The sequence below is a fragment of the Streptomyces sp. NPDC048671 genome, assembly GCF_055587045.1.
This window is the reverse complement of sequence record NZ_JBVJHB010000022.1, coordinates 56,655-100,940: the sequence shown is the minus strand read 5'-3', so window position 1 is coordinate 100,940 and position 44,286 is coordinate 56,655. Positions and strand designations below refer to the sequence as shown.

Genomic DNA, 44,286 nt, shown 5'->3' with positions numbered 1-44,286 from the left:
ATACATCCAGTATTCGGGCGTCCCTCCGCCTTGCGATGCACCGCATCTGACGCCGCGCGCTGATCCACCAGGAATTGCGGGACAGCCCTTAGGGCCTCTCGTTTGGATCATGCTGGGCTCGCGGGGGCCGGTGCCGCACCTCGCGGCGTTGTCGTCGGTCGCCAGGACTCCCTCCTCCGCCTTGCGATGCACGGCACCGGACCCCGCTCCCTGATCCAGCCTGATCCAAACGAAAGACCCTAGGTCATATGAAACAGACATCGGAGAAACGAAACGCTCGCTTGAGCGGTGGGGCGAACACCCTGGACCGGCTGCGTGCCACTTGAAGGGCGCGGCCGGCAGCGAGGAGCGGGAACTCCCCTCCCGGACGGGAGAGGGGGACCTGGTGTTCAACGCTTGTCTTCGATCCAGACGACCTTGATCAGCGACGGGTCGAACCTCTTCCCCCGTCCTGCGGGGTGGACCATCACGGCTCGGATCGATGCACGGAGCAGGGTCTTCTTCTCGGGGATCGTGTAGCTCTTCCACTCCTCCGGCAGTGAGGGGGTGACGCTCTGCCTGCGGACTTTCGTGGCGACCAGTTGGCGGCGATGCCGGTACAGCTCCTCGCGTTCGCCCTCAAGATCCTCGATCACGTCGAGTGCTGTCCCCATGCTGATGCGCTTCGCCCTGCGGCGCTCATTGACCTCTTCGATCTCCTGGAGAATCTCAGCGAGCCGGACATCGTGCTTGGTCTCGTCGATGTCCTCTTTCTTGGCAACCACGCCAAGGCTTCGGCGGACCTCCAGGAGGAAGGCGTCTTCGACCAGGTCTTCCATCGGGGGGCCGACTCGGGTGACACCACCGCATCCGCCGAGCGTGGTCAGGCAGGCGTACCGGTAGCCGTACCGCTCGTAGGAAGTGGTTCCCCGCGAGTACTGATTGGACATCAGGGGGAAGCTGCACTTTCCGCACCGGGCAATGCCGGAAAGAAGATACTTGACGGATGTGGTGTGCGCTGCCCGGACTTCCTTCCTGGCCTTCTTTCGCTCCTCAATGGTGGCGACGCAGGCTTGCCACTCTTGCGGAGAGACGACCGCTTCCCAGTCACCCATTACCGGCCTGCCGTCCTTGTAGACGACGAAGTCAGGCATCCACGGCCTCTTGCCACCACGCCGCTCGGCCTGGGGCAGGTAGGTCCTGTAGCCACAGACTCGGGGGTTGACGAGGCGGGATTCAACAGCGCTGTGCTGGAGGTTCTGTGTGCCGCTGACCTTCTTGTTGCGAGTTGGCTCGTACCCGAGGGCAATCCACTGTTTGCGGACGCCGCCGACGGTGAGGCCGTCGGGGATTGCGAGAATTGCCTTCCGAAGTTCTTCGGCCTCGCTGTCATGGAGCGTCTGACGATCTTCAGCCCAGCCGAAAGGCCGAGCGGCCCCGTGCATGTGTCCGCGCTCAGCCAAGCCCTTGTTCTTTCGGGCGACCCGACGCTTGGTGTTGTACGCCTCCATGCCTCCCATGGTGGCCTGGATGGTGAGCATTGTCCGGCCCTCTTGAGTAGACAAATCTGTGCCACCCACAACGGCCCGACCCAGGTATCCGGGGTTGAGTTGGAAGAGTCGGTTAATTCGGGCTGCATCGTATTCCTGTCGGACCAACCGGTCTGCGTGGTAGAAGAGAATTCCCCGGATCGTGCCGTTCTCCAGGTCTACCAGCATCTGTTCGAAGTCCCTGCGGACGATGCGAGGGTTGCTCGCCGGGGTGTTGTTGTCGTTGTAGCGGTGAGTGATGGTGACGTTCAGGTCGGTCGCCACGTTTTCCATGTCCTCGAACTGGTCGGCGACCTGCTCGCCGATCTCACGCCAGACGGCAGCGTTCGCCCTGAGCGCCTTGTCCTCGGACGTGCGCGCGTAGGCGCCCACGGGATGCATGCCAGACCCCTCCCCAGAAGTTGACTTGAAGGGGACGCTAATGCGCTGAGCGAGGCGCTCGGGGTACTAAATGATGAAATCACGCGTATGGGTGGTTTCTGTCAAGCGATGGCCGGGGGTGGATTGATCGAGTATGGAGCTACACTCGGCCGTGATGATCGGAGGTACCTATCAGTGGCACGGATGAACCAGGGTAATCAGCCCAAACAGCCCAGCCTTTCGCAGCTGCGCGCCTTCGCGGCCGTGGCGGAACAACTGCACTTCCGGGACGCGGCGGCAGCAATCGGGATGAGTCAGCCCGCGCTCTCCGGGGCCGTGTCGGCGCTGGAGGAGGCACTGGGTGTCCAGCTCATCGAGCGTACGACGCGCAAGGTACTGCTCTCGCCCGCCGGTGAGCGGCTCGCCGTGCGGGCCCGCGCCGTGCTGGAGGCCGTCGGTGAGCTGATGGAGGAGGCCGAGGCGGTGCGGGCACCCTTCACCGGGGTGCTCAGACTCGGCGTGATCCCGACCGTCGCCCCGTATCTGCTGCCGACCGTGCTGCGGCTGGTCCATGACCGCTACCCGGACCTCGACCTCCAGGTCCACGAGGAACAGACCTCATCGCTGCTGGAGGGACTCGCCGCGGGGCGGCTCGACCTGCTGCTGCTCGCGGTTCCGCTCGGGATGCCCGGGGTGACCGAACTCCCGCTCTTCGAGGAGGACTTCGTCCTGGTGATGGAGCGCAGCCACTGGCTCGGCGGCCGGGCCGACATCCCTCGCGAGGCGCTGCGGGAGCTGCCGCTGCTGCTCCTGGACGAGGGGCACTGCCTGCGCGACCAGGCGCTCGACATCTGCCGGGAGGCGGGCCGTACCGAGGGCGCCCCGGTCACCACGACCGCGGCCGGGCTCTCCACCCTGGTGCAGCTCGTGGCCGGCGGGCTCGGGGTGACGCTGCTGCCGCGTACCGCGGTGACGGTCGAGACCGCCCGCAACGAGGCGCTGACCACCGGGTACTTCGCGGATCCGGCGCCCGCCCGGCGGGTGGCGCTGGGGATGCGGACGGGGGCGGCCCGGCACGAGGAGTTCGAGGAGTTCGCGGGGGCGCTGCGCGGGGCGATGACGAAGCTGCCGGTACGGGTGGCGACGGCCGGCCTGACCTGAGCACAGGTCAGGCCGGCCGGTCGGTCTCACTCGCTGCGCAGCCCGTCGGAGCGCATCATGCGCCACAGCGGCGGCAGGGACAGCAGGGTGACCAGCAGGATGAGGGCCGCGCCCGCGCCCGCCATCGGCAGGAACAGCCACCAGCCGGACACCTCATTGCCGACCATCCAGCACAGGGCGGCGCCGAGGGCGAGGCCGCCCGCCACCGCCACCGCGAGCCCGATGACCACCGGGATCGCGGTCTGCCACAGCACCGACCAGCCGAGGGTGACCCGCCGGGTGCCGAAGGCGACCAGGACCGACAGCAGCCGCTTGCGCTCGCGCAGTTGCTCCAGCTGGGAGACGAGCATGGACGCGGCGATCAGCAGCAGGGTGGCGGTCGCGCCGACCTGGAGACCGGTCTGGACGCTCTCGTACTGCCGGTTGCGTTCGACCATGTTCAGCGTGACCATGCGCATGCCGGGGTCGAGCCGCGCGGCCGTGTTGCGTACGTACTCGGCGACGTCCGGGACGTCTTCGTCGATGCGGATCTGCGAGATGGTCTCGGCTCCCGGCAGGGTCCGGGCGTCGATCGCTCCGGGCGTGACCAGGATGCCCGAGCGCTCCTCGCCGTACGGATCGGTCCGGCCCGCGACGGTCCGTGAGCCGGCCGGCAGCGTCCAGTGCAGCGGTTTGCCCCGGCCGTAGGTGCTGAACTCGACCACCTTGCCCTTGCGGGCGGTCTGGTCGACCCAGCCGGCCTGCTCCTTGTCCTCGGGGTGGGAGACGAAGGTGTCGCCGTCCCGGCAGGACGTGATCCGGGCGAGCTCGCGCAGGGTCGCGCAGTCCCCGACGGTGAACGAGGTGGTGGGCTGGATCTCGTCGTCCGTGTAGGTGCCCGGCTTGGTCGCGAACGCCTCGACGGTGCCGATCACCTGGGTGACGCCCTTGGTGGCGCGGAACTCCTCGATCGAGCGCAGGGCGGCGTCACCCTGGACGATCTCGGAGGCGGCGTAGAGCTGGGCGCGGGTGGGGTCCTGACCGGTGACCTTGTTGAAGTCGTCGTTCATCGCGGCGAACAGCATCTGCAGGGCTATCGCACCGGCCACGGCGACGGTGACGCCGCTGACCGCGCGGGAGGCCGCCCCGCTGCTCAGCTGGAGCCGGCGGGTGGCCAGCTGCCAGGGGACCGGGCCGCCGCGCAGCCGCTTCACGCAGGCATCGACGAGCCAGGGCAGGAGCAGGGCCAGCCCGACCAGGACCAGTACCGCGCCCGATGCGATCGGGTACGGGTTGACGGGGCCGTACGGCTCGAACTTGCCGGTGATACCGAAGACCGCGAGCCCGGCGACCGGCAGCAGCAGCCGCCACCAGAGGCGGCGCCCCCGGCTGCCGCTGTTGCGTACGACGCCGAGCGGCTCGATGACCACCGAGCGCATGGCCGCCAGGGTGACGAGCACCGCGGTGAGCGGAACCGCGAGAGCGATCAGCACGCACAGCCGGGCGTCGGGGGCCAGGTCGGAGGGGAAGGCGCTGGCGTCCCAGACCTCGACGTGGCCGACGAACTGTCGCCCCGTCAGGAACAGGGCCAGCCCGATGAGGAGGCCGAGCACGGAGCCGAAGAGTGCCTCGCCGGCTGCGATCCGGCGGGTCATCCGGATGTCCGTACCGATCAGGCGCAGGGCGGCGAGCCGGCGGTCGCGGCGGTCGCCGCCGAAGCGCACGGCGGTGGCGATGAAGATGGCGACGGGGGCCAGCAGCACCACACAGACCATGATGACCAGCACGAGGAGCATCGGTGACATCGGGTCGGTCGGGCCGGGTTTGCCGTATCCGGCGATCCGGTGGCCGCCCGACGAGCTGGTCAGGGTGTCGCTGCCGGCGTAGAACCACAGCTCGCCGGGCGAGCGCAGTCCTGCCTCGGCGATCGTGCCGGTCACCTTGTACGGCAGCCGCTCCCTGAGCAGCTCGTTGTCGGGGGAGCCGAGGAGATCGCCGAGGGCGGGGGAGACCGCCATCTCGCCGGGGGCGGGGAGGCTGTCGATGCCCGGAGGGACGACCGGGTGGCCGCCGTCCGCGCGCATCAGGTAGCCGGTGATGGAGCGGTCGCGGTACTCGGTGCTCGCATCGATCCGCAGGACCGAGCTGTCCGACTTCTTCGCCTGCGCGTGGAGGGGGCCCGAGATCTTCGTTTCGGAGCGGGCGTGGCTCCGGGCGGACCGCTCGTCGAGCATGTGCGGCACGGATGCGGCGACGAGCAGGAGGGCCACGCCGAGGCCCACGCCGACCGCGGTGAGCAGGGTGCGGGTCCAGCCCTCGCGGCCTCCGGCGGCGGCGAACCGCATGCCGAGTCCGAGGTCGCGCAGCCAGGAGGCGGTGCGGGAGGGGGCTTCGGGAGGAGGCACCGGGCCGGCCGGGGGCCTCTTCGCGTCGAGCAGCGTCATGCGGTGTGCTCCAGGTCGTGGGCCCGGCCGTCGCGGACGGTGACATCGCGGTCGGAGTAGGCGGCGACACGGGCCTCGTGGGTCACCAGGACCACGGCGACGTTGGCGGACCTGGCGGCCTCGGTGAGCAGCTGCATGACGCGCTCGCCGTTGAGGGAGTCCAGGGCGCCGGTCGGCTCGTCCGCGAAGATCACCTTCGGGGAGGCGGCCAGTGCGCGGGCCACGGCGACGCGCTGGCCCTGGCCGCCGGACACCTCGCCGGGGCGCTTGGCGCCGACGTCGTCGACCTCCAGGCGCTCCATCCACTCCAGGGCGGTGCGCTCGGCGGCCTTGCGCCGGGTGCCGTTCAGCCGGAGCGGCAGGGCCACGTTCTCCACACAGGTCAGCTCGGGGACGAGCTGGCCGAACTGGAACACGAAGCCGAACTCGCTGCGGCGCAGGGCGCTGCGCTCGGCGTCGGACATCGCGGACAGCTCGCGGCCGGCGTAGGTGATGGTGCCGGAGTCGGGGGTGATGATTCCGGCGAGGCAGTGCAGCAGGGTGGACTTGCCGGAGCCGGAGGGGCCCATCACGGCGACGACCTCGCCGGGGTGGACGGAGAACGAGGCGCCGTCGAGCGCGGGGGTCGACCCGTAGGTCTTGTACAGGTCGTGGGCGCTGAGCAGGGAGCCGGCGGGGGTCACGGGGCCACCACCTCGGCGAGCTTGTCGAGCCGTGCGGCGGTCAGTTCCAGCCAGCGCAGGTCCGCTTCGAGGTGGAACAGGGCGTGGTCGCAGATCAGCTGGTCGGCGAGGTCGCCCCGGCGCTTGCGGTCGGTGAGGATGCGCATCAGGCGCAGGTGCTCGGAGCGCTGGGCGTCCAGCACGTCGGCGGCGCTGCGGCCGGTGAGCATGGCCAGGACGACCTTGGTGTACAGGGTCGACTGGAGGTACGGCTCCGGCTTCTCGGGCTGCGCCAGCCAGGCGGTGACATCGGTGATGCCGGCGTCGGTGATGGCGTAGCGCTTGCGCTCGGGACCGCCGCCGGTCTCCACACCGTCGACCTCGACGAGGCCGTTCTTGAGGAGCCGGGACATGGTCGAGTAGACCTGTCCGTAGTGCAGCGGGCGGTCGTGACCGAACTTCTCGTCGAACGTCCGCTTCAGGTCGTAGCCGTGGCGGGGGCCGGACTCAAGGAGCCCGAGCAGGGTGTGGCCGATAGACATGCGCCGCACTGTACACGGTGTGTATACCTGCCGTGTATACCGGCTGTTCCGTCATCGGCGGGCCCGGCCCCGCGACCGGGAGCCGGGCCCGGAGCCGCGACCGGGAGGCCGGGGCCGGAGTCGCGCGGACCCGGCCTCCCCTGGACGTCATTGCGGCCCGGAAGCCTTCGACGGCCGCCCCCGGCGCGGGATCGGAGCGGCTCCGCCCGGCAGTCGCCCCGCCTCCGCGAGCGCCCGCCGCAGCAGGAACTCGATCTGCGCGTTCGCGCTGCGCAGTTCGTCCGACGCCCAGCGCGCCAGCGCATCGTGTACCGCGGGGTCCAGTCGCAGCAGCATCTGCTTGCGCTGCCGCGACGGTGGCGGCCGGCGCCGAGGCGCCTCCTCGGTCACTGGTGGAGCGTGCCCGTGTTGAGGACCGGCTGCACCGCGCGGTCACCGCACAGGACCACCATCAGATTGCTCACCATGGCCGCCTTCCGCTCCGGGTCGAGCTCGACGATGTCCTGCTCGGCGATCCGGGCGAGCGCCATCTCGACCATGCCGACTGCGCCCTCCACGATCTGCTGCCGCGCCGCGACCACGGCGCCGGCCTGCTGGCGCTGGAGCATCGCGGAGGCGATCTCGGGGGCGTACGCGAGATGGCTGAAGCGCGACTCGATGATCCGCACGCCCGCGGCCTGCACCCGCGCCGTCAGCTCCACGGCCAGCTTCTCGGTGATCTCCTCGGCGTTGCCCCGCAGCGAGAGGCCGCCCTCGTCATGGGCGTCGTACGGGTACTCGATCGCGATGTGCCGGACGGCCGCCTCGGTCTGGGTGGCGACGAACTCCAGGAAGTCGTCGACCTCGAAGAGGGCCTGTGCGGTGTCCTCGACCTTCCAGACGACGATCGCGGCCAGCTCGATCGGGTTGCCGTAGGCGTCGTTGACCTTGAGGACCGCGGTCTCGTGGTTGCGGACCCGGGTGGAGATCTTGCGGCTGGAGGTCAGCGGGTTGATCCAGCGCAGACCGTCGGAGCGGATCGTGCCCACGTACCGGCCGAAGAGCTGGATGACCCGGGCCTCGCCCGGTGCGACCATCTTCACACCGCCCATGCAGAAGAACGAGGCGATGGCGAGCAGTACCCCGAGGATGCAGACCGGGATGCCGACGCTGTTGTTCCCGTCCGACCCGACGACGCCGCCGACGATGGCGAGACCGACGCCGACGATCACCCCGATCACCGTCAGCAGCAGCCCGAGGCCACCCGCGATGCTGTGTGCCGTCGTCTCGCGGACCTGCGGGTCCGGCATCTGCGGCGCGTCCGGCGTGAGGTCGGCCGACGGTGCGCCGGGAGTGGTCGGAACGTGTGGATCGGTCATGGAATCCCCCGTGTGTACGGGCTAGCCGGGCGCTAGCAATGTGATTACACATTAACCGATGTGGCAACCTTGCGTCCCTCTCGTGAGTCGGTTCCCTTGAAGGCGGGTGCTGATTGTCACGTCCGGAAAAGGGTGGATCGTTGGCTTTCTGTCCTTGCCAACGGTGTTAGCTGACAGGTCCGAGCTGATCCGGTCGAGCAGAGAAACGGGAGCAACACAGCAATGGGTCGAGCGGATGCGCGACGAGCCCAGCGGCACGGGTCGCGGCGGGCCGTGAAGAGCGGCGGCATACGCAGACTCTTCACCTGGCGGAAACTACTGGGCACGGCCCTGGGGCTCTGCCTGCTGGGCATGGGCGCGTTCGCCGTGCTCTACATGGTCGTGCAGGTGCCGGAGGGCAACGCGCAGGCCAAGCTCCAGGCCAACGTCTACAAGTACTCCGACGGCACGCTGCTGGCCCGGACCGGCGAGGTCAACCGGGAGATCGTGAGCCTCGCCGAGGTGCCCAAGGACGTTCAGCGGACCTTCGTGGCCGCCGAGAACAAGTCCTTCTACGACGACCACGGCGTCGACTTCAAAGGCACCGCCCGCGGCCTGATCAACACCGTTTCCGGCAAGGGCAAGCAGGGTGGCTCGACCATCACCCAGCAGTACGTCAAGAACTACTACCTCGACGCGGACCAGACGGTCACCCGCAAGCTCAAAGAGCTGGTCATCTCGCTGAAGGTCGACCGCAACAGGAGCAAGTCCGAGATCCTCGCCGGGTACATCAACACCAGCTACTACGGCCGCGGCGCCTACGGGATCCAGGCCGCGGCACAGGCGTACTACGGCAAGGACGCCAAGGAGCTGAACGTCAACGAGGGCGCCTACCTCGCCGCGCTGCTCCAGGCGCCGAGCCAGTACGACTGGGCCGTCGCCACCGACAACGGGAAGGCGCTCGTCAAGGAGCGCTGGAACTACGTGCTGGACAACATGGTCGACGAGCACTGGCTGGACTCCACCGCGCGCCAGGGGATGAAGTTCGAGGTCCCGCAGGCCCCCAAGCCGTCGGAAGGGCTCTCCGGCCAGAAGGGCTACATCGTCAACGCGGCGCGCGAGGCGGTGCGGAAGCAGGAGAACATCACCGACGCGCAGTTCGACGCGGGCGGCTGGACGATCACCGTCAACATCGACAAGAAGAAGCAGCAGGAGCTGGAGAAGTCGGTCAAGGCCAAGCTGACCGACAAGCTGGACACCAAGGGGCGCAAGCTCGACCAGGACGTCCAGGCCGGAGCGGTCTCGGTGGAACCGAAGACCGGCAAGGTGCTCGCCCTGTACGGCGGGCGCGGTCTGACCGAGCACTGGACGTCGAACGCCACCCGGCGCGACTACCAGCCCGCCTCCACCTTCAAGCCGGTCATCCTCGCGGCCGCGCTCGACCAGGAGTCGCAGACCCAGGACGACCAGCGGATCACCGCCAACACCCGCTACGACGGCACCAGCAAGCGCCCGGTCAAGGGCAGCGACGTCGCCTTCGCGCCGGAGAACGAGGACGACCAGGACTACGGCCAGGTCACCGTCCAGACCGCGATGAACAAGTCCATCAACTCCGTCTTCGCGCAGATGGGCGTGGACGTCGGCATGGACCGCGTGATGCAGACCGCGGGCGAGCTCGGCATGGATGTGGAGGGGCTGGACGCGGTGCCGGCGCAGACGCTCGGTTCCATGGGCGCGAGCCCGATGGAGATGGCCGGGATCTACGCGACCCTCGACAACCACGGCAAGAAGGTCACCCCGCAGATCCTGAAGTCCGCCCAGAAGCAGGGATCCTCGCCGATCAAGGTGCCCGACGCGATCGGCGACCAGGTGATCACACGCCAGGCCGCGGACTCCGTGACCTCCGTGCTGACCGGTGTGGTCGACGACGGCACGGCCCACCAGGCGGTGCGCGGCGCCGAGGGACTGGCCGACCAGCAGATCGCGGGCAAGACCGGCACCTCGGACGACAACAAGTCGGCCTGGTTCACCGGCTACACCCCCAACCTCGTCACCTCGGTGGGCCTCTTCGGCGAGGCCGCCTTCGACCGCACCAATGACGACGGCAAGAAGGTGCACAAGCTCGACCAGGTGCCCCTGAAGGGCGCCGGAGGCGGGGGCAGGGTCAACGGCGGTGGCTTCCCCGCCGACATCTGGGCGAGCTTCACCGCGCAGGCGATGGGTGGCGACCCGGGCAAGTTCGACCTGGACACCGACATGGGCGCGGCGGTCACCCCGCCACCGGACACCGGCTCGCCGAGCCCGCCGGCCTCGCCCTCCGACGAGGGCTCGCCCTCGAACAAGCCGTCCAGCCCGCCCGCGTCGTCCGATCCGCCGAAGGAGTCCGGGTCTCCGTCGACTCCGCCGCCGTCCCCCCCGGCGGATGACCCGACGTCCGGTCCGCCCACCGATCCGTCGACCGACCCCGGTCCCTCCGACTCGGCCGAAGTCCCGGTGCCCCCGGGGGACAACCGGCCGAACGGCGAGAACAGCGTGACGCGCTGACCACCGGAACGGGCGGTGTACGAGGAGTTCTCCTCGTACACCGCCCGTTCCGGCGTTCCGGTGGCCGGGGTCAGCCGCCGTTGACCTTCTTCGCGACCCGGTCGCCGAGGGTCTTGTCCACGTTGCGCCAGTACTGCACCGCCCGGTCCAGGACCGGGCGGCTCACACCGTCCAGGAGATGGCCGGAAATGTTCGACACCAGCCGATCGCGCGCCGCGTCGTCGAGGACGTTGCGCACCATGGTGCCCGCCTGGCCCCAGTCGTCGTCGTCCCGGCGCAGCGTGTACGCCTCGTGCACCATCTCGCCCGCCGTCGCCCAGCCGGCCGGCTCGCCGTAGCGGTCGGTGTCCGCCGCCGGACCGCCGTACGAGTTCGGCGCGTAGACCGCGCCCGTGCGCGACGGCTCGTACCGCATCGCGCCGTCCTTCGAGTACGAGTTGCGCGAGAAGCGCGGCCGGTTCGGCGGGAGCTGCGCGTAGTTCGCGCCGATCCGGTACCGGTGGGTGTCCGGGTACGAGAAGAGCCGGCCCAGCAGCATCTTGTCGGGCGACGGACCGATGCCGGGCACCAGGTTCGACGGCTCGAAGGACGCCTGCTCGATGTGGACGAAGAAGTCCTCGGGGTTCTCGTTCAGCGTCATCCGGCCGACCTCGGTCAGCGGGTAGTCGCCGTGCGGCCAGACCTTGGTCAGGTCGAACGGGTTGAACCGGTAGTCCGGGGCGTCGTCGAACGGCATGATCTGGACCGAGAGCGTCCAGCTCGGGTGGTCGCCGCGCTTGATCGACTCGAACAGGTCCCGGCGGTGCACGTCACCGTCGGTCCCGGCCATCGCGTCGGCGTCGTCCTGGGTGTAGTAGTCGATGCCCTGGTCGGTCTTGAAGTGGTACTTGACCCAGAACCGCTCGCCGCCCGCGTTCACCCACATGTAGGTGTGTGAGCTGAAGCCGTCCATGTTGCGGTACGTCTTCGGGATGCCCCGGTCGCCCATCAGCCACGTCACCTGGTGCGCGGTCTCGGGGGAGAGGGTCCAGAAGTCCCACTGCATGTCGTGGTCGCGTACCGCGTTGTCGGGGCGGCGCTTCTGCGAGCGGATGAAGTCCTGGAACTTCATCGGGTCCCGTACGAAGAAGACCGGCGTGTTGTTGCCGACCATGTCGTAGTTGCCGTGCTCGGTGTAGAACTTCAGCGCGAAACCGCGGGGGTCGCGCCAGGTGTCGGGGGAGCCCTGTTCGCCGGCGACCGTGGAGAAGCGGGCGAGCATGGCGGTCTGCTTGCCCGGCTGGAAGAGGTCGGCCTTGGTGAACTGGCTGACGTCGTTGGTCACCTGGAAGATGCCGTACGCGCCGGACCCCTTGGCGTGGACCACGCGCTCGGGGACCCGTTCACGGTTGAACTGGGCCATCTTCTCGATGAGGTAGTGATCCTGGAGCAGGATCGGGCCGTCCGTCCCGACGGTGAGCGAGTGTTCGTCGCTCTCCACCGGGATTCCGGCGTTGTTGGTGGTGTATGGGGCGTTCTTGGTCCTGGGTTCCTCGGCCACGAGCGTCCTCCCGTCGGTGGGGTATCGGTCAGATCGCGTACACGACTGAAGTCAAACCCGCCGACAGGAGGTCGGCAACATTTGGATACCGTCCGTGACGGTCCCCTTGTGGGGCCCGGCTACTGCCCCCGGGTCGGCATCTCGAACCAGACGACCTTGCCCGTCGACAGGCGCGTCGCGCCCCACCGCCGGGCCAGCCGGTTCACCAGGAACAGACCGCGGCCGCCCTCGTCCATGTCCCGGGCGCGGCGCTGGCGGGGCAGCTGCGGGGAGTCGTCGCCGACCTCGCAGCGCAGGATGTCGGTCCGCAGCAGCCGCAGCGTCACCGGCCGCTCGGCGTACCGCACGGCATTGGTCACCACCTCGCTGACCAGCAGTTCCACCGAGTCCGACATGTCGTCCAGCCCCCAGCGGCTGAGGGCGCGGCGGGCCAGCCTGCGGGCCCGGCCCGGGGCGGAGTCCTCCGGTTCCAGGAACCAGTACGCGACATCGCTCGGTGCGATCCCGTCGAAGCGGGCGGCGAGCAGCGCGATGTCGTCGTCCCGGTCGCCGGGGCCCAGCATGTCCAGCACGTCGTCGCAGAGGGCCTCCAGCGGCGGCGAGTGGTCGGGCCCGGTCAGCCGGGCGGTGGTGGCGAGCCGCTCGCGCAGCATCTCGATGCCCGTCCAGACGTCCCGCAGCCGCGACTCCACCAGGCCGTCGGTGTAGAGGAGCAGGGTGGCGCCCGCGGGCGCGTCCAGCTCGACGGCCTCGAAGTCCACTCCGCCGACGCCGATCGGGGCGCCGGGCGGTACCCGCAGCACCTCGGCGCGGCCGCCGAGGTGGAGCAGCACGGGCGGCGGGTGGCCGGCGTTGGCGATGGTGATGCGGTGCGCGACCGGGTCGTACACCGCGTACAGGCAGGTCGCCATGCGGTCGCTGCCGAGCCGCTGCGCCTGCTCGTCCAGGTGGTGCAGCACCTCCTGCGGCGGCAGGTCGAGCCCGGCCAGGGTCTGAGCGGTGGTGCGGAGCTGGCCCATGATCGCGGCGGAGGTCATGGAGTGGCCCATGACGTCGCCCACGACCAGGGCGACCCGGCTGCCGGGCAGCGGGATCGCGTCGTACCAGTCGCCGCCGACCCGGGCCGTCTCGGCGGCCGGGAGGTAGCGGGAGGCGAGCCGGACCCCGGTGGGCTGCGGCAGCGAGTCGGGCAGCATGGTGCGCTGGAGCTCGTCGGCGATGTAGGCCTCGCGCCCGTACAGCACGGCCTTGTCGATGCCGAGCGCGGTGTGCGTCGCGAGCTGGGCCGCGACCAGCAGGTCGTTGGCCTCGAACGGCGGGCGTTCGGTCCCGCGCAGGAAGACGGCGGCGCCGATCACCCGGCGCCGGCCGCGCAGCGGGGCCAGGATCGCCCGGTGCCCGGACGGCACCGTACGGCCGGCGCCGAGCAGCTCGGGCAGGGCGGCACGGGCCGCGGCGGAGTCACCGAAGACCGGCCGCACCCCGCGCAGCACCTCGGCCAGCGCACCGCCGGGGCGGACCTCGCACAGTTCGGCGGCGGGCGTCAGATCGGTCTGCGGGTCGATGGCGGCCGGCCGGAGCCGCTCGCTCTCCGACATCCCCTCGGTGATCTCGTCGCTCAGCCGCAGCCGGTCGGAGCGGCGCAGCCGCAGCACGAACGGGTTGACGGGACGTTCGTCGCCGACCGGCAGCGGGTCGCGGAGGTAGACCAGTATGGCGTCGGAGAACGTCGGCACGCTGGCCCGGCACAGGCCCAGGACGATCTCGTCCAGATCTATGCCACGGGCGATCCGGCGGGTCGCGGCACCCACGAAGCGCAGCCGGTCGCCCTCGCGGCGGGCCGCCGCCTGTGGGTCGGGGCCCGCGGCGGGGCCCGGCCCGGCAGCGGCCGGACCGGGGCCCTTGGCCGGGGTCGGGATCGCCTTGCCGGCAGCGGCGGGCGCCGACGCGGCGTCCCGCTGCCGCGGCCGGGTGCGTTCCTGCGACCGGGCGGCGAGAGGCTGCCGGCCTTCGTGGGAGGTGGGGTGCTCCGTCACGCTTGGGGTTCCGTCCGTCCGGGCCGGTTGTATGAGGCAATCACCTTGTGGGGCGCTACTGTGCCCCGGCATGAGCGGCAATAACAACGGCTGACATCGCCTGCCCCGGAACACCGGGCCGAAACCGGTCGTCCGTGAACGGGAGTGATGACAACGTTTTCTGCGGTGGGGCGACGGACAGTGAGCACGTCTCCACCCCCTCGTAGTGGCTCATGCGATTCTGGCAACTCGTGCGACTCATACGACTGATGCGGGTCATGAAGCGTGCAACCAGTGCAATGACTTGATGATTTATGGTCAGCTCGTGTGCGGCGCCCGCCGGTTGGGGCGGATCGGCCGTCCTCGGGACGATCCTACGTTTGTCCCCCTTGGGTGCATCAAGGGTCTCACGACGGCATGGCCGAGGGGGTGCGGTACCAGTCATCCGGAAGCCGGTCCCAGTCGTCCGGAAGCGCGGGTACCCGCCAGTGCGGATCGGGCCGCCAGTCCTCCCAGCCGTCCCGGAACGGCGCCCCCCAGTCGCGGATCACCCCGACCGCCGCGCGGCCCGCCTCCCGCACCCGCCGCGCGGTCGCGGGGGTCATCAGGCCGACCCGCTGGGCCTGCGCGAACTCGTCCTCGTCGCGCCAGAGCCAGCTGCGGTCCGGGTAGACGGAGATGTCCAGGAAGTGGTCCTCGGAGTCGATGCCGCCGGCCCAGCGGGTACGCGGCTCCTCCAGGTTCACGTACCAGCTGCGGAACTCCCAGCCGAGCTCCCAGAACAGCCAGACCGACCACGGCTCGCCCGGCCGGGCCAGCTTCAGCACCCCGTTGCCCAGCCAGGGCGAGCGGGCGGTGGTGCGCGGCGAGGTGTACCGGGTGGCGAGCGGCTCGGCGTGCACGTCGGTGCCGTTCGCCAGCACCGGCTTCACGCACTCGGTGCCGGGCGCCACCCAGACGGCGAGCAGCTCCTCGGTGTCCTGGGCGACGGTCACGGGACGGCAGATGTGCACCGGGTTCGGCGTCCGGCCGGGCGCGGGACCGTGCCGCAGCGGTCCGTTGCCGCGGTAGCGCCACAGGATCTGATCACCCGGCGCCCAGCGCTCGGTCTCTCCGGTACCTGTCATGGAGGGATCTTACGGCCTGGTGCACGGTAACCAGCGGGTTCCCGACGCCCTGCCGCTCCGCCTCCCGCGCGGCGACGCGCATCACGGGCGGGTCATCCGCAGCACGTCCAGCGCCTCGTCGAGCTGCTCCACGGTGAGGTCCCCGCGCTCGACATAACCCGAGGCCAGCACCACTTCGCGGATCGTCAGGCGCTCGGCGAGGGACTTCTTGACGACCTTCGACGCCTCCTCGTACCCGATGTACTTGTTCAGCGGGGTGACGACGGACGGCGAGGACTCCGCATACTCCCTGGCCCGCTCCACGTTCGCGGTGATCCCGTCGACCGTGCGGTCCGCGAGCAGCCGCGAGACGTTGGCGAGCAGCCGCACCGACTCCAGCAGGTTCTTCGCCATGACCGGGAGCATCACGTTCAGCTCGAAGTTGCCCGCCGCTCCCGCCGCGGCGACCGTCGCGTCGTTCCCCGTCACCTGGGCGGCGACCATCAGCACGGCCTCGGGAATGACCGGATTCACCTTCCCCGGCATGATCGACGAGCCCGGCTGGAGGTCGGGGAGGTTGATCTCGGCCAGTCCGGTGCGCGGTCCCGAGGCCATCCAGCGCAGATCGTTGGAGATCTTGGTGAGCGAGACCGCGACGGTACGGAGCTGGCCGGACGTCTCCACGAGACCGTCCCGCGCCCCCTGCGCCTCGAAGTGGTCCCGGGCCTCGGTGAGCGGCAGCCCGGTGACGCGGGCGACCTCGGCGATCACGGCGGCCGAGAAGCCGGGCGGGGTGTTGATGCCGGTGCCGACGGCCGTGCCGCCCAGCGGCAGCTCGGCGAGGCGGGGGAGCGAGGCGTACAGCCGCTCGATGCCGTAGCGGATCTGCGCGGCGTACCCGCCGAACTCCTGGCCCAGGGTCACCGGGGTGGCGTCCATCAGGTGGGTGCGACCCGACTTCACGACCGCCGCGAACTCGACGGACTTGCGCTCCAGGGCGGCCGCGAGGTGGTCCAGGGCGGGGATCAGCTCGCCGGTCACCGCGCCCGTCGCGGCGACGTGGATGGAGGACGGGAAGACGTCGTTGGAGGACTGCGAGGCGTTGACGTGGTCGTTGGGGTGGACCTCGCGGCCGAGGCGCTCGGTGGCGAGGGTGGCCACCACCTCGTTGGTGTTCATGTTCGAGGAGGTGCCGGAGCCGGTCTGGAAGACGTCGATCGGGAAGTGCGCGTCCCAGTGCCCCTCCGCGACCTCGGCCGCGGCGTCCTGGATGGCCCGCGCGATCTCCGGGTCGAGCACCTTCAGCTCGGCGTTCACCTTGGCGGCGGCGGCCTTGATGCGGGCCAGGGCCGCGATGTGGGCCCGCTCCAGGCGCTGTCCGGAGATCGGGAAGTTCTCCACGGCCCGCTGCGTCTGGGCCCGCCACCTGGCGTCCGCGGGGACCCTCACCTCACCCATCGAATCGTGCTCGATGCGGTACTCCCCACCTGCTGTGACGTCGTCCGCGGTCTTCTGTGCGTCGTTCATGCGCGTTCAACCTCCTGAAAAAGATGAGCACTTGTCTTGTTCTAAGTATTCCCAAGTTGCCTACCGACCAGTAAATACCGTGGGTAACAACAATCTCGGGAGGCGCAATGAGGCGCACAAGGTTCAGACTCCGATGTACCGTCGCAGCCGTCGCCGCCACGGCGGCGGCACTGGGCGGGATGACCGCGGCCGCCGGAACGGCGGGTGCGGCACAGTCCGGTACCACCACTACCTCATCCACCGCGCTGTCGCCGGAACTGGAGGCCATCCGCGCGAGCGAGGCCACCCGGCTGTACGGCGACCCGGCCGAGCGCCCGCTCGCGGACCGCAAGACCGGGCTGATCTCGCTCGGCGACAGCGAGATCTCGGGCGAGGGCGTCGGCACGTACGAGGACGGCACCAACGGCCCCGACAACTGGTGCCACCGCTCGCCCGACTCCGCCATCCACCGCACCGGAATCCCGGCCGACGTCACGTACAACGTTTCCTGCTCCGGCGCGTACACCGGAAACATCGTCATCGGCGGTTCGAAGCAGTACGCCGACGAGCTGGTGCAGAGCGACAACCTCGCCATCAAGGCGCGCAACACCCACATCAAGATGATCGTGCTGGTGGCGGGTGCCAATGACGACCTCCAGTTCGGCCCGGTCATGACGGACTGCGTCGAGCGCTGGATCCTCCTCCAGGGCACGTGCGAGCCCAAGTACGACGGCGGCTGGCAGGCCCGCGTCGACGCGCTCGTCCCCAAGGTCGAGAAGACCGTGGGCGACCTGCGGACCGTCATGTCGGACGCGGGATACGCCAACGGCGACTACAAGCTCGTCGTCATGGGCTACCCGAGCCCGATCGGCCCGGACTTCAAGGACAACCCGAACTTCCCCGGCAAGCTTCCCGGCGGCTGCGCCGGATACGACTCCGACGCCGCCTGGGGCCGCAACACCGCCGTTCCCGCCTTCGAACGCGGGATGCGCGAGGCCGCCGCCGACACCGGAGCCGTCTACCTCGACAACTCCCGGCTCTTCCACGGCCACGAGGTGTGCAGCGAGTCCACCTGGGCCCGCGGCCTCTACATCGACCTGTCGCACTTCCCGCCGGACTCCAACTCCGTCCGGCAGTCCTTCCACCCGAACGCCGCGGGCCACGGCGCCTTCGCCTCCTGCCTGACCCAGATCTACAACTCGGGCCTGCGCGAGGCGAGCTGCGCCGACCCGGCGAGCACCGGAACGCCCGTGCTCCAGGCCGCCGCCTGGGACGACGTCTTCAAGCCGTTGCGCAACGAGGCCACCAGCAGCTGTCTGGACGCCCCGGCCTCGGTCACCCGCAACAACACCGGAGTCACCGGCTGGGACTGCCACGGCGGCCGCAACCAGGGCTGGTGGTACGACTCCGGCACGAAGAGCGTCCGTACGGAACTGAGCCACGACCGCTGCCTGGACGTACCGGGCGCCGACTACAAGGCGGGCGCCGCTCTCATCCTCTACAACTGCTCGGGCGCGGCCAACCAGCAGTTCGCCCGGCAGTCGGGCACCCTGAGCCCGGCCGCCTCCACAGGGCTGTGCGCGACCCTGGCGGGCGCCCATGACCCGCTGAGGCTCCAGCCCTGCGACGGGAGCGCGAACCAGCGCTTCGCGTAGCGGGCAGCTCCTCAGGTACGGGGAGGGGCGGTACGCGGCCCCTCCCCGCACCCCCGGGTCAGCCGGACGTCACGAACGCGCCCAGGATCGCCGCCAGGTGACCCGGGTCGTCCGCCCCGCACAGCTCGCGCGCCGAGTGCATCGACAGCCCCGGTACTCCCACGTCCACGGTTGGGACACCCAGCCGGGCCGCGGTGAGCGGGCCGATCGAGGTACCGCACGGCATCGCGTTGTTGGAGACGAACGGCTGCCACGGGGCGCCGGCCCGCTCGCAGGCCGACGCGAACACCGCGATACCGGTCGAGTCGGTGGCGTAGCGCTGGTTGACGTTGACCTTGACCGTCGGGCCGCTGTTGGGCAGCGGGCGGTGGTCGGGGTCGTGGCGCTCCGCGTAGTTGGGGTGCACCGCGTGCGCCATGTCGGCCGATACGCAGAAGGCGCCGGCCAGCGCCCGCGACCAGTCCTCCGGGCTTCCGCCGCGCGCCGTGACCGAGCGGCTCAGGACGCGCTCCAGCAGCGGGCTCTGCGCCCCCGTGTCGGAGCCGCTGCCGACCTCCTCGTGGTCGAAGGCCGCCAGGACCGGGATGTACGCGGGCGCCTCGGCCGCCGTCGTCGCACCGGCCATCGCCGTGACGCCGGCGTGCACCGACACCAGGTTGTCCAGCCGGGAGGAGACGACGAACTCCCGCTCCGCGCCCAGGTATCCGGGCGGCTGGATGTCGTGGAGCATCAGGTCCCAGCCCAGCACCTCGTCCGGGTCGGCCTCAGCTGCCGCCGCGACCCGGCGCAGCAGCGCCCCCTCCTCGGCGGCGCCGAGCGACCACACCGGGGCGATGTGGCGCTGCCGGTCCAGGGCCAGGCCGTCGTTGACGGACCGGTCCAGGTGGATGGCCAGCTGGGGCACCCGCAGCAGCGGTTCGTCGATCTGCACGAGCCGGGAGTCGGTCGTGCCGCCGGGGCCCCGGAGGGCGAGGCGGCCGGAGATGCCCAGATCGCGGTCGAGCCAGGTGTTGAGCGGGACCCCGCCGTAGATCTCCACCGCGATCTGCCGCCAGCCCGCGGAGCCGGTGTCGGGGGTGGGCTTGATCCGCAGGTTCGGCGAGTCGGTGTGGGTGCCGATGATCCGGAAGGGCGTGTGGGCGGGGGTGCCCTCGGGGGCGTACCAGGCGATCAGCGCGCCGCCGCGGACGACGAAGCTGCCGCCCGTGGTGCCCGTCCAGTCGTCCGTACCCCGCAGTTCACGGAAGCCGGCCTTCTCCAGCCGTTGGGCGGCGCTCGCGACGGCGTGGTAGGGGGAGGGGCTGGCCCTGATGAAGGAGAGAAGATCATCGACGTGGCTGCGGTGGTTGACCGGCGTCATGCGGTCTCCGCCTTTCCGGTGTGGGACGGTGAAGGTCGTTCGGCCGTGCGGGTTCGGATGCTTCGGACTGGCGAGCGGTTCGGACTGGCTGGCAGACGGTCGTCTGCCGGGCGCGGCGGCCGCGAGCAGGGGGCATCGGTTACGGGCGGGGCGGGACGGTGGGGCCGGGGTCGCGCGGCCGCATCCGTACCGGGCAGTCGGGCGGGGCGGGTTCTCCCGCGACGCGGACAACTCACCGCATCGGCCCGGCCCCCCGCAAGCCCGGCCGGCGGCCCGCTGCGCGAATGCGGCGGTGCGACGCCGGTGCCCGCAGCCGGTGAGGACCGCCCGGCGGCCCCGTCGCGGGGCCCGGCCGGTCCCGGAACGGCGACCGGCGTGCGGATCGCCGCCCGAACCCGTGCGGGTACCCGGGCGCGGGAGCTCTCGCGGCGGCGCCGCACCGCCCTCCGCGGGATTGGCTGAATTCAGTCGTACGTGGACCGTCCCGGCACCGGACCCGGTCACGGGGACGACGGGACCGGCGGAGCCTTGCGCAGGCCCCAGACCCGGATCAGGAACACCGTGCCGACCACGAGAGCGGCGCCGTGGGACCAGCCGACGACCGTCAGCGGGGTGTAGTGGTCGAGCGCGGCCGCGACCAGGATCATCCCGGCGCCGAACCCGAGGTTCTCCACCGTGGCGGAGAGCCCGAAGGCGTGCGCGCGCAGCCCGGCCGGCAGGGTCTGCAGATGCGAGGTGTACGAGACCTCCGTGAGCCCGTCGGCCGCACCGGCGACCAGGGCGATCACGGCCGTGGCCACCAGCGGGAACCCCGCGAAGGCCAGGATGAACGCCCCGGACATGAGACAGGTGCCCCAGCCGAAGCCCAGCGCCCCGACGGACTGGCCGGTGCGGCGCGCGTACCGCTGGACCAGCTGCTGCACCACGATGTTGCCGAGCGCCCACAGGCACCAGAAGGCGCTGACGAACACGGCGGGGCGCGAGGCGTCGAGCCCGCTGGAGTAGACCGGCAGCGCGGCGTTGTGCGAGGACGAGCCCAGCGCGTCGACGCCCCGCAGCGCCACCATCAGAGCCAGACCGGGTGCGGTGGCCAGGGCGGCGAGCGCGGCGGGCCGGCGCCGACGGGCGGGCGCGGCGTCAGGCTTCTCCCGGCCACCGCTCCCGTTCCCGTTCCCGTTCGCGTTCGCGTTCTCGTCCTTGCCGTCGCCTCTGCCGCCGCCCGGGATGGGGAGCAGGGCCACCGTCACCGCGCAGACCGCGAAGGTGGCCGTGTCCACCACGAACGCGGCGGTGTACCCGACGAGCGAGACGACGACGCCCGCCGATGCGAAACCGGCCACCATGGCGAGCGAACGACCGGTGATCGAGAGGGAGTTGGCCCAGGAACGCCGGTCCTCGCCGACCATCTCGGGAATCGAGCTGCGCAGGGACACCATGAACAGGGTCCCGCAGGAGCCGACCACCACCGACACGGAGACCAGCGCGGCCGTCCGCAGCCCGTCCGGCGCGAGGACCAGCAGCAGCATCACCGAGGCCTGCGCGATATTCGTCCAGAGCATCACGCTCTTCGCCGGGAAACGGGCGAGCAGACCACCGGCCGTCAGCCCGGCGGCAAATCCGGACGCCAGCCGCACCGCCATGAACAGCCCCATGGCGAGAGCCCGACCCGTCGTCTCATAGACGAACAGATTGAGCGCCACCATATTCAGGAAGGTGCCGTACGAAGAGATGGCGTAGCCGGCCACGAGGAATCGATAACGCCGAACTCCGTACCGCGAGTCGGCCGATTCGGCGGCCGGCAGGCTGAGGGTGTGGTCGGGGCCGGGCGTCACCCGTTCATAGTCGCCGAACCGCCGAACTCACCGCCCGTCATCCCGTATGTACAAAGGTAATCTGCATACTTGTGAAGGACGCTCATTCCAGCCCACCGGCATGCGATTGCCGCGAATCGTCGGCGGACAGCACCGCACGGGCCGGCTCCGTCCCGGAACAGCCGTGCGAGCGCGCGCTCGTGACCTATCGGCGCGCACTGGTGGCGGGGTGCCTTCCCGAGGACGAGGTGGCCGGATGTCTGCGTGACCTGCACCTGATGGTGGCCGACCGCCGGTCACCCGGATTCATGATCCCCGTACCGCCGGAGACGGCGTCCCACGCCGCGCTCGCCCCGCTCCAGGCGGCCGTCCTCGACCGGCGCCGCACGCTGCGCGCCACCCGCGCCGCGCTCTCCGTCTTCGAGGCCCTGTACGCGGATGTGCACCGGAGCGAACGGCCCGCGCTCACCCGGCTGTCCGGGGAGGCCGTCATCAGCAAGGCGCTGGACGCCGCGGTGGGCGGCTGCCGGGAGCAGGTCCGCACCGCACACCCCGGCGGCGGCCGTCCGGCGCACGTGCTCCAGGAAGCGCTGATCCGGGACCTGGGCAGCCTGCGGCGGGGGATCCGGCAGCGGACGATCTACCAGCACACCGTCCGCTCGGACCGTACGACCCTCGCCTACATCGAGCAGGTGACCGCCGCGGGAGCGGAGATCAGGACGCTCGCCGAGGTGGCCGACCGGGTGATCGTGTTCGACCGGGATCTGGCGTTCGTCCCGTTCTCCGACGAGCCGCACCACGCGCTGCGCGTCCAGCACCCGTCACTGGTGCGGTTCCTGGCCCGCGGCTTCGACGAGGCCTGGGCCCGCTCGGTGCCGGTCCGCCCGGAACGGGCGCCACTGCGCACCCCCGTCATCACGTCCGATCTGCAGCGCGCCATCCTGCGCGCGGTGGTCAACGGCGAGACGGACGCCGCGATAGCCCGGCGGATCGGGATGAGCCGCCGCAGCGTCGCCGAGCACATGCGGAAGGTCTCCGAGCAGCTCGGCAGCACCAGCCGGGCCCAACTCGGCTATCTGGTCGCGACATCGGGCCTGCTCGACGGCTGAGGGGCCGCTCGGCCGGTGCCTGACGTGAGAGGCCCCTCGTGTGTACGTGAGTACGTGCGTACGTGCGTGTGTACGTGAGAACGTCAGCCGAGGCCGGGGCCGCGTACCGGGATGCTGGTGAACGTCGGGGCCGGGGCGGGCTCGGTGAAGAAGTCGTTGCCCTTGTCGTCGACGACGACGAACGCCGGGAAGTCCTCGACCTCGATCCGCCAGACCGCCTCCATGCCGAGCTCCTCGTACTCGACGACCTCGACCTTCTTGATGCAGTCCTGTGCCAGCCGCGCCGCCGGGCCGCCGATGGACCCCAGGTAGAACCCGCCGTGCGTGTCGCACGCGTCGGTGACCTGCTTGGACCGGTTGCCCTTGGCCAGCATCACCTTGGAGCCGCCCGCCGCCTGGAACTGCGCGACGTAGCTGTCCATCCGGCCGGCGGTCGTCGGGCCGAAGGAACCGGAGGCGTAGCCCTCGGGCGTCTTCGCCGGGCCCGCGTAGTACACCGGGTGGTCCTTGAGGTACTGCGGCATCTCCTCGCCCGCGTCCAGCCGCTCCTTGATCTTGGCGTGCGCGATGTCGCGCGCCACGACCAGCGGGCCGGTCAGCGAGAGCCGGGTCTTGACCGGGTACTTGGTCAGCTCGGCGAGGATGTCGTCCATCGGGCGGCTGAGGTCGATCCGCACGACGTCCCCCGCCTCGTCGAGGTGCTCGTCGGTGGTGTCAGGGAGGAAGCGCGCCGGGTCCTTCTCCAACTGCTCCAGGAAGACGCCCTCGGCGGTGATCTTCGCGGTGGCCTGGCGGTCGGCCGAGCAGGACACGGCGATCGCGACGGGCAGCGAGGCGCCGTGGCGGGGCAGGCGGACCACGCGCACGTCGTGGCAGAAGTACTTGCCGCCGAACTGCGCCCCGATGCCGATCTTCTGCGTCAGCTCGAAGACCTTCTCCTCCAGCTCCTTGTCACGGAAACCGTGACCCGTGGGGGAGCCCTCGGCGGGCAGCTCGTCCAGGTAGTGCGCGGAGGCGTACTTCGCGGTCTTCATCGCGAACTCGGCCGACGTACCGCCGACGACGATCGCCAGGTGGTACGGCGGGCAGGCGGCCGTGCCCAGGGAACGGATCTTCTCCTCGAGGAACTTCATCATGGAGGCCTCGTTGAGGACCGCCTTGGTCTCCTGGAAGAGGAACGACTTGTTGGCCGAGCCGCCGCCCTTCGCCATGAAGAGGAACTTGTACGCGCCGCCGTCGGTCGCGTACAGCTCGATCTGGGCCGGGAGGTTGGAGCCGGTGTTCTTCTCGTCCCACATGTTCAGGGGCGCCATCTGCGAGTAGCGCAGATTGAGCTTGGTGTACGCGTCGAAGATGCCGTGCGACAGCGCCTCCTCGTCACCGCCCTCGGTGAGCACGTTCTGCCCGCGCTTGCCCATGACGATGGCGGTGCCGGTGTCCTGGCACATCGGCAGGACACCCGCGGCGGCGATGTTCGCGTTCTTCAGCAGGTCGAGCGCGACGAACTTGTCGTTGGACGACGCCTCGGGGTCGTCCACGATCCGCCGCAGCTGCGCCAGGTGCGCGGGCCGCAGGTAGTGCGAGATGTCGTGCATGGCCTCGGCGGCCAGGGTGCGCAGCGCCGCCGGATCGACCTTGAGGAACGTACGGCCGCCGGCCTCGAAGGTGGAAACACCCTCGGAGGTGACCAGACGATACGGCGTGGTGTCCTCTCCCAGGGGGAGCAGATCGGAGTACGCAAACTCTGGCATTACGGCCATTCCTCACTCGGTGACGGCGGCTGACCTCCCTTGGGCAGCGCACCCACCAGGGTAGAACCCCGCCGGGGTGGCGGGTCTGTGAGGTAGGGCTCACTCGGACGGGATCCCGGAAGTCGCCCTGGGAGTCGCCCCGGACGCCGCCTCCGGCCGCCCCGTTCCACGCCTCGCCCCGTTCCGCCGCTCGCCTCGCCGTCACCGCTCAGGCCCTAGTCGCGATCTATCGCGTTTGGGTAAGCTGGGTCGGTGGACCTCGAAAAGCACCCCCAGCAGCCCACCGCACGGGCGGAACCCGACGTCATCCGTGCCTCCGACGCCGACCGTGACCGGATCGCGGACATCCTGCGGGAAGCCATGGCCGAGGGTCGGCTGACCGCCGAGGAGCACGGCGAGCGGGTGGATGCGGTCTACCGCGCCAAGACCGTCGGTGAACTGGAGCCGCTGGTACGGGACCTGCCCGCGCCGGGCGGGGGTGCCAGGCCCTCCAGCGCGCCGTACGCCTACGGCCCTGAGGCGGCGGCGGGTCCGGCCGACAACCTGGTCGCGGTCTTCAGCAGCTCCACCCGCAGGGGCCGCTGGCGGGTCGGCGGCCGGACGAACGCGTTCTCGTTGTTCGGCAGTGTGGAGATCGATCTGACCGAGGCGCTTTTCGGACAGCGTCTCACCGTGATCAACGCGACCTCCATCTTCGGAAGTGTAGAGATCCGGGTTCCCGAGAACATCTCGCTGCGCGGCAGCGGAACGGGCATCTTCGGTAATTTCGAAGTCGTCACTCTGGAATCCGGGGATCCAGAGGCGCCAGTGGTCGTTGTCAACGGTTATTCGGTCTTCGGCAGCGTCGAGGCAAAGCCCAAGCGCGGCAAGTTCATTGCGGATCTCCAGGACCGCCTGCGCAAACACCTCGGTCACTGACGGAGAGCCGGGCGCGGAAGGAACTGATTCCAGCCGAAATCACGCTCGACAGCAATTTCGCGGACCGGACCTGAGTGCCACTCAGTGCATAGGCGCGCGCACAGCGGGTAGGGAGTGCTGCATCGTCTTCTCGCCCGCGAAGCCGTCGTCAGGAGTGGACCGTGCTGCACATGCCGCATCAGCCCCTGCAGGTCGCCGCCGTGCCTTCCCAGCGGACCCCCGCTCGGGAGGACCAGGCCGGCCCCTGGCATTCGGAGGCGGTGTGCCGCCGGGACGAAGCCGGGCTGTTCTTCGCCCCGTCGAAGGAGCCGACCGCTGCCCGGCTCTCGCGCGAGGAGTCCGCGAAGCGGGTCTGCGCGCGCTGTCCGGTCATGGTCGAGTGCCGGGAGCATGCCCTGGTGCAACCCGAGCCGTACGGGGTGTGGGGCGGCCTCACGGCTGCCGAACGCCGCGTGGCACTCGCCCGCCGCCGGCGGCGCGAGGCCGAGCTCAAGGCCTCAGGCGCGGCCGGCCGCATCGCCGCGGCCGGCTGACGGACACACCGCTGCATTGCCGGACCGCCGGACCGCGTCCGTCTGCGCGAAAAGGCGCCCCCACCGCACATGGGGGCGCCCCTTCACATGAACGTGCCTACGTCACTTCCCGCGGTCGAAGTCGATCGCACTGTAGGCACGCAGCTTTGACAGCCGGTGGGTCGAGTCGATCTTCCGGATGGTGCCGGACTTGGACCGCATCACGATCGACTCGGTGGTCGCCGTCTCCGCGCGGTACCGCACACCGCGCATCAGCTCGCCGTCCGTGATGCCGGTCGCCACGAAGAACACGTTGTCGCCGCTGACCAGGTCGTCCGTGGACAGCACCCGGTCCAGGTCGTGCCCGGCGTCCAGCGCGCGCTGACGCTCGGCCGCGTCCTTCGGCCAGAGCTTGCCCTGGATGACACCGCCGAGGCACTTTATGGCGCAGGCCGAGATGATGCCCTCCGGGGTGCCGCCGATCCCCATGAGCAGGTCGACGCCGGTGCCGTCGCGAGCGGCCATGATCGAGCCCGCGACATCTCCGTCGGAGATGAACTTGATCCGCGCGCCGGTCTCCCGGATCTCCTTGACGATGCCCTCGTGGCGCGGGCGGTCCAGGATGACGACGGTGACGTCCTCGGGGGTGGAGTTCTTGGCCTTCGCGACCCGGCGGATGTTCACCGAGACGGGGGCGTTGATGTCCACGAAGTCGGCGGCCTCGGGGCCGGTGACCAGCTTGTCCATGTAGAAGACCGCGGACGGGTCGAACATCGCGCCCCGGTCGGCGGCGGCCAGCACGGCGATCGCGTTCGGCATGCCCTTGGCGTTCAGGGTCGTGCCGTCGATCGGGTCGACGGCGATGTCGACCTCGGGGCCGGTGCCGTCACCGACCCGCTCGCCGTTGAACAGCATGGGGGCCTCGTCCTTCTCGCCCTCACCGATGACGACGATGCCGTTCATCGACACGGTGGAGACGAGGGTCCGCATGGCCTTCACGGCGGCGCCGTCGGCGCCGATCTTGTCCCCGCGGCCGACCCAGCGCCCGGCGGCCATGGCGGCGGCCTCGGTGACCCGGACGAGCTCCAGGGCGAGGTTGCGGTCCGGGGCCTCCGGGGAGACCTCCAGTTGGGACGGCAGATGATGCTCGGACATCGGAGCGCACCTTTCTGTACGACGACGACCGGATGAGGGTGATGTGACTCTATCGTCAGGTCGATAAAATGAGCAGACCGGCCCACTTATGAGCGGACGCCCCCGATTCGTTCCCGTGGGGGCTGATGCGACGATGGACCCGTGGCAAGCAAGCGAGGCAAGCAGACAGTGCGGGACATGTTCCTGTCGTTGGTGGTGATCGTCGCCGTGGCGGGCGTCGTCTACATCTTCATCCCGCACGACGACAAGGCCGATCCGGTCAAGGCGGTCGACTACCGGGTCGAGCTCCTGACCGCGCGACGGGCGGCTCCGTATCCGGTGGCCGCGCCCAGCGGTCTGGCGCAGGAGTGGAAGCCGACCTCCGTCACTTACCGGCGTGCGGACGGCAACAGCTGGCACCTGGGCTTCCTCGACCCGGACGGCAAGTACGTCGCGGTGGAGCAGTCCACGTCCCCCGTGGAGAAGTACGTCACCGAGGTCAGCCAGGACGCGAAGAAGACCGGGCGCACGCAGCAGGTCGCCGGTGAGACCTGGCAGCACTGGGAGGGCCCGAAGTACGACGCCCTCGTGCGCGAGGACAAGGGCGCGACCACGGTCGTCACGGGTTCCGCGTCGACGGAGCGGCTGGCGGAGATGGCGGCGGCGCTCAAGACCTCCTGACGGGCTGACGGGCTGACGGGCTCGTCCGGCCGGGGGCAGGGAGCGCGCGCAGGCACGGGAAAGGCCCTGGAGCAGGTGCTCCAGGGCCTTTCCCGTGTGTCGCGGTGCGTGTCTCGGCGTGGGCCTCGGCCGGGCGGACTCCGGCGAGGTCTCCGGCCGGTGCGCGCTCAGACGGTCTTGACGGCCTCGTCGTAGGCCAGGCGCGGCAGACGCGGGAACCAGGCGTCCTCGCCCGGCTTGCCGATGTTGACGACCATCAGCAGGCTGTGGTCGCCGTCCAGGAACTCCTTCTCGATGCCCGCGGCGTCGAAGCCGGTCATCGGGCCCGCGGCCAGGCCGGCGGCGCGGATGCCGATGATGAAGTAGGCGGCCTGCAGCGCGGCGTTCAGCGAGGCGGTCGACTCACGGACCGGGCGCTCGGAGAAGAACGCGTCCTTGGCCTGCGGGAAGTGCGGCAGCAGCGCCGGGAGCTCCTCGTGGAACTCGTTGTCGGCGGCCAGGATCGCGACCAGCGGCGCGGTCGAGGTCTTGGCCTGGTTGCCCTCGGCCATGTGCGTGACGAGGCGCGCGCGGGCGTCGTCCGAGCGGACCAGGACGACGCGCAGCGGCGACTGGTTGAACGCGGTCGGACCGTACTTGACCAGGTCGTAGATCGCCTGGACCTGCTCCTCGGTCACCGGCTCGTCGGTGAAGGTGTTGGCGGTGCGGGCCTCACGGAAGAGGAGGTCCTGGGCGGCGGGGTCAAGAACGAGGGACATCTTGCGTATTACCTTCCGGATGTACACGGGGGATCGAACAACGTCGATCACCGTACGGGAGAGGTAGGTTAACTTTCAACTAAAACTGGAGCGGAGTGATCCACTCCACAGTGAGCGCGACCTGCTCCGGGATCGGTCACGTGCCGACCTGCTCCGGGATCGGTCACGTGCCGACCCGGTGGCCGGCCAGTGCGCCGAACCGCTCGGTCCGCCCGGCCGGGCTCGGCACGCGGACTCAGCCCGCGTCGGCCGCCGTGTCCTCGGCGCCGTCGTCCCCGGGGGCGGCCGGTCCCGCCAGCGCGGCGTCCAGCCGGGCGCGCGCGCCCTCCAGCCAGTGCCGGCACACCTTCGCCAGCTCCTCGCCCCGCTCCCACAGCGCGAGGGACTCCTCCAGGCTCGTCCCACCGGCCTCCAGCCGGCGCACCACCTCGATCAGCTCGTCGCGCGCCTGCTCGTATCCGAGCGTGCCCGTGGCCGCAGCCGTCGTCCCGTCGTCCGTCATGTGATCCACCTTATTGCGAGAGCATGTCCGTCGATATCGCCGAAGTTCTGTCAGTCGCCGGTCGCCGGTCGCTGGTCGCCGGCCCGCGTCACCCGGCCCGCGTCACCCGGTCACCGTCACCCGGTCACCGGCCGTAGGCCGCCGTCACCCGCCGCCGTCACCCGCCGCCGTCACTCGGCCACCCGCACCACGAACTCGCCGCCCGAGACGCGGGCCCGCAGCGCGTCCCCGGCCGCTCCCGCGTCGGCGGGGTCGCGCACCACGTGCCCGTCCGCCCGCTGGAGCACCGCGTAGCCGCGCTCCAGCGTCGCCGCGGGCGACAGCGCGACCACCCGGGCCCTGGTGTGGGCGAGCTCCGAGTCCGCGCGGTCCAGGAGATGCCCCAGCACCCGCCGGCCGCGCCCGATCAGCGCGTCGACCTCCGCCGCGCGCTCGTCCACCATCCGCTGCGGATGCTCCATCGAGGGCCGGCCCAGCGCGTGCGCCAGGCCCCGTTCCTCCCGGTCGAGCAGCCCCCGTACGGTCCGCAGCGCCCGGTCCCGCAACTGCTGGACCCGGTCCAGCTCCTCGCCCACATCGGGCACGATCCTCTTCGCCGCGTCCGTCGGCGTGGAGGCCCGTACGTCCGCGACCAGGTCGAGGAGCGGGGAGTCCGGCTCGTGCCCGATCGCGGAGACCACCGGCGTACGGCACGCCGCGACCGTACGGATCAGCTGCTCGTCCGAGAACGGCAGCAGATCCTCCACGCTGCCCCCGCCGCGCGCCACGACGATCACGTCGACCTCCGGGAGCCCGTCCAGCTCCTTCACCGCCTGGACCACCTGGTTCACCGCGTGCACCCCCTGCACCGCGGTGTTGCGGACCTCGAAGCGGACCGCGGGCCACCGCCGCCGCGCGTTCTCCAGGACATCGCGTTCGGCCGCCGACGCCCGGCCGCAGACGAGCCCGATCAGCTGCGGCAGGAAGGGCAGCGGCTTCTTGCGGTCGAGGGCGAAGAGGCCCTCCCCGGCCAGCGACTTCTTCAGTAGCTCCAGCCGGACCAGCAGTTCACCGATGCCGACCGGCCGTATCTCCGTGGCGCGCAGCGAGAGCTGCCCCCGTGGGGCGTACCACTCGGGTTTGGCGAGGACGACGACCCGCGCCCCCTCCGTGACCACGTCCGCGATCCGGTCGAAGACCTGCCGGAAGCACGTCACGCTCACCGAGATGTCGTGCGAGGGGTCGCGCAGTGTCAGGAACACCACTCCGGCCCCCGGGCGCCGCGACAGCTGGGTGATCTGCCCCTCGACCCAGACGGCGCCGAGCCGGTCGATCCAGCCGCCGATGAGCCGTGACACGTCACCGACGGGCAGCGGAGCTTCCGCGGATGTTTGGAGAGCCATACGGGCGAGCGTATCCGCCACGACCGACAAGGAGGCGGCTCCGCACGGGAACGGCCGGGCCTCCTCCGCGACCCCGTGGAGAGGCCCCGCCCCTCCGTAACCTCACGCCGCCCGGTGCCTCTGCTGCACGGCCAGCACCACCAGCCCCACCACGAGCCAGCACGCCCCCACCACCTGTGCGCTCGACGTCGCCTCCACGATCACCGCGATCAGCACGCCGGCGCCCACCACCGGGATCAGGACGTGCCGCCACCAGCTCGGCGGCCCCTCCATCCGGCGCACCACGAACCAGCCGACCACCGAGGCGTGCAGCAGCACGAACGCGGTCAGCGCGCCCACGTCCACGACCGACACCAGATGGTCCAGGCCGTCGTCGCGCCGGGCCGCCCAGACCGCTGCCACCAGCGTCACGACCGCCGCGATCAGGATCGCGATCCGTGGCACCCCCGAGCGCGGATCGACCTTGGACAGCAGCGCGGGCAGCCGCCGCTCCCGGGCCATGGCGAACAGCAGCCGGCCCGCGGCCGCCTGCCCGGCCAGCGCCGCGAAGGCCGCTCCGATCGCCTTGCTGGCCGCCACCAGGTCGTGCAGCCAGGACCCGACCGCGGAGTCCACCGTGTCGTAGAAGGCCGAGCCCTGAGCGGCCGGATCGGCGGCCAGCTCCGCCGACGTCATCGGCTCCAGCAGGGCCGCCAGGTAGGCCTGCGCCACGAACAGGAACCCCGCCAGCACCAGGCAGAACAGCAGCGCCCGCGCCACCTTCGCCGAGCCGCCCGTCACCTCCTCCGCGAACGTGGCGATGGCGTCGAAGCCCAGGTAGGACAGCACGGCCACGGACACCGCGCCCAGCACCGCCGCCGCGGAGAAGCCCGCGTCGCCGTTGAGCGGGGTCAGCCAGCCGCGCTGCGCCCCGTCCTGCACGAGCACCACCACAGCGGACACCAGGAACACCAGCAGCACCACGATCTCCATGGCGAGCACCGCGAAGCCGACCCGGGCCGCCGCCCGTACGCCCCAGAGGTTCAGCAGCGTCGTGAGGACCACCGCCAGCGCGGTCCACACCCACCGCGACACCTCGGGCACCAGCGAGTTCATCGCGATCCCCGAGAAGAGATAGGCGACCGCCGGGATCAGCAGATAGTCCAGCATCGCCATCCAGCCGGCGATGAACCCCGGCCCCTCCCCGAGCCCTTTGCGCGCGTACGCGAAGACCGAACCCGCCAGGGGGGCGACCCGCACCATCTGGGCGTAACTGAAGGCGGTGAACGCCATCACCACGGTCGCCACGATGTAGACCAGCGCCACCGCTCCGTGCGATTTCGCGTCGAGCGTGCCGAAGACGCCGACCGGGGCCATCGGGGCGATGAACAGCAGCCCGTAGACCACCAGGTCCCGGAAGCCCAGCGTCCGCCGCAGTCCCGCCCGGCCGGCCGTGCTGCCGGACCCCGGGCCGCTGCCGGAAACCGTACCGCTGCCAAGATCGCCACCGGGATCGCCGCCGCTGTCACTGCCGGCCATGAGTCCTCCGTTGTTCGCGTGGTGATCAGTCTCCCGACCCTGCCGGCCCCGCGCCTGTTCGGTACGGCCTTACGATGGGACGCATGACTGCTACGACACCCCGACGCGTCCTGCTCGCCGCTCCCCGTGGCTACTGCGCGGGCGTGGACCGTGCCGTGATCGCCGTGGAGAAGGCTCTGGAGCAGTACGGCTCACCGGTCTACGTGCGCCACGAGATCGTTCACAACAAATACGTCGTACAGACGCTGGAGAAGAAGGGCGCGATCTTCGTCGAGGAGACCGCGGAGGTTCCCGAGGGATCGATCGTGATGTTCTCCGCTCACGGTGTCGCGCCGGCCGTGCACGACGAGGCGGCCGAACGGAAGCTCGCCACGATCGACGCGACCTGCCCCCTGGTCACCAAGGTCCACAAGGAAGCGGTCCGCTTCGCGCAGGACGACTTCGACATCCTCCTGATCGGCCACGAGGGCCACGAGGAGGTCATCGGCACCTCCGGCGAGGCCCCCGAGCACATCACGCTGGTCGACGGCCCCGAGGACGTCGCGAACGTCGAGGTGCGCGACCCGTCCCGGGTCGTCTGGCTCTCCCAGACCACGCTCTCGGTCGACGAGACGATGGAGACCGTCGGCGCGCTCAAGGAGAAGTTCCCGCTCCTGGTCTCGCCGCCCAGCGACGACATCTGCTATGCCACGCAGAACCGTCAGATCGCGGTGAAGCAGATGGGCTCGGACGCCGATCTGGTGATCGTCGTCGGCTCCAAGAACTCCTCCAACTCGGTCCGCCTGGTCGAGGTCGCCCTCGGCGCGGGTGCGAACGACGCCCATCTGGTCGACTTCGCCGACGAGATCGAGGAGTCCTGGCTGGACGGCGTCTCCACGGTCGGTGTCACCTCCGGCGCGTCCGTTCCCGAGGTGCTGGTCGACGGTGTCCTGGCCTGGCTGTCCGAGCGGGGTTTCGAGGACGTGGAGATCGTGAAGGCGGCCGAGGAGTCCATCATCTTCTCGCTGCCCAAGGAGCTCCGCCGGGACCTGCGCGCGGAGGCGGCGGCACTGTCCGCCGAATGACGGCACCGGGTCCGCGCTCGGAACCCCGTTCTGGTTTCCGCTCCGGGAAGTGAGCCGGGCCGCTTGCCCGTACCGTGGATCGCATGGAGATCTTCGGCGTGGACATCGGCGGATCCGGGATCAAGGGTGCCCCCGTGGACCTGGACCGCGGGGACCTGGCGCAGGAGCGCCACAAGGTACTCACACCGCATCCGGCCACACCCGAGGACGTGGCCGGGTGCGTGGCCGAGGTGGTCGGGCATTTCGACTGGTCGGGCCCCGTGGGCATCACGTTCCCGGGCGTGGTCACCAGCGGCTGCACCCGTTCCGCGGCCAATGTCGACAAGGGCTGGGTCGACCTGGAAGCCCGTACGCTGCTCAGCGACAAGCTGGGCCTGCCGGTCACCCTGCTGAACGACGCGGACGCGGCCGGCATCGCGGAGATGTCCTTCGGCGCGGGGCGCGGCCGCAAGGGCACGGTCATCGTGCTGACACTCGGTACGGGCATCGGCAGCGCGCTCTTCATCGACGGCAAGCTCGTCCCCAACACCGAACTCGGCCATCTGGAGCTGAACGGTCACGACGCGGAGAAGCACGCGTCGACCAAGGCCAAGGAGGACGAGGACCTGAGCTGGCACCACTGGGCGCACCGGGTGCAGAAGTACCTGGTCCACGTGGAGATGCTGTTCTCGCCCGAGCTGTTCATCATCGGCGGCGGTGTCAGCCGCAAGGCCGACAAGTTCCTGCCGCTGATCGAGCACGTACGGTCCGAGATGGTGCCCGCGGAGCTGCAGAACAACGCGGGCATCGTGGGCGCGGCCATGGCGGCAGCGAGCAACTGACCGCATACCCCTTTGACCGCAGACCCCCTTGATCGCAGCCCTCTTTGACGGCAGGCCCCTTCGGCCGCAGGCCCCTTCGGCCGCAGGCCCCTTTGGCCGTTCCCGGCGACCGGGGCCGGTCTCCGGCCGGTCAGCGCTGCCGACGTCGGGGCGCTTGTCCGGCGGGCCGGGGTGCCTGTCCCGCGGGCCGGGGGGACTGCGGCTGCCCGGCCGCCGCCCGTGAGGTCTGTGCGGCCAGCAGCATCCGCCGCTGCCGCGCCCGCATCAGCCGGACCTTCCGTACGGTCGCGATGAGCCCGGCGACGAGCGTGCCGCCGTACAGCCAGCCGGCGTGGAGGGCGAGCGCGGTGACGACGGCCATCGTCTGCCCGCCGAAGCCGCCCGTGCCGCCCGAGATCGGGACGATGCCGACGGCGAACGCGATCGGCACACTGATCGGCGCGGTCACCAGGTCCGCGGGCCGCACCCAGAACGCGGTCAGCGCGCTGACCGGCAGGAACAGCACACCGAACACGACGGCCGAGGCATCGAACAGCAGCCAGTCCGCACAGGCCAGCACGAACATGGCGGCGGCCGCGAAGAGCCCGGCGCCGATACCGGTCAGCCGGGGATTCGGCAGTCGCCGCAGGGCGAGCACGGCAGGCGCCACCGGCCGGGCCCGGCCTGCGGGCGTGCTCATCACCCGATAGACGGCGGCGCCTTCGCCGACTGTTCCCTTGGCTCCCTTGGTCCCCAGCGGGGACAGCGGGGCCTGCTGAGTCTGGCTGCGCTGCGGGGGACGTGTCCTGTGCTGCTCCACCGGGACAACGTAGGTCGCCGAACGGCAGGAATCAGGTGCGGGACACGCGCTTTGGCCGACCTTGGCGATGAGTTCGATGCCACACGGCCCAACGGGAACCGGATCGGCACCCGGCGGGACCCGTGGTTACGCGCTCGCCCCCGCCCGTAAACTGGAGAATCGGCCCACCGGGGCCGGACCTCATTGCGAGCCCGCCCACCCCTCAGGAAGTCGCCAACGTGTCGCTCACGATCGGAATCGTCGGCCTGCCGAATGTCGGCAAGTCGACCCTGTTCAACGCCCTGACCAAGAACGACGTGCTGGCGGCCAACTACCCGTTCGCCACGATCGAGCCGAACGTCGGCGTCGTAGGCGTCCCCGACGCACGCCTGAACACGCTCGCGAAGATCTTCAGCTCCCAGAAGCTGCTCCCGGCGACGGTCGACTTCGTCGACATCGCGGGCATCGTGCGCGGCGCGAGCGAGGGCGAGGGGCTGGGCAACAAGTTCCTCGCGAACATCCGTGAGTCGGACGCGATCTGCCAGGTCATCCGCGCCTTCAAGGACGAGAACGTCGTCCACGTGGACGGCAAGGTCTCGCCCAAGGACGACATCGAGACGATCAACACCGAGCTGATCCTCGCCGACCTCCAGTCCGTCGAGAAGGCCGTCCCGCGCCTCACGAAGGAGGCCCGCCTCCAGAAGGAGAAGGTCGCGGTCCTGGCCGCCGTCGAGGAGGCCCAGAAGATCCTCGAAGCGGGCGACACCCTCTTCCACGCGGGCATCACGGCCGGCACCGAGAAGGGCCGCCTCCTCCACGAGCTGCACCTGCTCACCACCAAGCCCTTCCTCTACGTCTTCAACGTCGACGAGGACGAGCTGGTCGACGAGGACTTCAAGAACGAGCAGCGCGCCCTGGTGGCCCCCGCCGAGGCGATCTTCCTCAACGCCAAGATCGAGTCCGAGCTGATCGAGCTCGACGACGACGAGGCCCTGGAACTCCTCCAGTCCATGGGCCAGGAAGAGCCCGGCCTCGCCACCCTCGGCCGCGTCGGCTTCGCCACCCTGGGCCTTCAGACCTACCTCACGGCAGGCCCGAAGGAAGCCCGCGCCTGGACGATCAAGAAGGGCGCCACAGCCCCCGAGGCGGCCGGTGTGATCCACACCGACTTCCAGAAGGGCTTCATCAAGGCGGAGATCATCTCCTTCGACGACCTGGTCGAAACGGGCTCGGTCGCCGAGGCCCGCGCCAAGGGCAAGGCCCGCATGGAGGGCAAGGACTACGTCATGCAGGACGGGGACGTGGTGGAGTTCCGCTTCAACGTCTGAACTCCACCACGTCGCTGACGTGGCTGACGCCCGGCTCAGGGGGCTCGGTGAGCCGGGCGGCAAGCGACACATGATCAGTGATGTCGTCGATGTCGTCAGACCAGGAGTCAAGGCCCATCACCTTCGGCGGCCGACTCTCCGCAGCACGACAGTAACCCTCAACAACCCGAGTTGCACCGCTCGTTGAAAGACCCGGGCGGGCGTACGCTGCGGGGCATGACCTCGATGCGATGCGGCCGTACGAGCCAGCCCCCCTCGCACGGCCGACGAGAAGATCCCGGACGGGGCGTGGCCGAAGGCTGACATGGCCAGATCGGCATTCGGGCCCGCCGCGGCACTACGGCGGCCACGCCGGGTGTTCGCCGGAGGTGTCAGGCCGCACCGCTGTGGGGCCGGCCCTGCTGAGCGTCCTCGACGTGGCGTCCGAGGAAGAGGGCCGCGGGCCGTGTACTCGGTCTCCCGCTCGGTGGGATGGAGCAGTAGACGCGGCCGGTGCGGTGGCCGGGCTCCCGGTACACGCAGCGGGCCAGGCCGAAGGGGCGATGCGCGTGACTACGGTGCCGCTGGAGGAGAAGCTGCGGAAGATCGGCCGCAAGCTCTACCGGAAGGCAGCGGGAAGGAGCGCGGATTGAGCTGGCCGAGGATCATCTCGCTGCGGAGCCTGGTCATGACGGACCAGCAGACTCCTGCGCGATGACGGGGAGATGGAGGCTCACGACATGAGCGACGAGCATCCGACCGGTCATGAGCCGGGCATCAGCGGTGGGCGTGTGCCCGTGCACCCGCAGCCCAAGGACCGCCTGCGTTCCGAGGCCCGGATGTTCGGGACCATGTGGATCGTGGTCGCCGGGCTGGTCGCCTGGCTGGCCTTCGGGTTCGTCCGGGAGCCGGCGGCCTCGTGGCCGGAGCGGTGGATCGTCTGCTGCCTCGCCTGCTGCTTCGCCGCACCGATGATCGGGACGAGGGGCTACCGCAAGACGCTCCCCGCGCTCGACCGGACTCCACGGCAGGCCACCGTCACCGGGCACGTCCACTTCGACGTGGATCCCGATTCCGACAGCGACACGCCCGCCTACGACCTCCTCGAAGTCCGTGTCGACATCGACGGCGTCCAGGTCGACACGACGATCGCCGACATCGTCGCCGCGGAAAGCCTTGCGCGCTTCGCGGTCGGCTCGGTCTGGGACGTGTACGCGTTCGAGGACCCGGCCGAGCTGAACAACGACCACGGGACCCGGGTCATCCTCGCCGAAGCCCACGAGGACGTCATCCGTTCCGGATACGACCTCGGCACCTACGTGCTGCATCAGGAACCGGGACCGGGATCGGACCTGCTGCTGCGCCGGTTCGCCAACGATCGCCGCGCGCGGAAGGCGGCGGCGTCATGACCGGTGGGCAGACCGAGGAGTGGACGAGTCGAGCGAAGACCTGCGAGACCCGGACACGGATCCGCCGGTGGTCGCAGTGGGAGGACGTCCCCAGCGGATCCTGTTGATCGGTGCCGTGGAGTTCGTTGCGGCGGTCCCTGTCGGCATCGGGCTCGCCATCCGGTTCTGGATCGCCGGCACCGACCGGTCCGAGGTCTTCGCCTGGCTGTACGGATCGAGCGTGGGAGTGCTGCTCATCGGGGCTGTCCTCGACACATGCACCAGCTCCCGGCTCGCGGAGGCCCGGTTCGCCGACGGGCAGTGCACCATCGGCGTAATCGAGGAGGTGGTCGAGCTGCCCTGGATCGACGCGGACGGGAACCCGAATCCCGTTTGACCACCGTGAGGGGTACACATGATGACGCGCCGGATGTCGCCGAGGGCCCGTCATGTCACGGTCGGGAGTAGCGTCCCGCGTGCGTGCTTGCACGCAGCACGCGGGACAGACTGAGTGCCGCTGTGCGGACTGCGGGAGCCAGTTGTGCGGGCCGGAACCGGTCTCGGGGTACGGCGACTGACAGGGCGGCCACGGCTGTCGGTCCGTCGAAGACGGGCGAGGCGATGCAGCTGATGCCGGGGGCCGCCTCCTGTTCTTCGTAGGCGAGGCCGGATACCTGGATCTGCTCGATGGCGGTGCGTAGTCGTGCCGGGTCGGTGATCGAGTGCGGGGTCAGCCGAGGCAGCGGCTCCGCCAGGATCTCTTCGGCCAGGTCCGTGCCGGAGAAGGCCAGCAGGGCTTTGCCGACGCCCGTGCACGTCAGCGGGAGCCGGCCGCCGATCCGGGAGGGAAGCGTCACCGCCTGGTGGCCGTGGATCCGTTCGACGTACACCACGTCGTGGCCCTCCCGGATTCCGAGGTGCACGGTCTCGTGGGTGGCTTCGAAGAGGTCTTGCAGGAAGGGGAGCGCCGTCTCACGCAGGTCGTGTCGGCGGGGCACCAGCGAACCGAGTTCGAAGAGCTTGCCCCCGAGCCGGTAGGTGTCGCCTTCGCGTTCCAGGAGCCCCAGACGCACCAGGTCGGCGCAGAGCCGGAACGCGGTCGCCTTGGGGAGACCCGTCTTCGTGGAGATTTCCGTCAGGCGGAACGCCCCGCCGTCGGGTCGGTAACAATCGAGGATGGAGTTCGCCTTGTCGAGCATGTTGCCCAGTGCACTGTTCCGTGTCATGGAACAGATCTTGCCTGTTTCCGGTCGCCGCTTCTATATCTGTTCTGTATCGGCGCGAAGCCCGTCGCCGCCTTGCACCGCACCAGTCGCTCCGTTCCGGAGGTAACCCGCATGTCTGTCCCGCACCGTCCTGCCGTGATGTCCCGGAGGCCGGCATGAGTCCTTACGAGTACGCAGGTGCCGTGACCGAGGCGGCGGCCGTCCTGGCCGAGGCCGCCCGCACGGGAACGCCTTGTCCGCCGGTCCGCTCGCTGCTGCCCGAGCAGGACGTCGAGGCCGCGTACGCCGTGCAGCGCCTGTACGTCGAGCGGGCGGTCGCCGAAGGCCGGCGGCTGGTGGGCCGGAAGATCGGCCTGACCTCGCCCGCCGTGCAGCGGCAGCTCGGTGTTGGCCAGCCGGACTTCGGGGCCCTGTTCGCCGACATGGCGGTGCCGCAGGGGCAACCGATCGCACCGGGCCGTCTCATGCAGCCGAAGGTCGAGGTGGAGGTCGCGCTGGTTCTCGGCGCGGACCTGCCGCACTCGGACCCGACGGTCGCGGACCTGCTGCGGGCCACGGCCTTCGCCCTGCCCGCGCTGGAGATCGTCGACAGCCGGATCGCCGGCTGGGACATCACCATCGTCGACACCGTCGCGGACAACGCCTCCTGCGGCCTGTTCGTCCTCGGCGGCACCCCCGTACCGCTCGACCGGGTCGACCTGCGCGCCGTGGCGATGACGCTCACCAAGAACGGCGAGACCGTCTCCGAGGGCACCGGTGCCGACTGCCTGGGCAGCCCGCTTACCGCCGCCCTCTGGCTCGCTTCGACTCTGGCCGGCCTGGGGGATCCGCTGAAGGCCGGCGACATCGTCCTGACCGGCGCTCTGGGCCCCATGGCCGTCGCCACCGAGGGCGACGAGTTCACCGCCCGCGTCGAAGGGCTCGGCACGGTCAGTGCCGCGTTCGCACCCTCCACGGCACAAGGAGCAGGAGCATGATCAACAAGGTCGCCGTCATCGGATCGGGCAACATCGGCACAGACTTGATGATCAAGGTGCTGCGACTCTCCGAGTCCTTGGAAATCGCCGCCATGGTGGGCATCGACCCCGACTCCGACGGCCTGGCCAGGGCCCGCCGCCTGAAGGTCGCCACCACGCACAAGGGTGTCGACGGGCTGGTGGAACTGGACGAGTTCGCGGAGGTGTCGATCGTCTTCGACGCCACCTCGGCCGGCGCCCACCGGCGCCACGACGAGGTGCTGCGCGGTCTCGGACGCACCGTCGTCGACCTCACCCCCGCCGCCCTGGGCCCCTACGTGGTGCCGTCGGTCAACGGCGACGCCCACCTGGACGCGCCCAACGTCAACATGGTCACCTGTGGCGGCCAGGCCACCATCCCGATCGTGGCCGCCGTCGCCTCCGTGACCCCTGTCCACTACGGCGAGATCGTCGCCTCCATCTCCTCCCGCTCGGCGGGTCCCGGCACCCGCGCGAACATCGACGAGTTCACCGAGACCACCTCCGCGGCCATCGAGAAGGTCGGCGGCGCCGCCCGCGGGAAGGCGATCATCGTCCTCAACCCCGCCGAACCGCCGCTGATCATGCGGGACACCGTGCACTGCCTGGTCGGCGACTGCGACGACGCCGCGGTGACCGCCTCGGTGGAGGAGATGGTCGCCCGCGTGCAGGCCTACGTCCCCGGCTACCGCCTCAAGCAGAAAGTCCAGTTCGACCGCGTGGACGCCGACGACCCGCTGCGCTCCCTGCTGCCTGCGGCCTCCCGTGCCGGCGACGCCGCGAAGGTGTCCGTCTTCCTGGAGGTGGAGGGCGCCGCCCACTACCTGCCCGCCTACGCCGGCAACCTCGACATCATGACCTCGGCCGCCCTGCGCACCGCCGAGCGCATGGCTGCCCGCTCCGCCACGGAGGTGCTGTCCCGATGACTTCGCTCTACGTCCAGGACGTGACCCTGCGAGACGGCATGCACGCTGTCCGCCACCGCTACACCGTCGACCAGGCCCGCACCATCGCCGGCGCCCTCGATGCCGCCGGGGTGGCCGCGATCGAGATCGCCCACGGCGACGGCCTGTCGGGCTCCAGCATCACCTACGGCGTCGGCGCCCACACCGACTGGGAGTGGATCGAGGCCGTCTGCGGCGCCGTGACCCAGGCGGTTCCCACCACCTTGCTGCTGCCCGGTATCGGTACCCTGCACGACCTGCGCCAGGCCCACAGCCTCGGTATCCGCTCGGTCCGGGTGGCAACCCACTGCACCGAGGCCGACATCTCCGCCCAGCACATCGCCGCCGCCCGCGACCTGGGCATGGACGTGGCCGGCTTTCTCATGATGTCCCACATGGCCGAGCCCGCCCGCCTGGCCGAGCAGGCCAAGCTCATGGAGTCCTACGGCGCGCGGTGCGTGTACGTCACCGACTCCGGAGGGCGCCTGACCATGGACGGCGTCCGCGACCGTGTCCGGGCCTACCGCGACGTCCTGGACCCGTCGACCGGCATCGGCATCCACGCTCACCACAACCTCGGCCTCGGTGTCGCGAACTCGGTCGTCGCCGTGGAGAACGGCGTCACCCGCGTCGACGCGTCCCTCGCCGGACAGGGCGCCGGAGCGGGCAACTGCCCGCTGGAGGCGTTCGTCGCCGTCGCCGACCTGATGGGCTGGCGGCACGGCTGCGACCTCTTCCCCCTGATGGACGCCGCCGACGACGTCGTACGCCCGCTCCAGGACCGTGAGGTGCGGGTCGACCGCGAGACGCTCACCCTCGGCTACGCCGGCGTCTACTCCAGCTTCCTGCGCCACGCGGAGGCCGCGTCTCGCCGTTACGGTGTCGACACGCGGGCCATCCTGGTGGAGGTGGGGCGGCGCGGCATGGTCGGCGGCCAGGAGGACATGATCACTGACATCGCGCTGGACATGGCGGTCCGCACCGCCGTCTGAGCCGGAGCGCCCGAAGGGGCCTGTGCGGAGCGGGGATGCGGCAACGCCCCTGGCCAGGGACCGGCGCCGGGGGCGTTGCGCGGGCTTCCGCCGCCTTCGGTGCGGTCGGTCGCGGAGGAAGTGTTCCGGGGTGGGTCGCACGAGGACGCGCAGCCCGGCCGGCAGGCCGAACTGGTCCCGGGGCGGTTCAGTCAGCTTGCCTCTGCCGATGCCTGCTTCGTTGTCCCGGGCGAGCATCCCGGGGACGGCTCGCCGGCTGTCGGTCGGCAGCCGCCCCGGCACCGGACAGACCCTACGCCCGTCCCATCAGGCGCAGCCGCTCCTGGATGGCGTCCGCCGCGTTCGTCACCTGCTGCTCCAACAGGCGCCGTCCGTTGGCGGCATCGGCCGCCGCGGGGTCGCCGAAGTAGCCGAGTGGGGTCTTTACGCGGGCATGTCCGTACCCCTTGCGCCAGACGGCGAGATCCTCGGGGCCGTACTCGGTGCTCTTGAGTCCGGCCCGCACGTCGTTCCTGACGAGGGAGGGCTGGGCGACCAGCATCTGCGACGTCTCCCAGTCGCCGGCGTGCACGTCGATGTGGGCGGGCGTCGCCGACGTGTCCGACTGCGCCAGTGCCGCGCCGGTGGGGGACACATGCGGATCGTCGGGATCGAGTCCGAGCCGCTCGGCGAGCCCGCGGTCGATGACGAAGCTGATGTCCAGGCCGGTCAGTTGGCTGCCCAGCCTGATGCCCTCGTGGACGGTCCGGTTGTTCAGCGCGTCGCCGTGGCCGCTGAAGCAGAAGACGTGGCGGAAGCCGTCCTTGCCGATCCCGGTCAGCACGTCGGCCATCAGGGCCTTCATCACCTCGGGGCGCACATTGTAGGAGGCGGGGAAGGACCCGGAGACGACGTTAACTCCCCAGTAGTACGGGGGCATGATGAGGGCCGGCACCCCGCGTCGGGCCAGTTCCCGGCGCACACCGCGAAGTTGGGCCGACGGGAGGTACACGTCGGTGCCGGCCGGCAGATGCGGACCGTGCTGTTCGATCACGCCGAAGGCCCACAGCAGGACCGCGCCGTCGTCCGCGGCCCGTTCCACCTCCTGCCAGGTCATCTCCGCGATGGTGTCGCGGAAGACGTCGCTGTCGACGTCCTCGTGAGGCCCGTCCTCGCGCGGCCTGTCCTCGTGAGTTCCGTCCGTGTACGAACTGTCGGCACCGTGCATGGGTGTCCTCCGCTCTCGGGCCGGGCGACCGCCCGGCAGTCCGTGCCCTGTGGCTTGATCGTGCGGGTGCGGCGTCTGTTCGCTGCGAGGAGTGTCAGTAACGCGGGGCGTCATGGTCAAGCCCCTTCGTATGTGATCGGCGCCGCTGCGCCGTTGCCCTCGACCTGCGGCCGAGTCCGGTGAATGCCTTGCTCAGGTGGGGTGTGTGAGGGGTGAGGCCGCGTCGGGTCGGGCCGGTGAAGGGGTCCTGCGGCACGCGGGGACGGTGCGAGCGGATCACGCGGGAAGTACGCATCTCTCGAGTGAAGACCACCAACCGACTATATTCAACCTATTGATTCCAGTGGTTCTGATGTGCATACTTCAAGCCATCGGAACACGGTCACTTCGACCGAGATGACCCGGTTGCCGATGTTCGAATCACGTGGACGCGATGTGACGGCCGGATAACCCGGCCCGGCCTCCGGCCCGCTCAATGACCCCGCGTACTGCCCTTCGTAGCGACTCCGCGTACCGATATCCCGCCTGGATTTCCCGCCTGGATTTCCCGGCGCCGTACGCCTCACGCAGACGAGGAACCCGACTCACCCAGACGCCGCCGCCGCACGCAGACCACAAACCCGCTCAAGGGAGAAGAACGCCAATGACTGACTGGACCATCGACCGGGCCGTCGAGGAACTCCTCCGGCGCGAGCGGGAACGGCAGGACGGCGGGAGGATCACCGACCAGTGGCCCGAGCTCGATCTGGCCACCGCCTACCGGGTCCAGGACGCGCTGATCGACCGCAAGCGCCGGGCCGGGGAGAGCATCGTCGGCGTGAAGCTCGGGCTCACCTCGCAGGCCAAGCAGCAGCGCATGGGCATCGATTCGCCGCTGACCGGATGGCTCACGGACGCCATGACGCTCGCGACGGGGGAGGCGGTGCCCGTGGCCGAGATGATCCACCCACGCGTCGAACCCGAGATCGTGTTCGTCATGGGCCGGCGCCTCGAGGGCCCCGGGGTGACCTGGGAGCAGGCGCTGGCCGCCGTGGAGAGCGTGCACGCCGGGTTCGAGATCATCGACAGCCGCTACCGGGACTTCAGCTTCGCCCTGCCCGACGTCGTGGCGGACAACGCCTCGTCGTCACGGTTCGCGGTGAGCGCCGAAGGCTTCGCGCCCGACGGGCTCGACCTGGTCGGCGAGGCGTGCACGGTCTCCGTGGACGGTGAGCTGATCCACTCGGCCACCGGGGCGGCCGTGCAGGGGCATCCCGCCCAGGCGCTGGCGCTCGCCGCCAACAGCCTGGCCCGGCGGGGGATCGCGGTCGAAGCGGGCTGGACGGTGCTGACCGGTGGGCTCACGGACGCGGTGTTCGTGGAGCCGGGACGCACGGTCTCGGTGGAGTTCGCCCACCTCGGCAGCCTGACGGTGACCTCCGGCCACCCGTAGTCCAAGGCGCGGTCCACGCCCGCCGCGGGGCGCACCGGGCTTCCCCGGCCGCGACGGCTTCCCGCTTTCGCGGACGCGCACCGCGAACCGAGTTCCTCCGCGTCACCCCGCACGTGTCGCGGGCCCGGCCTTCCGGCCGCCCCCGGCTGTCATCGGCCCTGGCCGTGGCGGATTGATCTTTCCCGAATCTCTGGAGCATGGAGCGTCGTATGTCCTTCATCGCGAGAAAACACCGGCTCATGATCGCCTCGTCGTGCGTCGTCCTGGGGCTGACAGCGGTCACCGCGTGCGGTGGCAGCCAGGAGGGAGCAGCAGC

General features: G+C 70.3%; 38 protein-coding genes (1 of these 38 cut by a window edge). 17 read left to right on the top strand and 21 right to left on the bottom strand.

The window, feature by feature from the left end:
- Window positions 1-389 precede the first annotated feature (389 nt).
- Window positions 390-1,901 carry a recombinase family protein gene (locus ACZ6S6_RS34125; RefSeq protein ID WP_469708851.1) on the bottom strand — a complete coding sequence of 504 codons (1,512 nt, stop codon included), beginning with the start codon at window positions 1,899-1,901 and terminating at the stop codon, window positions 390-392.
- A gap of 192 nt (window positions 1,902-2,093) precedes the next feature.
- Between ACZ6S6_RS34125 and ACZ6S6_RS34120 the strand changes: the two genes are divergently transcribed.
- The gene (locus tag ACZ6S6_RS34120; protein ID WP_469708849.1) at window positions 2,094-3,050 is read left to right on the top strand and encodes a hydrogen peroxide-inducible genes activator; all 957 of its coding nucleotides are present in this window, start codon (window positions 2,094-2,096) and stop codon (window positions 3,048-3,050) included.
- 26 nt (window positions 3,051-3,076) lie between these two features.
- Here ACZ6S6_RS34120 and ACZ6S6_RS34115 read toward each other — a convergent pair whose 3' ends face one another.
- From ACZ6S6_RS34115 to ACZ6S6_RS34095, 5 genes are all read right to left on the bottom strand, one after another.
- Window positions 3,077-5,473, bottom strand: a complete 2,397-nt coding sequence (locus tag ACZ6S6_RS34115; protein WP_469708847.1) for an FtsX-like permease family protein — start codon at window positions 5,471-5,473, stop codon at window positions 3,077-3,079.
- Complete coding sequence (locus ACZ6S6_RS34110; RefSeq protein WP_362955902.1) at window positions 5,470-6,156, bottom strand: ABC transporter ATP-binding protein; 687 nt, start codon at window positions 6,154-6,156, stop codon at window positions 5,470-5,472. Before ACZ6S6_RS34110 ends, ACZ6S6_RS34115 begins: the two co-directional genes overlap by 4 nt.
- Window positions 6,153-6,677, bottom strand: a complete 525-nt coding sequence (locus ACZ6S6_RS34105) for a PadR family transcriptional regulator (protein WP_024492144.1) — start codon at window positions 6,675-6,677, stop codon at window positions 6,153-6,155. The genes ACZ6S6_RS34110 and ACZ6S6_RS34105 overlap by 4 nt, the downstream gene beginning before the upstream one ends.
- A gap of 147 nt (window positions 6,678-6,824) precedes the next feature.
- A complete protein-coding gene (locus ACZ6S6_RS34100) occupies window positions 6,825-7,067 on the bottom strand; it encodes a type II toxin-antitoxin system antitoxin (RefSeq protein ID WP_469708845.1) in 243 nt (80 codons plus the stop codon).
- Window positions 7,064-8,035 (bottom strand): SPFH domain-containing protein, encoded by a 972-nt coding sequence (locus ACZ6S6_RS34095; RefSeq protein ID WP_362955897.1) that lies wholly within the window; start codon window positions 8,033-8,035, stop codon window positions 7,064-7,066. The genes ACZ6S6_RS34100 and ACZ6S6_RS34095 overlap by 4 nt, the downstream gene beginning before the upstream one ends.
- Before the next feature lie 222 nt (window positions 8,036-8,257).
- Between ACZ6S6_RS34095 and ACZ6S6_RS34090 the strand changes: the two genes are divergently transcribed.
- A complete protein-coding gene (locus ACZ6S6_RS34090) occupies window positions 8,258-10,558 on the top strand; it encodes a transglycosylase domain-containing protein (RefSeq protein ID WP_362955894.1) in 2,301 nt (766 codons plus the stop codon).
- A gap of 70 nt (window positions 10,559-10,628) precedes the next feature.
- Here ACZ6S6_RS34090 and ACZ6S6_RS34085 read toward each other — a convergent pair whose 3' ends face one another.
- From ACZ6S6_RS34085 to ACZ6S6_RS34070, 4 genes are all read right to left on the bottom strand, one after another.
- Window positions 10,629-12,098 (bottom strand): catalase, encoded by a 1,470-nt coding sequence (locus tag ACZ6S6_RS34085; RefSeq protein ID WP_469708843.1) that lies wholly within the window; start codon window positions 12,096-12,098, stop codon window positions 10,629-10,631.
- Between the two features lie 119 nt (window positions 12,099-12,217).
- Complete coding sequence (locus tag ACZ6S6_RS34080; RefSeq protein ID WP_362955888.1) at window positions 12,218-14,134, bottom strand: SpoIIE family protein phosphatase; 1,917 nt, start codon at window positions 14,132-14,134, stop codon at window positions 12,218-12,220.
- A gap of 386 nt (window positions 14,135-14,520) precedes the next feature.
- Window positions 14,521-15,240, bottom strand: coding sequence for a cytidylyl-2-hydroxypropylphosphonate hydrolase (fomD, locus tag ACZ6S6_RS34075; protein WP_469708841.1), 720 nt, complete (start codon window positions 15,238-15,240; stop codon window positions 14,521-14,523).
- An 81-nt stretch (window positions 15,241-15,321) separates the two neighbouring features.
- Complete coding sequence (locus tag ACZ6S6_RS34070) at window positions 15,322-16,746, bottom strand: class II fumarate hydratase (RefSeq protein ID WP_362955882.1); 1,425 nt, start codon at window positions 16,744-16,746, stop codon at window positions 15,322-15,324.
- Window positions 16,747-16,853: 107 nt separating this feature from the next.
- On the opposite strand from ACZ6S6_RS34070, the gene ACZ6S6_RS34065 reads away from it, so the two are divergent.
- Entirely contained in the window at window positions 16,854-18,380 is a 1,527-nt protein-coding gene (locus tag ACZ6S6_RS34065) for a ricin-type beta-trefoil lectin domain protein (RefSeq protein WP_362955879.1), read from the top strand.
- 58 nt (window positions 18,381-18,438) lie between these two features.
- Here the strand turns inward: ACZ6S6_RS34065 and ACZ6S6_RS34060 are convergent, their stop codons facing one another.
- Together ACZ6S6_RS34060 and ACZ6S6_RS34055 are read right to left on the bottom strand one after the other, a co-directional pair.
- Complete coding sequence (locus tag ACZ6S6_RS34060; protein ID WP_362955876.1) at window positions 18,439-19,740, bottom strand: M18 family aminopeptidase; 1,302 nt, start codon at window positions 19,738-19,740, stop codon at window positions 18,439-18,441.
- Window positions 19,741-20,240: 500 nt separating this feature from the next.
- A complete protein-coding gene (locus ACZ6S6_RS34055; protein WP_469708859.1) occupies window positions 20,241-21,485 on the bottom strand; it encodes an MFS transporter in 1,245 nt (414 codons plus the stop codon).
- Window positions 21,486-21,643: 158 nt separating this feature from the next.
- Here ACZ6S6_RS34055 and ACZ6S6_RS34050 point away from each other — a divergent pair, with 158 nt between their 5' ends.
- Entirely contained in the window at window positions 21,644-22,660 is a 1,017-nt protein-coding gene (locus ACZ6S6_RS34050) for a LuxR C-terminal-related transcriptional regulator (protein WP_362955874.1), read from the top strand.
- Between the two features lie 83 nt (window positions 22,661-22,743).
- Here the strand turns inward: ACZ6S6_RS34050 and ACZ6S6_RS34045 are convergent, their stop codons facing one another.
- Window positions 22,744-24,411, bottom strand: coding sequence for a fumarate hydratase (locus tag ACZ6S6_RS34045; protein ID WP_469708838.1), 1,668 nt, complete (start codon window positions 24,409-24,411; stop codon window positions 22,744-22,746).
- Window positions 24,412-24,663: 252 nt separating this feature from the next.
- On the opposite strand from ACZ6S6_RS34045, the gene ACZ6S6_RS34040 reads away from it, so the two are divergent.
- Window positions 24,664-25,329, top strand: coding sequence for a DUF1707 SHOCT-like domain-containing protein (locus tag ACZ6S6_RS34040; protein ID WP_362955869.1), 666 nt, complete (start codon window positions 24,664-24,666; stop codon window positions 25,327-25,329).
- A 161-nt stretch (window positions 25,330-25,490) separates the two neighbouring features.
- Window positions 25,491-25,862, top strand: a complete 372-nt coding sequence (locus ACZ6S6_RS34035) for a WhiB family transcriptional regulator (RefSeq protein ID WP_362955866.1) — start codon at window positions 25,491-25,493, stop codon at window positions 25,860-25,862.
- 102 nt (window positions 25,863-25,964) lie between these two features.
- Here the strand turns inward: ACZ6S6_RS34035 and glpX are convergent, their stop codons facing one another.
- Window positions 25,965-26,996, bottom strand: coding sequence for a class II fructose-bisphosphatase (gene glpX / locus ACZ6S6_RS34030; protein ID WP_362955863.1), 1,032 nt, complete (start codon window positions 26,994-26,996; stop codon window positions 25,965-25,967).
- A 141-nt stretch (window positions 26,997-27,137) separates the two neighbouring features.
- Here glpX and ACZ6S6_RS34025 point away from each other — a divergent pair, with 141 nt between their 5' ends.
- Window positions 27,138-27,656 carry a DUF4245 domain-containing protein gene (locus ACZ6S6_RS34025; protein WP_362955860.1) on the top strand — a complete coding sequence of 173 codons (519 nt, stop codon included), beginning with the start codon at window positions 27,138-27,140 and terminating at the stop codon, window positions 27,654-27,656.
- Between the two features lie 167 nt (window positions 27,657-27,823).
- On the opposite strand, the gene ACZ6S6_RS34020 is transcribed toward ACZ6S6_RS34025, so the two are convergent.
- The 4 genes from ACZ6S6_RS34020 to ACZ6S6_RS34005 form a co-directional block, all read right to left on the bottom strand.
- On the bottom strand, window positions 27,824-28,414 hold the full coding sequence (locus ACZ6S6_RS34020; protein WP_362955858.1) for a malonic semialdehyde reductase: 591 nt from the start codon (window positions 28,412-28,414) through the stop codon (window positions 27,824-27,826).
- 235 nt (window positions 28,415-28,649) lie between these two features.
- Window positions 28,650-28,916: an exodeoxyribonuclease VII small subunit gene (locus ACZ6S6_RS34015; protein WP_362955855.1), complete on the bottom strand. Its 267-nt coding sequence runs from the start codon at window positions 28,914-28,916 to the stop codon at window positions 28,650-28,652.
- A 170-nt stretch (window positions 28,917-29,086) separates the two neighbouring features.
- Complete coding sequence (xseA, locus tag ACZ6S6_RS34010; RefSeq protein WP_362955852.1) at window positions 29,087-30,298, bottom strand: exodeoxyribonuclease VII large subunit; 1,212 nt, start codon at window positions 30,296-30,298, stop codon at window positions 29,087-29,089.
- Window positions 30,299-30,400: 102 nt separating this feature from the next.
- Complete coding sequence (locus ACZ6S6_RS34005; RefSeq protein ID WP_469708835.1) at window positions 30,401-31,816, bottom strand: APC family permease; 1,416 nt, start codon at window positions 31,814-31,816, stop codon at window positions 30,401-30,403.
- Between the two features lie 74 nt (window positions 31,817-31,890).
- Between ACZ6S6_RS34005 and ACZ6S6_RS34000 the strand changes: the two genes are divergently transcribed.
- Window positions 31,891-32,880, top strand: a complete 990-nt coding sequence (locus tag ACZ6S6_RS34000; RefSeq protein WP_469708833.1) for a 4-hydroxy-3-methylbut-2-enyl diphosphate reductase — start codon at window positions 31,891-31,893, stop codon at window positions 32,878-32,880.
- An 83-nt stretch (window positions 32,881-32,963) separates the two neighbouring features.
- A complete protein-coding gene (gene ppgK, locus ACZ6S6_RS33995; protein ID WP_362955843.1) occupies window positions 32,964-33,701 on the top strand; it encodes a polyphosphate--glucose phosphotransferase in 738 nt (245 codons plus the stop codon).
- Window positions 33,702-33,831: 130 nt separating this feature from the next.
- On the opposite strand, the gene ACZ6S6_RS33990 is transcribed toward ppgK, so the two are convergent.
- Complete coding sequence (locus tag ACZ6S6_RS33990) at window positions 33,832-34,380, bottom strand: DUF6542 domain-containing protein (RefSeq protein WP_469708857.1); 549 nt, start codon at window positions 34,378-34,380, stop codon at window positions 33,832-33,834.
- Between the two features lie 338 nt (window positions 34,381-34,718).
- On the opposite strand from ACZ6S6_RS33990, the gene ychF reads away from it, so the two are divergent.
- The 3 genes from ychF (at window position 34,719) to ACZ6S6_RS33975 (ending at window position 37,571) form a co-directional block, all read left to right on the top strand.
- Window positions 34,719-35,807, top strand: coding sequence for a redox-regulated ATPase YchF (ychF, locus tag ACZ6S6_RS33985; protein ID WP_469708832.1), 1,089 nt, complete (start codon window positions 34,719-34,721; stop codon window positions 35,805-35,807).
- A gap of 719 nt (window positions 35,808-36,526) precedes the next feature.
- On the top strand, window positions 36,527-37,195 hold the full coding sequence (locus tag ACZ6S6_RS33980; RefSeq protein WP_469708830.1) for a hypothetical protein: 669 nt from the start codon (window positions 36,527-36,529) through the stop codon (window positions 37,193-37,195).
- A 115-nt stretch (window positions 37,196-37,310) separates the two neighbouring features.
- The gene (locus tag ACZ6S6_RS33975; protein ID WP_469708829.1) at window positions 37,311-37,571 is read left to right on the top strand and encodes a hypothetical protein; all 261 of its coding nucleotides are present in this window, start codon (window positions 37,311-37,313) and stop codon (window positions 37,569-37,571) included.
- A gap of 55 nt (window positions 37,572-37,626) precedes the next feature.
- On the opposite strand, the gene ACZ6S6_RS33970 is transcribed toward ACZ6S6_RS33975, so the two are convergent.
- Window positions 37,627-38,373: an IclR family transcriptional regulator gene (locus ACZ6S6_RS33970; protein WP_362956094.1), complete on the bottom strand. Its 747-nt coding sequence runs from the start codon at window positions 38,371-38,373 to the stop codon at window positions 37,627-37,629.
- A gap of 182 nt (window positions 38,374-38,555) precedes the next feature.
- Between ACZ6S6_RS33970 and mhpD the strand changes: the two genes are divergently transcribed.
- Genes mhpD through dmpG form a run of 3 tightly spaced genes read left to right on the top strand, consistent with a single transcriptional unit; the run spans window position 38,556 to window position 41,331 of the window.
- Window positions 38,556-39,377 (top strand): 2-keto-4-pentenoate hydratase, encoded by an 822-nt coding sequence (gene mhpD, locus ACZ6S6_RS33965; protein ID WP_469708827.1) that lies wholly within the window; start codon window positions 38,556-38,558, stop codon window positions 39,375-39,377.
- Complete coding sequence (locus tag ACZ6S6_RS33960; protein WP_362955787.1) at window positions 39,374-40,321, top strand: acetaldehyde dehydrogenase (acetylating); 948 nt, start codon at window positions 39,374-39,376, stop codon at window positions 40,319-40,321. The genes mhpD and ACZ6S6_RS33960 overlap by 4 nt, the downstream gene beginning before the upstream one ends.
- Window positions 40,318-41,331: a 4-hydroxy-2-oxovalerate aldolase gene (gene dmpG / locus ACZ6S6_RS33955; protein ID WP_469708825.1), complete on the top strand. Its 1,014-nt coding sequence runs from the start codon at window positions 40,318-40,320 to the stop codon at window positions 41,329-41,331. Before ACZ6S6_RS33960 ends, dmpG begins: the two co-directional genes overlap by 4 nt.
- A 292-nt stretch (window positions 41,332-41,623) precedes the next feature.
- Here the strand turns inward: dmpG and ACZ6S6_RS33950 are convergent, their stop codons facing one another.
- Window positions 41,624-42,538 (bottom strand): creatininase family protein, encoded by a 915-nt coding sequence (locus ACZ6S6_RS33950; protein ID WP_469708823.1) that lies wholly within the window; start codon window positions 42,536-42,538, stop codon window positions 41,624-41,626.
- Between the two features lie 643 nt (window positions 42,539-43,181).
- On the opposite strand from ACZ6S6_RS33950, the gene ACZ6S6_RS33945 reads away from it, so the two are divergent.
- Window positions 43,182-43,970, top strand: a complete 789-nt coding sequence (locus ACZ6S6_RS33945; protein ID WP_362955780.1) for a 2-keto-4-pentenoate hydratase — start codon at window positions 43,182-43,184, stop codon at window positions 43,968-43,970.
- 209 nt (window positions 43,971-44,179) lie between these two features.
- A protein-coding gene (locus ACZ6S6_RS33940) for an ABC transporter substrate-binding protein (protein WP_469708821.1) crosses the window boundary here: on the top strand, window positions 44,180-44,286 show its beginning. Its footprint extends 880 nt past the window's final position; only the first 107 of its 987 coding nucleotides appear in the window; its start codon is at window positions 44,180-44,182; its stop codon lies beyond the right edge, outside the window.

Bases quoted from the DNA above. Each gene is read 5' to 3' on its own strand.
- ACZ6S6_RS34120 (WP_469708849.1), top strand. From the start codon at position 2,094: ATGAACCAGGGTAATCAGCCCAAACAGCCCAGCCTTTCGCAGCTGCGC.
- ACZ6S6_RS34115 (WP_469708847.1), bottom strand. From the start codon at position 5,473: ATGACGCTGCTCGACGCGAAGAGGCCCCCGGCCGGCCCGGTGCCTCCT.
- ACZ6S6_RS34105 (WP_024492144.1), bottom strand. From the start codon at position 6,677: ATGTCTATCGGCCACACCCTGCTCGGGCTCCTTGAGTCCGGCCCCCGC.
- ACZ6S6_RS34095 (WP_362955897.1), bottom strand. From the start codon at position 8,035: ATGACCGATCCACACGTTCCGACCACTCCCGGCGCACCGTCGGCCGAC.
- ACZ6S6_RS34090 (WP_362955894.1), top strand. From the start codon at position 8,258: ATGGGTCGAGCGGATGCGCGACGAGCCCAGCGGCACGGGTCGCGGCGG.
- fomD (WP_469708841.1), bottom strand. From the start codon at position 15,240: ATGACAGGTACCGGAGAGACCGAGCGCTGGGCGCCGGGTGATCAGATC.
- ACZ6S6_RS34070 (WP_362955882.1), bottom strand. From the start codon at position 16,746: ATGAACGACGCACAGAAGACCGCGGACGACGTCACAGCAGGTGGGGAG.
- ACZ6S6_RS34065 (WP_362955879.1), top strand. From the start codon at position 16,854: ATGAGGCGCACAAGGTTCAGACTCCGATGTACCGTCGCAGCCGTCGCC.
- ACZ6S6_RS34060 (WP_362955876.1), bottom strand. From the start codon at position 19,740: ATGACGCCGGTCAACCACCGCAGCCACGTCGATGATCTTCTCTCCTTC.
- ACZ6S6_RS34045 (WP_469708838.1), bottom strand. From the start codon at position 24,411: ATGCCAGAGTTTGCGTACTCCGATCTGCTCCCCCTGGGAGAGGACACC.
- glpX (WP_362955863.1), bottom strand. From the start codon at position 26,996: ATGTCCGAGCATCATCTGCCGTCCCAACTGGAGGTCTCCCCGGAGGCC.
- ACZ6S6_RS34020 (WP_362955858.1), bottom strand. From the start codon at position 28,414: ATGTCCCTCGTTCTTGACCCCGCCGCCCAGGACCTCCTCTTCCGTGAG.
- ACZ6S6_RS34015 (WP_362955855.1), bottom strand. From the start codon at position 28,916: ATGACGGACGACGGGACGACGGCTGCGGCCACGGGCACGCTCGGATAC.
- xseA (WP_362955852.1), bottom strand. From the start codon at position 30,298: ATGGCTCTCCAAACATCCGCGGAAGCTCCGCTGCCCGTCGGTGACGTG.
- ACZ6S6_RS34005 (WP_469708835.1), bottom strand. From the start codon at position 31,816: ATGGCCGGCAGTGACAGCGGCGGCGATCCCGGTGGCGATCTTGGCAGC.
- ACZ6S6_RS34000 (WP_469708833.1), top strand. From the start codon at position 31,891: ATGGGACGCATGACTGCTACGACACCCCGACGCGTCCTGCTCGCCGCT.
- ppgK (WP_362955843.1), top strand. From the start codon at position 32,964: ATGGAGATCTTCGGCGTGGACATCGGCGGATCCGGGATCAAGGGTGCC.
- ACZ6S6_RS33990 (WP_469708857.1), bottom strand. From the start codon at position 34,380: ATGAGCACGCCCGCAGGCCGGGCCCGGCCGGTGGCGCCTGCCGTGCTC.
- ACZ6S6_RS33980 (WP_469708830.1), top strand. From the start codon at position 36,527: ATGAGCGACGAGCATCCGACCGGTCATGAGCCGGGCATCAGCGGTGGG.
- ACZ6S6_RS33970 (WP_362956094.1), bottom strand. From the start codon at position 38,373: ATGCTCGACAAGGCGAACTCCATCCTCGATTGTTACCGACCCGACGGC.
- mhpD (WP_469708827.1), top strand. From the start codon at position 38,556: ATGAGTCCTTACGAGTACGCAGGTGCCGTGACCGAGGCGGCGGCCGTC.
- ACZ6S6_RS33960 (WP_362955787.1), top strand. From the start codon at position 39,374: ATGATCAACAAGGTCGCCGTCATCGGATCGGGCAACATCGGCACAGAC.
- dmpG (WP_469708825.1), top strand. From the start codon at position 40,318: ATGACTTCGCTCTACGTCCAGGACGTGACCCTGCGAGACGGCATGCAC.
- ACZ6S6_RS33950 (WP_469708823.1), bottom strand. From the start codon at position 42,538: ATGCACGGTGCCGACAGTTCGTACACGGACGGAACTCACGAGGACAGG.
- ACZ6S6_RS33945 (WP_362955780.1), top strand. From the start codon at position 43,182: ATGACTGACTGGACCATCGACCGGGCCGTCGAGGAACTCCTCCGGCGC.